Here is a 50,903-nt window from a genome sequence, read left to right as displayed (position 1 = left end):
AAGAAGTGCCTTTGGCTGAACAACCGGCGATGCTTGACCGTTCGGCGCTAGAGTTCTGCTTAGCTGATGCTTTCCACCCTGGCTGTGAAATGACTTGGCCGGTGCGACATGCGACGATGTATAGCGAGCCTTATCGTTGGCGCCATCGTAGCCAAGACAATCCAGAACCCAATTATGGCAGTACGCTCACCCCAGCGGAGGCACTGTCCTATAACGGGCCGTTGTTCAGTCAATTTCCAGGCTCAATTACGCGATGGATGGCAATTCCGTGGCAGACAGACACTGCCAGCTGTCGTTCCGGCTATGACCGCCAATACGATCCATTCCTGCCGACGTTCTGGCCCGCTCGAGTGCCAAATCAAGTATTAAGCAATGAAGACTACCAAAAAGTGATCGACATCAACCTACCGCGACAAGAACGTATTGCCGCGTTTCAAAATCGAGTCGACTGGGATCGTACCTTAGGTGTGGGTTATGAAAACCAATTGGAAACTATGGTAAAGAGTTTTGACAAACAAGGTATCGTCGAAGAACGTCCAGGGATTGCCAACGATCCTGATTTTCCTCCAGTGATGCAAGTCGAAGATCGCGGCGGTCAAGATATGACTGAGACGGAGCGTTACGAAACCGACAGTCGGATGCGAAAAGTAGCGATACTCGGGACACCCAAACCTGTCTAGTGATATGCAACTTGATCAGCCACTGGAGAATTGGGACGTTATTGTCGTTGGTGCTGGGCCTGCAGGCTCGGCACTGGCGCGGCGATTGCAGCCTCAATGTAAAGTATTGCTGCTGGAACGACAAGACCGTGATGCGTCAGAAATTCCTCGTATTGGCGAGTCGTTGCCAGGCGCAGCTAAGGTACTGCTGAACCGTCTGGGAGTACTTGAGAGTTTTCTGAACGAAGGGCACGCTGAGCGTAGGGCTACCATATCAACGTGGGATTGCGATGACCCTGTCTACTTTGATTCCATGCGCGATCCGAACGGTCCTGGTTGGCATCTCGATCGCCAACGTTTTGATGCGGGCCTGCGCGCCGCAGCCGTCGAGGCAGGAGCAACACTCCTTGACGGCTGTGGTCAGTTTCAAGTCAAGAGAAGCGATGATCGCTGGCAAATATTACTTGAAGATACTGGGCAAATTCATCAAGCAAAGATCCTCGTCGATGCATCGGGACAAAGCGCCAACCTTGCACGTCAGTTGGGAATTTCTCGCCACGTCGACGATCCCATGATCTGCCTTTACGCCTATCTGTCCTGCGAAAGCAATGATGACGATCACTGCACACGGATCAGTGCGGATCATAACGGTTGGTGGTACAGCGTGAGAGTGCCATCAGGGCACCGCGTGCTTGCGTTTCACCTTGATAGTGCAGATCCCGAATTAAAAACTCTGCGAAGACCAGACTATCTTCTCGCCAAAGCACGGGCGTTGCCAATCCTCGCCGAGGCTCTTATAGGGTGCATGCCAGCGCCGGTTTATGCTCGTCCTGCAGCTAGTGCAAAGCTCGACCTGGATGCCATGGTGGCGACAGCTCCAGGTTTCTTTGCTATCGGCGATGCCTTACTCTCTTTTGATCCGATAGCGTCTCAGGGGCTCTTCCATGCCTTGGCATCAGCTGAAAGTGCAGCACGAGCGATATTACAAAGTCCAGAAGAGATGGTCTCAGCCAGAGTTGCCTTTCTTGATGAAATGCGCGCAGTGCATAGGCGCTATCGTCAGCATCTCAACGCGACTTATGCGGGTGTCGTTCGTTTTAGAGATGAACCATTTTGGTCAATTCGACGTGGTATGGAGTCTCGACAGTTAGCAATTTAATTGCGTTGTGCCATCAACATTCAAAAGGAGCTTTTATGAAACAAACTGGATTCATCGAGTACAAAAAAGCGCTCGTTTCTGTTCTACTTATCTTAGGCGTTATCTCCACCTCATTTGCAGAGGTTCAACTAACACTGAAAAATTCATTCATAAAAAAGTATAAGAACAGAGCGACCATCTCCGCTAGCTGTGTTGTCGATCATTCGAAAGGCAAGGCGAACTCACCGTCGAAAGATGGTGATATGCATATTGCCGTGAGATGTCCTAAGGAAATCGCCTTGCCTCTAGTTGCGGAATTTATGAATGCGAGAGAACATAAAGAATTGCTTCTGGAAACAGTAAATTTTGCGGAAAGTGGATCTAGCGTACAGATGTCGGGGGCTTGGCGTATTTGGAATGAACATGGCGGTGATAGTAGTGATTTTGTACAAGGAAATCCTGTCGTGAAAGCGATCGACACGAATCCAGACCACGTTTTTGAAATCCATCCAATCACGCAGTTTAATGGTACATCTGTGCTCGATACACTTCATCCGATCGACGGATATGACGCCAAGGATTCGACCAATGCTTTCAGAATGTATGAAGCAAGTCGATCATTTATCGAATCTATTGGAACGCGAACAAGAATCACAACAAGTGGTGTTGGGTATAACTATGTGAAATTTCAAATGAAGCTAAATGAAAGACCATTTCCGGTGGAAGATGGCAGTTTTGCTTTTGCAAAAATACAGGATTGGGAAGGAGACTTGATTTTGCGAAAGAGGGAGATTGTTTTCGAGTCTTAGGAATACCTCGGGTAAGTCTGTCACTTGTTTCATGGCGAACCTCAGAAGCTACCAAAGGACGTAAAAAGGTGTTGGAGTGGAATTTACCTTATGAAGTAATAGTAGTCGGAATTTATGACAGTCCTTGTGAGTCAGATTAAAGCTAAACAATCATTCGTAGTCGTGATGAAAAACTTTATACACGCGCAACGTCAATTCTGCTCCTAGTACTTGTTCTACCTGTCCGACGAAGTAAATCTGATCGATTTACGCATTTAGACTTTAAATTCATCGATGAAAGTGAAGTAATTCTGATACGCGCCACAATTTTAAGAGGAACGACTACCAATCAAAAATTGCACGCAATTTGTCGCAAAGCTCGGTAGTCGTAGAGATACTTGGTGAGCTCATTATTTGAGGCGATCCCGCACTAAGGGAGTCAAACACATCTAAATGTTCCAGTTGACTGGTGTGTAGTGTAACAAACTACATCTTTGTCTTCAAGAAATGTAGTTTGTTACACAAGCCGCAATCTTTCTATGAATTGGATTGGATTCGTGGAAGCAGTGTATAGATTAACGAGGGCTGCTACGCAAATATCGGGGTGAAAACCATAACCATATTTTGCCAACCAAATCATATCCGTGGATAGCAGAATCTGACATTTTGTTTTTATTAGTACTTTTACTTCAGTACGTTCAGGGATTGGCAAATTGACTTCGCACAAATGGGCACTTTTACTTCCACGAACAGAATCGCGTAAAACGTTAAATCAGCGATATAAGTCAATCACAAATATCAGTCAAAACTTGCCTTTGTTTCAATGGAAAAATTAAATTTTCTGTTATTATTTCGGCTAATTAAACACTGCACAATTAAAAACTATACTTGTTTCAATCTTTTTCTTAGGTAATTGCTTCTCCTCGTTCTATGCTTTCAGTGATTACCTCATCAATTCGTTTTCATAGCTTGCGCTGCTATCGAACACGACCATTATTTTCTCTGTTGATAACAAGCCTATTGATACTCTGTGTTTCCCTAACAGGGATCTACGTTAAATTATGGCTAGAGCGAGATTTGCCTAAGCAACAACTTCGCGAGGCCATCGCGAAAATTGAACAAATTAAACAAGAGCGAAAACAAGCGGAAGCCCTCTCCCAGCCGCTGATACAACTTCCTGCATTCGATAGTGCCAAACTGGTCCAAACTCTAAATACCGTCGCGTCAGATATGCAGGTGGGCTTGGAAGAAGTGTCCTATGTGTTGGACGATAATACCAATCAAGCATATCTACGTTATCGCATCAGCTTTGGTGTGTTGTCGCGTTATCCCGTGCTGAAAAAAATGATTAGCCACTTGCAAGAGCAATCTCCGCATATTTTGTTAGACGGGATATCTTGCTCGCGCGAAGACATTATCTCTATCGATCTCCATTGCGAACTCGTGTTGTCAGCCTATTTTAGTAAGGCTTAGTTGGTCATGTTTGCAAGATATCGTTGGTTGTTTTTATTGAGTTCGCTTGCGGCCACCATCGCTGCGATCATTTACCCGATTGCCCCAGAAGTCGATACTTTTGAACCGCTTACAGTGCCAAAGGCGATGAGCGCATCGAAAAATGTGGCGCAAGGCACATCCGTCGATGTAGAAGACGAATTGGGCAATAAAAACGATGACCCATTTTCACCGAGAGGGTGGTCAGCGACTCCCGTTCCTGTTGTTGTCAACCAGGTCGTCAAGACAGTTGTCGCTGAAACCGCGCCCGCTCCGCAAGCACCAGTTGACCCACCGCCATTGCCGTATCGCTTCCTCGGAAAGTTGACGGACGAGGGTAACGTCGTGGTGTATCTCGGACGTGGTGAACAGACCCACATTGCCAAGGTGGGAGAGGTGATCGAAAGCGTCTATAAAGTCATCAAAATTACAGACCAAAGTGTAGAGCTCGAACATTTGCCCACTGGTGAGAAACAATATTTATCGATCGAATGAATGATCGTTCACCTATTTATGAAAAATCACGCATGAAATTAACCGTAATTCCGACTATTTCTAGTCGCCTTCTCTGCATTTTTGTTGCGATGCTGCTTGCTGGGTGCGCTGCCGGTTTTCATCATCGCGATGGGATGAATGCGCTCGCCCGTCAAGATTTTGCAACGGCAGTCAAAGAGCTTGAGTTAGCGACGAAGTTAAAACCAAATGACATTGAGTTTCGGCGCGATTGGCTAAAAGTGCGCGAAAGTGCCACCAACAAGTTGCTCATGACTGGCGGAACAGCCTTAAGTTTAGGACAAACTAAGGAGGCAGTGCAGGCCTATCAAACCATCCTTCAATATGATCCAGAAAATCCACGCGCGCTAGCCGGAAAAGAAGATGTGCTGCGGTTTGCGAGTGCAAAGGATGAAGTATTGGCTGCACGTGAAGCATTGCAACGTGGTGAACTGGTGGTTGCGCAAGAATGGGTGTCACGTGCCCTACGCAATGCACCGGAAATGCCTGCAGCACGCGCGCTCAAACGCGAGCTTGATACCTTGCAAGCGAAAGAAGTGATTTCTACCCCGAGTTTAGGTGCCAATTATAAAAAGCCGATCAATCTAGAGTTTCGCGACAATAGTATCAAGATGATTTTTGATGCACTGTCCCGTACCACGGGCATTAATTTCATTTTTGATCGTGATGTTCGCAATGATCAACGGACGTCGGTGTTTCTGAAAGGTACCAGCCTAGATGATGCAATCGATGTGATTTTATCGACCAATCAATTGGATAAAAAGGTGTTGAATTCGACCAGTGTGTTGATTTATCCGAACACCGGTCAAAAGCAAAAAGAATATCAAGATTTAATTGTAAAGGCCTTTTACATGGCGAACGTGGAAGCGAAAAATGCGGCCAATATGTTAAAGACCGTGTTGAAAGTCAAAGATATTTTTGTCGATGACAAATACAATATGCTGATTCTACGAGAGAATTCAGAAACGATTGCACTAGCTGAAAAGCTCCTTAATTTACATGATCTCGAAGAGCCAGAAGTGATGATCGACGTGGAGGTTCTGGAAATCAATCGATCGAGTTTGCTCAATCTTGGCTTACAAGTGAACAGCCAATTCACCGTGGCGCCACTCAATGAGTTGATTATCAATTCCAATGGGAATGGCAGTGTAGGTAATGGTACGTCCTCGGCGAGTCAGACCTTACGCCTAAATGATATGAAACGTCTTAATTCTGATTTGCTCGGAATTACAATGCCTAGCGCGACTTTAAATCTCAAGAAAACAGACGGTGATGCTAACTTGTTAGCCAATCCAAGTATTCGTGTGCGTGATCGGGAAAAAGCGAAGATTATGATCGGCGATAAGGTGCCAGTCGTGACCACGACGACGACTGGTAATTTTGTCTCAGAAAATATTAATTACTTGGATGTTGGGTTGAAGTTAGAGGTCGAACCCAATATTCATTTACGTGACGAAATTGGTCTAAAAATTTCGATGGAAGTGAGCTCTTTAGTATCCTCAATTAAGACTAATAATGGCTCACAAGCTTATCAAATCGGAACGCGTAATTTTAGTAGTGCATTGCGTTTGCGAGATGGGGAAACACAGATTTTGGCAGGCTTGATTAGCGATGAAGATCGCTCATCTGCAAATCGAATTCCTTTGTTGGGAGATCTTCCTGTTCTTGGACGGATATTCTCCAACCAGAGTGATAACCGACAAAAGACCGAAATTGTTCTATCGATCACACCGCGGTTGATTCGAAATATTCAAAGAGCGAGTCCTTCTGCGGAGAGTTTTTGGTCTGGTACGGAAACCATGCTGAAAAACAAAGCACTGACGTTGAGACCAGTCGAGAGTGGTGATGCAGCAGGTAAGTCTGCGAGCGCGAAATCGCAAACATCGAACTCACCGTCGATACCAACGTCAGTTGCTGGAGCCAATTCCCCAAAAATTAATTGGCATGGCCCGTCAAAAGCCAAGAAAGACGACGTGCAAACACTAGATTTAGAAATCGAAAGTGGACAAACACTGCGGGCAGCTTCCATGCAATTATCGTTCAACCCAGCTGAGATTGAGATTATTGCGGTGAAAGATGGCGATTACTTCAGTAGGAACGGGAAGGGTAATTTCGGACATTCGGTCGATGTGCCAAGTGGAAGAGTGTCAATCGGTTTAGGAAATAGCGAAGGTGTTCAGATCAAAGAAAAAACAAAGCTCTTATCGGTAACCTACAAAGTCTTGCGTAGTGCCGGTGAAACGGAAATTGGCGTCTTGGGAATGACGCCGATCGGTGTGAATCAAGCGGTAGATCGACCTGCGTTGCCGCAAATTCACAAGCTACAAATTGAACCCTAATGATCGTTTTATGAAATATCAATCAGGATTTAGTTTTATTGAGTTGATTGCCTCTGTCGTCATTATCGGCGTCTTGGCGACGGTTGCGGTGCCGTTTGTAGAAACCACCGTTCGACGCGAAAAAGAGCGTGAGTTGCGAGTCGCTGTGCGTGATATTCGGCAGGCGATTGATGCGTATAAGGTGGCGGCTAGTAGCGGGAAAATTGCTTTGCGTGAGGATCAAAGTGGCTATCCTCCAAGTTTGATTGAATTGGTTTCAGGGATCAGCGATGTTAGTAGACCTAATGCACCGAAGTTATATTTTCTTCGGAAGATCCCCCGTGATCCGTTTCACAGCGATGCTAGTGTGCCTGCGATGAAAACATGGGGACTGCGAAGCTTTCAATCCTCACCAGATCAGCCGCGCGAAGGAGATGATGTTTTTGATGTGTATTCCTTGTCGAGTAAGACGGGCCTAAACGGAGTACCTTATGCGCAATGGTGATAAGCCTAAGAAGAGTAAAAACGGTTTTACGTTAATTGAATTGATAGTGGCTCTGGCGATTGTCGCTATTATTTTGACGATCGCTGCACCAAAGTATTTCGGTAATATCGATAAGACGAAAGAAGCGGTGCTGCGTGAAGATTTATATGTATTGCGGGATGCGATCGATAAGTATTATGGAGATAAAAATAAGTATCCAGATGCATTGGAAGATTTGGTCACAGAAAAATATTTAAGAAGTGTTCCGATCGATCCGTTTACCCTGAGCGCGCGAAGCTGGGTGTTGGTGCCGCCGGAAGATACTAGCTTAGGTGTGATTTCGAACGTGCGATCGAGTGCACCAAACAAAGCGCGTGACGGCACCTGGTTTAAGGATTGGTGAGTATGTATAAGCAACAAGGGTTTAGTTATTTGATCGCCTTGTTTTTGGTCTCCATAGTTGCCATCGTTTCAGTTCGCGCGATGGAAAACATCGCAACGACGGAGAGGCGAGAAAAGGAAGCTGAGCTGCTTTGGATAGGGCAGGCATACAAGAAAGCAATCCGGCAATACTATGAGAATTCACCAGGGACAGTAAAAAAATTCCCTAAAGAATTGGCTGATTTATTGCTTGACGACAGGGCGACAAAAATCGCTCGACCTTTGAGGCGTCTTTATCGAGATCCGATGAACTTGAGTGAAGAATGGGGAGTCGTCCGAGATAAAGAAGGGGGCATTATGGGAATCTATTCTTTGTCGGCAGCAAAGCCGATCAAGACGGCAGGTTTCCCAGCAGATGTAGTGAGTTTTACCGGCGCAACGCGTTACAGCGACTGGCATTTTATTTATCAACCTTGAGAGATTTACTATGATTTCTTCACGTACGACTTTACAAACCGACCAAAAACAATCCGGTTTTACTTTGCTTGAACTGTTAGTGGTGATTGTGATTATTGGTTTGTTAGCGGCTTTTGTCGCCCCAAAATATTTCGGACAGATCGGCAAATCAAAAACACAAGTCGCTAAGGCGCAAATGGAAGCGTTTGACCGTGCCATCGATCAATTTCGTGTCGATACTGAGCATTTCCCTACCACCGAACAAGGATTGGGAAGCTTGTTTTCCCAACCAGCAAATGAGCCATTATGGCGTGGCCCATATATCAAAAAAGGAACTCCTTTAGATCCGTGGAGTAAAGCGTATATTTACAAGTCGCCTGGTACTGATGGCCGTGATTATGAAATCATTTCCTATGGCAATGACGGCAAGAGTGGTGGTGGCGGTGAAGACGCGGATATTTTGAGTTGGCAATGAGTCTTGTGCTAGCTCGTGTGCACATTGACGGCCCGCAATGACGAAACAATTTAAAGCCAAGGTGGTTGATGCATTGATGAATATCAGTTTCATCGATGTGGAGGCGGTCGACGATAGTGAAGCGCGTCGCTTCATTGCCGCCGCAGGGCATCGTCTTATGCATCTGCAGCAAGTACGTGGGCCACGTTTAACCGCCACACGCCAAAAGCCCTTTAATCTGATGGTGTTTAACCAGCAGCTCTATTCTTTATTGGAAGCTGGTCAGACAATCGTCGACGCCATTGAAGTACTGGGGCGCAATGATAAGCGTGGACATCATCGTTCTATCTTTGACACTTTGCTTAAGGCACTGCACGAAGGATGTCAGCTTTCCGAAGCGATGCAAAAACTACCTTCAGCTTTCCCTGCTTTGTATATTGCCATGGTCAAGGCAAGTGAAACCACCGGAACGGTCAAGAATGCGATTCAGCGTTTTACTCAGTATCAAACGCAAGTGAACGAAATACGCGGCAAGCTTGTTGCAGCGGCTACCTATCCCGCCATTTTATTGAGTGTAGGGTTTTTAGTGATTTCCTTTTTGTTGTTGTATGTGTTACCGCGTTTTAGTGCAATTTATGACGATACGAATACCGCGAATGCGACCGTAGGATTTGTCCAGGCCTGGGGTACTTTTGTGAGAAATAATACGGCGCTAGCGTGGCTTTCATTGCTAGGGATCTTAGTGTCGGTAGTGACGCTAATTGTGCATCCTAAAATTCGTTTGTTCCTGTCGAAAAAAATGCTTAGTGCGCCATGGGTTGGTGAAAAAGTATGGATATTGCAGATGGCGCGTATGTATCGAACCTTAGGTATGCTTCTCAAGAGCGGTGTGAGCGTGTTGACAGCGATGCGAATGACTCAAGCATCGTTACCATCGACGATGAACCGACAACTTGAGAGCACCATCCAAGAAGTGAGCGAAGGTCATCCGATTTCTGATGTGTTAATGCGTTACGGTTTAAGTACAGAGATTGCGCAAAGATTACTGGTGGCAGGTGAGTCGTCGGGAAATTTGGATGAGATGATGGAACGCATCGCTGATTTCTATGATCAAGAAACCTCGATGTGGATTGATGCTGCAGGGCGTTTGATTGAACCTTTGTTGATGGTGGGGATAGGGTTGATTGTCGGTATCGTTGTGTTGATGCTATATAGCCCGATTTTCGATTTGGCCAATATCGTATAAGTGACATCAAACATTCGCATTTGCGATGCCTATATCAATACTGAAAAATTAGTAATCAGAAGCTCGAAATTAAAAGACTTAAGAAAACAGAATTTAGCATGCTCACTTTCCCCCTATTATTGCAAGCAAAGCAGGAGTCTCCTGATGTCACCGAGTGGCTGTCATGGTTGACGCTGAGCATGGATCTTCCACGTGAACATATATTGCAAGAAACCGCCCAATTGCTGGATTACCCATTCGCCGACTTGGCGGGTGAACACAAAATTCATCCCGCATTTGACTACGTTCCTTATGCAGAAATGCTTGAGCGCTTAGTGATAGTTGGCACCATCAACCGGGACAATGCCAATAATGATTTATGCGCTGTGATCGGAATTCCACTCGACACCAATATCGGAGCCTGGCTTTCGACATTAGCAATCACCGAAATCTATTTCGCCGATCCAAAGTTAATTCAGTCAACACTGGAATTTCATGAGGGCGCTTTTAGTGCCGTGGCCGACGCAGTTGGTTTAGAAGAGGTCAGTGAGCTTACGCGCGACGCCAGTGCCGACATGACGCTGACTTCAATTCAAGGTGAGTCAAGCCCGGCGGTCAAGTTGATTAACTCCACCTTGTTTGATGCGCTTCGCTTAGAAGCCAGTGATATTCATATTGAGTCTTTACCACAAGGCTTGGTGATAAAGTTTCGTATTGATGGGGTATTAAATCAAATCGCGTCAGTCAACAATATCTCCCTTGCCGAGCAGGCAATCGCTCGTATCAAAGTGTTAGCGGAATTAGACATCGCCGAAAAACGGATTCCTCAGGATGGCCGATTCAGGGTTGCGGTAAAAGGTCGAGATATCGATATTCGCGTCTCGATTATGCCCAGCATCCACGGTGAGGATGCTGTTCTTCGTGTCTTAGATAAAAAGGCACTCATCGACAGTGTACAAAAACTATCATTAGATTCCTTGGGTTTTGATGCCGAGACCAAAAAATTATTGCGGCGTTTAGCGTCCGAACCCTATGGCATGATGCTAGTCACAGGGCCAACTGGTAGCGGCAAAACGACGACACTTTACGCCGCGTTAACAGAGATTAATCATGGGCACGATAAGTTTATTACGATTGAAGATCCAGTCGAGTATCAATTACCAGGAGTCTTGCAAATTCCCGTGAATGAAAAAAAAGGACTGACCTTTGCCGTTGGCTTGCGCTCCATTTTGCGTCACGATCCGGATAAAATTTTAGTGGGTGAAATTCGTGATCCCGAAACAGCACAAATCGCCGTGCAGTCAGCGTTGACAGGGCATATGGTATTTACTTCGGTGCATGCAAACAATACCTTTGATGTGATTGGCCGTTTTATGCACATGGGTGTGGATCCCTATAACTTTGTGTCTTCATTAACCGGTGTCGTCGCACAACGATTGCTGCGACAAAATTGTCCGCACTGTAACGAACCCGTGGAAATCGATCAAAAAATCTTACTCGAATCAGGAATCACCGATCCTCATAGCTATCGATTTCATGCAGGTCGGGGTTGTACGCACTGTCGCAACACAGGCTATAAAGGACGGCGAGCTGTTGCCGAAGTCCTGCGCTTAACCGACGAGATTCGAGAAATGATCATTGCTCGCGCGTCCATTAGAGCACTCAAGGAACAAGCTAGATTAGAAGGTACGCGATTTCTGCGTGATGTGGCGCTTGAGCTAGTCAAAGAAGGACACACCACTTTACAGGAGGTCAATCGTGTCACTTTTGTGGCCTAAGTCTCTGCACATTGGTTTATTCCCCGGACATATTTGGTTACAGAACCGACGAATAAACGTAGAGCATCCATTTACTATGGAACCTTTGCGGGTAGAGCAGCAAATACTTGATGTGTTAACTGAGTTAATTCACGCCCATAAAGATCAAATTGATTTAAAGAGTCGAGTCACATTTTCTGTATCGGATCGATTCGCCGCTATTGTCCAATTGCCGTGGAAAGAGCAACTGTTTCGACAAGAAGAAGTGCGTAATTTCGCCCAAATTTGTTTTGAAAAACAGCATCAAGTGATCGACGAAGATTGGCTGATGCATGCGGAGTTTGCTCGTTATGGAAATGCTGGTTTAGCTTATGCTTTTCGTCAGGTATGGCTGGGCCAATTACAAGCGCTGTGCGAGCAACAGCAATTGATTTTTGAGAGAATCATGCCCATGACCGCAAGGGTTTACTTCGGCAATCAACCAAGAGTGCGGTCAGGCAAGCAACTCATTGTCTTGTCGGAACCGAGTCGTATTTCGTCTATTGTGTTGAATGGCCGCGAGATGGTCGGTTTGGACGTTGAGCCGGTCTCTCAATCGTTCGAATCCTCCGTTGTACGTCTCGTTAAGCGGACTTACGCCCTGCATGAGGATAGTCGACAAATCAACTGCTGGGCGGTCGACAACGATTCTCAAAAGCGAACGTGGACTGCAATAAAACAAGCCTTACCAGAGTTAACAATCCAAACCTTGAACAGACAATTTCAGATAGTTCCTCATCAATGAATCCCAAGATCCTTTTACCAAAGACGAAACATTTTCTGCTGTGGCTGCTATCTGCACTCGTGCTCATCGGGATGACAATGTTTGTTGGTTTTAAAGCGGTAAACTTGTATCAGGTTCAGACAAGGATTCTAGAGCAAGTCACTGAGATGGAAAACCGTGCGGCAAAAAGACCGGTCATCAAAATAAGTAAAACGCAACAAGATGAGCAAAAGCAATGGGAGTTGTTAGAAAAGGAAAAACAATATCCTTGGAAACACCTTTTTGCTGCAATTGAAACCTCGACAGACAAGCAAATTGAATTGTTAGAACTACTTCCTGATAAAGCCAGTCGCTTGGTGATTTTGCGTGGCGAAGCAACGAATACGGCGTCATTAGTCGCATTTTTAGAAAAATTAGAAAATAATTCTAATTTAAGGACCGTACATTTAAGTCATCAAGAGAAGGTGACGAGAGAGCGCTTAGAAACCGTGGGATTTGAAATCAAAATAACGTTGAGGTAGTCCTTTGACTTCATGGACTCTATCCTGATGAGATCACTGAAATTGCATGTTCTTGCCACTTTAGATTGCAAAATTAAATTAATTTCGAAATAAATACTATTTTGGCATTGACGAATAACAACTAACTGAATTATTCTGCCGCCCGTATTGTATTTTAAGCAAATGCTCAGGGTGTCTAGTGCTTTCTCCTAACCTGTTTGCTCATCCTGCAACACAAGGTTATTCCTGTTTCCCCTCCTGTTGTAAGACATTTTCCTCATGGTACCGATGATGACATCTCGTATTGTTCAAGTCTTGTGTTTGCTGTTTTGTCTATTGAGTTTTTCTAGTGCGCAAGCGCAAACGCCTGCTCCAGGGTTATCGCTGACGAACTGCACATCGAATAACTATAGTAGCCCTACAGCATCGACGATGTCATGCACCTTAACCAATAGCGGTGTGGGTGCCATTAGTAGTATTAGCTATTCGACTCTGGCGGGAATGACGGTCTCAGGTCCGACTAGTTGTAGTGCAAGTGCTAGCTGCGGCATGGTGAGAATGACGACTGGAACGACGGCAGGTGCTTATAACGGTAGTTTAACGATCACCCCCAACACCGGTGCCGCAGTCGTGTTGCCAGTGAATTTGGCAGTCTATGCTAGTGATGCCGTTCTGAATTTACGCAACTGTACTCAAGTCAATCCGACAGTCGCACCGACAGCAGCGACGATGAACTGTGCACTACGTAAGATGAGTAGTGCAGCAATCAATAGTTTAACTTATACAAGTCCAGCAGGGACGACCATCTCCGGACCGGCTAGTTGTACAGGAACGGTGCTCGCTTGTGGTACGGTAAGCATCACCACAGCAACAACGCCCGGCAACTACACCAGTAATGCCACTATTACGCCAAACACCGGTGCGGCAGCGAGTCTACCGATTAACTTAACCGTTACCACAACGCCTGCTGTATTAAGCTTTAAAGCGTGTAGCGATGTCACACCAACTGTAACACCACAAAGAGCGAGCACCACCTGTACGCTTGGTAATACCGGAGGAGCGGTAAGCAGCATCACCTACAGCAGTGGATTACCTGTGGGGTCAAATATCACGGGACCTTCCAGTTGCGCGGCTAATAGCGATTGTGGCACCGTGACGGTCACCACCAGATTAACTACAGGTACTTACATGGGTACCATGAGCGCGACCCCGAATGCAGGTAGTGCTGCTACGCGACCTATCAATCTGAGTGTCGTTGCTGCGTTGACCGGTTTAAACCTCAAATCCTGCGTTGATGTCAATCCAAGCGAGGCTCCCAATCAGGCGAGTACCAGCTGTACGCTAAACAATGCTAGTGCGACAGCAGTGACCAGCATCAGTTATGCTGGTTTGCCTGCAACGATGGATATCACGGGGCCAACCAGTTGTTCGGCTAGCGCCGATTGTGGCACGGTTTTAGTTCGTAGTGGAAATGCGGTTGGTATCTACAGCGGTACGTTAACGATCACCCCGAATACCGGTGCGGTGGTCAACAAGACGATCAATTTACAAGTCAATCAAGCGGCCGTTGCTTTAAGTCTAAAGAGCTGTGATACCAGCAACGCGACGACGATCGCGCCGACGGCGGCTAGTAGAAGTTGCGTCTTAAGGAATAATGGCAGTTCAACCATTAGTACAATTAGCTACACGCCACCAGTAGGGCAAACAGTGGTAGGTCCAACGAGCTGCGGTGCGAATGCCGACTGTGGCACGATCACGTCCACTTCAGAAACCATCGCCAAAGCCTATAACGGTAATGTGACGATCACCCCGAATAGCGGCAGTGCGATCACGATGCCGTCCAACTTGCGTGTCAATACCGATACGATGCTCAACTTAACGGCATGTACCGATGTCACTAGCACGAATTCTCCCACACCAGCGAAGACCACCTGTACCCTGACTAATACGGGCGGCACCAATGCCAGCACCATTACCTATAGCGGTTTAACGAGTACCGGTTTAACCGCGAGTGGTCCAGCTTCCTGTGCTGCCAATACGACTTGCGGTGATGTGATTATTACGTCGAGTGATGTGGCTCGTACCTATAACGGCACCCTCACGGTGGCAGCGGCGACAGGTACGGCCGCGACGAAGGTAGTGCAATTGGTGGTCAATCCGGCCTTGATGATATTGAGCCTAGAATCGTGTCAGGAGGTTAATCCCACTATATCACCGACACGTGCAACCAGAACTTGCAATTTAAGAAATACAGGCGAGTCATCTGGCACGTTGACGTACTCGCAATCTGCTAATCCGACGTATCAACTTGAAGGTCCACCGACCTGCCCTTCCAAAGGAATTTGTGGTGTAGTGATTCTTCGGTCAGGAACAGAGCCTGGTAGTTATGCCTTGTTCAACCAAATTCAAATCATTCCAAGCCAAGGCACACCATTGGCTTTCGGAGGCGTCTTAAAAGTTAATCCAAGAGAAGCAGAGCTCGTCTTAAGTAATTGCAGCACCGTCTCACCAGCGACGATTCCAACGAGTCTAGCGATCACCAGTTGCGATATGCGTAATACAGGGCAAGTTAGCCCTGACGACATTATTTATTCGACGTTGGCTGGTGTAACGGTGACGGGAGCTCGAAGCTGCCCAGCTGGAGCCGATTGCGGCAAAGTCGAAGTTAAAGCCAATGGTCCTGGTGTCTTCACAGGTCAAATCACCATTACGCCGATCAAAATGCAAGTACTAGGCAAGGTCACAGTGTTGCCTGTCAATTTGGAACAAAGGGCTTCAGCAGCTCGGTTAGACTTCAAGATGCCGTGTACAGAGGTGTCACCTACGGTAACTCCTAATAGCGCATCGATTCGTTGCCAATTGAAGAACTATGGACAAACCGCGGTGAGTTCCATTACCTACGCATGGCCAGCTTGGGTACAAGTCGTCTCTGCGCCCAATTCCTGTGCAGGGGACTTTGCGAGTTGCGGCTGGGTCGAGATAAAAACGCCCACTGCACCAGGAATCTATGACGCGACTATTCGCCCCATCCCCAATACAGGCACTGCTGCCAATATCAACATCAGCCTCAAAGTATTATCCGAAGGCATCGCCAAACCGACGATACAAATTACGCGCAATCCGAATCCTTTAGTCGCAGGACAAAGTTTCACGACCACATGGGCAACGACAGGTGCGACTAACTTACGTTATGTCTGTACTGCCAATGGTGCAGGGTATCAGGAGATGGCCACCGTGGCGTCCGTTAATGGTAGTGCCGCACCGATGACAGCATCAGCCGATTGGATCGCCAATCCTTCCTTATGTACCTGGACCGCAACTGGAGAAGGCGGTGTCACCACCTTGGAAGAAACGGTGACCACGGTCAATCCACCATTACCAACCCTCAGTATCACGCGTAATCCTTCGCCTCTTGTCGCAGGACAAACTTATACGACGACAGTGTCCAGCACCAATGCCACCTCGGTGACTTACCAATGTACTTCCAATGGCGGCTACACCAGCAATACGACGGCAGCAACGCTAAATGGCACGATCACGGGGACAACCGCCATGGCGGCATGGGTGGACAAACCTTCACAATGTACATGGATTGCAACAGGGCCTGGTGGCAGTACCCAAGTAGCCGAAACACTCACGACAGTGGCCGCTCCTCCAGCCCCAACACTCACGATCACTCGTAATCCAAACAATACTCCTTGGATTGTGGGGCAAAGCTACACCACGACCATCGAAAGTACCAACGCCACCACAGTCGCGTACAACTGCGTGGTTGACGACAACAATGCCGGTGGTTACAAAGGCTTGGGTACCACGGTCGTCAATGGCACAACTGCGCCTGTCACTGCTATCTCAAGTTGGGTAGGACATCCTTCTACCTGTACTTGGACGGCGACAGGTCCCGGGGGCAACAAAGTCGTAACAGAAAAACTGACCACAGTTAGTCCACCAGCAGGACCACCGGTAATTGTCAATTTTAATGCGAGCAACACCAACATCCGAGTCGCCACAGGTCAAAGCGGCAATGTCACCTTCACGGGCGAAGCGAGCCAAAGCAGTGGACAAATCACTAAATTAGAGCTGTTTAGTAACAACGGTAGCGGCTATGGTGCCACACCCGTCGAGAGTGTCTCGGGAACCACGTCCAGTTTAAGCATCAACACCACCGTTCCCGTCAGTGCAGGCAGCTACCGTTTTAAATTACGTGCAACCAATCAAGATGGTACGACCTCAGAATCGACTGAGATCATTGTCAACGTCACCGACAGCGCACTGCTCGGTGAAATCAGCGGCATTCGCACGAATCAAACCGACAGCAGCAAATTAGAATTATTTGGCTGGGCCTGTCAGTACAATAATGCCACAGCGCTCACTTACACCGTCTACGCCGATGCCCCTGCCAACTTAGGCGGCACCGTCGTTATGACAGGCACAGCCAACGTCGCTACCGAGACCACCAATGCAGCGGTCAAAGAAATATGCGGCACACCAAACGCAAGCCACCACTTCGTTCTCAATCTCGATGCGTACGCACAGGCTTATCAAGGCAGACGCCTGTTTGTCGAGGTCGCGACCAGCAATAATGCGATCAAAGCGACCTTACCGTGCGCCGACTACAGCTGCACCATGCCAGGCGCCTTGCGCATCGGGTTGACCACACCGAAAAACAATGATCGGTACTCAGCCTCTGCTGTCGTGTTTATGAATGCCAAAATCGTTAGCGGTAATTCAACCGATGAAGTCGCTTTTCAAATCAATGATGAATGGATTCCCGCAACTGGTGACACCATTTTAGGGCTGTATTTTGCACAAAAGGCTAACGTCCCGCCGCGAGAAACACCCTATCCAATCATTGCCAGAGTCAAGCATGGCAATACTATGATCTACTCAGCAGAAAACCTAGTCTATATCGGCGCGGTCAATGATACCGTGACTGTCGCTATGGTATCGCCAACCAATAATCTAGAAGCACCAGTTGGAACACCAATCAAACTGCAAGCGGAAGTGATTCCCAAGCAACAAAGTGAAGCCCAGATCGCGACAGTCAAATTCACCGTGGATGGCAATGTATTGCCACCAGCGACTGGTCCTGTCAGTAATAACTGGACCTATAATTGGACACCAACCCAATTAGGCTTGATGACGATCAAAGCACAAGCATTTAATGCTGATGGCAAGATGCTTGGTGAATCGAGTCTGGTGAAGGTGAATGGGATTGAGGTCCAAGGACCGTCATCGGCGGAGCCGCTTTCGGTGGAAGTTGCTGTTCCTTACCTTGACAATCCAGATGCAGGCACCTTAGCTGGTAGTCTCAATGTGAGTGCCAGTGGTGCTGCCACCTACAGCATCCCGCTCGATGTGCCACCAGGTACTGCAGGATTGCAGCCACAACTATCCTTAAACTACAGCAGCCAATCACAAAATAGCCGAGTCGGTTTAGGTTGGAATTTAGGTGGATTCTCCAGCATCCATCGCTGCGGCATGACCATTGCCCAAGATGGTATCAACGGTCGCATCAGCTTTGATGAAGATGACCGCCTTTGTTTAGATGGTCAGCGTCTAATTCTCGTCAACAAAGTTCTGAGTGGTGCAAATTACTGGTCTGTCGGTGCCGAGTTCCGCACCGAATCAGAAAGCTTTACCAAAATCACCGCGATCGGTGAAATCGGCGCAAGAACCTTTGAAGTACAAACCAAAGATGGGCGTATTTCGATCTATGGTGGTGACACTGCTACGGTCAACGCAATTCTGGGAAAGCCTAATAGTGGCGTTGCCGCAGCTGTCCCAAGTCCAAAAAATGGAGCGCAGTCTTGGGCGATTAATACCGTTAAAGATCGTAGTAATAACTACATACGCTACGTCTACGGACAACATCAGATAACTGGTGAGCACCGACCAGCGGTGATTCTGTATGGAGGTAACGGCCTGAATGCACATGCTGCGGTCGAATTTAAATACGAGAACCGACAAGATGGTTGGACTCGCTATATCGATGAAACCCGTAATGATTTGCGTAATCGTCTTGTGAATGTTAAGACTTATATTGCAGCAAATGTAAACGATGGCGTAAGTACAAAAGAATTGTTAGATAAAGAAAAAGAAACCGGGAAAATAGTCAATGTTGATTATATAGTTGTTGGCGGTTCATTTGTGCGCGAGACGAAACTTACCTACGAATATAGCCCAACGAGTGGTCGCAGCTTACTGCAAAGTGTTGAAGCCTGTACGCAAAACCCTCAGAGTGGAACGACAGAATGTTTGCCGAAAACCAGCTTTAATTGGGGTAAGCCGGATACATCAAAAAACCCAGGATTTGTGAGTAGGGGGATGTGGAGTGGAGCACCTATCCTTACGACAAATACGTTGCAAAGTCGAGGCTTAGGTAGTGCTGTCAATCATGCGGACTTCTTTGTTTTTAGCGATTTTAATAGTGACGGTTACAGTGATATTTTAGAGAAAAGAGTTGCGACGGAGAAAAGAGGAACAGATCCTTTTGAGATTGGAAATCCTTCTCCTCGTGGTTTTATGAAAAATAGCTATCGTTATTTTCATAATAATGGGACGGCTTTTGTTGAACATCAATATCGCATCAATACATTAGAAAATTTTGTCGTGTTGACTTCGGCGGATTTTAACGGTGATGGATTGACGGATATCTTAGTGTCGACGCCTTCGGGCGCAAAAATATGTCTTTCGCCGTTTAATCAAACTGTGAACTTAAATTTGCCTAACACAACATTGACATTTTTTTGTGATCCTGATCGTGCCGCAATAGGTACAAATACAGCGTATGGAACGCCTTTGGTTGTCGATGTTGCTGGAGATGGACGTTTTGGGCATTATGGCAATATTCAAAATGAAAAGGCTTTGTTTTGTCTTGACGGAGCATGCGTTCTAGATCCAAATCCTCCAAAAAATGTCTTGACGAATCTTGATAATCGCGCGGACGGACCACTCTTTGATCCTCTAAATAACTATCTATCATTTGAAGCGATGGTTGATTTTAGTGGAGTCGGAAAAGCTGAAGATGTGCGCTGGACACGGCCTAAGTTTTGGAGATGTTATACCGAAGGTAATGACCCATATGTTTGTCCTAGGACATGGGTAAATTTAACGCCGACAGTTCATATGCAGAGTTTTTCTTTGCCTGGTGTATCCCGCAGAAATATGCAAAATTTTATAGTACCGATTAATAATAGTACTGAACCTTGTTTAGCCACTGGATGTGCTCCATATAACTTTGATGCTCCAATCAGTGGAGCGAATGTTTCTGCTGACTTTAATGGCGCGGGTTATGCAAGTTTAGTATTTGGTTTTTATGAAAACCAATTCATTACTGTTGATCCGCAAAAACCTGAAGAAAAAATTTATCAATATAAAGATCCACGAATCTACCTTTGTTTGTCAACCGGACGTGCTTTAGATTGCAATGTTCGTAAAAAAATTAGTGGTGATAATTTCCCGTCTATACGAGCCGTAGGGAATTTCATTGGTGATGGACAGTCGACCGTATTGATAGAAAATATTACTTATAGCGCTGCTTTGCCACCACAACCGAATGGCAGCATAAAATTGTGTCATTTCGTTGGCGATAACATAGCGTCTGACGGCTCTGAAAATGATGCCAATATTGCGTGTGAGAGTTGGGGTGGAGTTCAATTACCAACACGAACGCATTCAACTAGTCCACTTGATCAAGTTTACCTAATGGATTTATTGGGTACTGGTCGGACACAATTGATTTATTATCATAGTGGAAAGATGATTAACTGTGGATATTATGGCGGTCAGAATTATCCAACATGTGAATGGAAAGAGGATGGTCGTTGGGAAATCTTTGAACCAATCGACCTCGCTAAACCCAACGAAGCCCTAGACCGCATCGTCAGCGTCACCAATGGCGTAGGTGCAACATCCACGGTAGAGTATGCAGACAGCATCCCAAGTGGCATCGTCACGCAATCTGCATCGCAGAACTTGTCCTATCCACTGCGCAAGACGCCGCAGACCGGCAAAATCGCCAGTCGTCTACGTCACTCCAATGGTGTAGCTCCAGAACGTTCTAGTCGTTATCAATACGAAGACGCCGCTATCGATGTCAGTGGTCGCGGCTCTTTAGGCTTTGCCAAATTCACGGTGACTGACGAGCAGACCGGAATAGTCAATGTCACCACTTATAAACAGGGTTGGCCTTACACCGGTATGGTGGATGTCGCCACGGTATCGGTCAACAACAAAGTCTTGTCCAAATCAAGTAACACCTGGAACAGCAAAGCTATTGAACATAAGTTTGGGGAAAACAATGTGATCTACGCATACACCAAAATGGTCTATGCAGATACCAAAGTCGAGACTTGGGATTTCAAAACTGGCGATCATTTGGGTACCACTACAACCACCAATACCTATGGTGACAATTGGGGTAACCTCACCAAACAAGTCACGCAACTGACTGGTACAGGCGGGCCGTTCACCACCACAAGCAACAGCGTATATGACAATGCAAAGACAAGCTGGTTGATCGGTCAAATGACACACACTGATGTGACAAAGACCAAACCTGATAACACCGCCATTACCCGCAATGTCGATGCGACTTACGATGCAGTCACAGGCTTGCCAGAGACACAAACGATAGAAAAAGACGACGACCTGTTGCGTTTAACAACCACGTTTGTGCGCAATAGTTTCGGTTTAGTTAAAACGAAAACCGAAACTTGGAAAAAGCCAAATACGGACATTAAAGACACGACCCCCAATTTCCGTAGTAGTCTCATGACCTACGATCCCAATGGTCGCTTTATCGATACTGTCACCAATGTCTTAACCCAAACAGAAACCGACACAGAAATCCACACCGAAACTCACACTTACGAGCCAGGCACCGGTGCGCGTAAAACCTTAAAGGGTCCAAATTTACTCACCACCACATGGCACAGCAATGGCTTTGGTCGCATCACCAAAGAACTCCGCGCTGATGGTAACGAAACTCGGTCCTACGTCAAATCCTGTCGTGGCAACGACACCTGCCCAGTTGGCGACATCGTACAAATTACCGAGCATTTCAACGGGCTTTCAAGGACTAGTGTGCCGACGCTCACGTTCGTCGATCACGCCAGCCATGTGCTGCGTCAGCAAACCTATGGGTTCGACGGCACCCCAATTTTTTCTGATCAAAGCTATGATCACTTAGGACGTGCTTCAACCACTTACCATCCTTACTTCGAGAAAGCCACGCGTGTTCCTGCAAGTCGTCAAGAATACGACGCCTTAAGCCGCGTTGAAACTGTGGTGACCTTTGCAGAAAATGGCGCAGAATTGCGGGCAACGACGGACTACCAAGGATTGACCACCAAGCTAGTCAATCCGCTTGGCCAAAATCGGGTCGAGCTGCGCAATCTCGCCAAACAATTGATCAAAGTCACCGATCATTATTTGGGCGAAACGGCGTTCGAGTATGAACCCAATGGCAACCTCAGTAAAACCACCGATCCGAATGGCAATATCATTACGGTCAAGTACGACAATCTAGGTCGCAAGACCCAACTCAATGATCCTGATTTAGGACAGATCGACTACGCGGTAGATCCGATTGGGCAAGTATGGAAACAAGTCAGCCCAAAACAACGCCCGTTCAGTCAAGCGACCACCTTTGTGTTCGACGCTTTGGGACGTATGACAGCGCGTTACGAAACCGATCTAGAAAGTCACTGGGTCTTTGATACCGCATCCAAAGGCATAGGACAACTAGCCGAGGCCTATACCGGCACGGCGACCAATAAAACCTATCAGCGTGTTCACACCTACACCAGCCAAGGCCGACCAAGCACGACCACGCAGTCCCTCACTGATGGCACTTATGTCAGTAAGCTAGATTACGACGCCTGGGGACGAGTGATACAGCAACGCTATAAACGTAAAACCGATACAGAGAAAAACTTTGGCAGTCGCTACAACGACAAAGGCTATCTCCACTGGATAGAGCGGGGCGGTCTTAAACTCAGAACTATCGTCAAACAAGATGCGTCGCAACGTGTGTTAGAAACCCTCTCGGGCAATGGCCTGAAAGAAAAGCATGGCTACAATCCTTACACTGGACGGATGGGGACAGTTGACATCACCACGGCCGCGAACGCGGTGCATATTACTGAGACCTATTCCTATGACAGTATAGGCAATGTCAAAACACGTGATCACATCTGGGATATAGAGCGTGTCACAGAAGACTTTGGCTATGATCAATTAAATCGTCTCACTAGCAGCAATATTTCCTTATCCACCTCGCCACAGGCATCGACCGAACAAATCTTTACCTATGATAAGGTAGGCAATATTCTGACAAAAACCAATGTTGCGAATAATGAGGTTTATAAATATCCCAAGCAAGGAGAAGAAGCCCGTCCACATGCAGTAAAAAGCATAGGCGATACCTACAGCTTTACCTATGACGACAACGGCAATTTGATCAATGGCGCAGGGCGCAACATCAGCTGGACCAGCTTTGACATGCCAGACCGCATAGAAAAAGCAGGGATCACTAGCGACTTTAAATATGGCCCAGAGCATCAACGCACGGTGCAAGTGAAGAACCAAGGTCAGAGCGATAAAATGACCGTCATCTACGCTGGTGCTCAAGAAGTCGAGATCAAAGGCAGTGTCACTACCATCAAAACCTACTGGCCTTTAGGCATCGGTGTTGAGATTGATCGCGGCACTGCAGGAACAGAGTACAACTGGACGCATGCCGATCGATTAGGCAGCCCGATTGCCCACACCGATCAGAACGGCATTTTCCGAGAAAAGATGGCCTATGATGCTTGGGGCAAGCGCCGAAATTTGGCGGATAGTGTGACGCCGACAGATCCGGGCTTGGCTGGTAAGACAGACAACCGCGGGTTTACTGGGCATGAGATGTTAGATGCGCTGGAATTGGTGCATATGAATGGGCGGGTTTATGATCCCTTGATTGGGAAATTTGTTAGCGCAGATCCGATTTTGCAGGATCCTATGAATGGGCAGAGTTATAATCGGTATGCTTATGTGTTGAATAATCCTACTAATTTGACGGATCCTACGGGGTTTTGCAATCAGAAAGTAGAGGTTACAGGGTCATCGGTTAAGCAATGCCCAGAGGGGGCAGCTCGAACCGCAGAAGCGTTAGGGACAAAAAATACGAGTTTAGAGCGAGTCAGCATAACCGAAGAAAAGACTGGTAAAGTTGTTGCAACCGGAGTTTTCGATTCGAGTGGTCAGGGTAAAATTAATCCTAAGGATACTCAATCAAAAGATGCGACAATCAAGGGAGGCGGCGGAGCTGCTGAGAGATTTGTAGAGCAGCACCGAAGCGACATGGAGGCTGGTAACGGTAAGATTTATGAACCGTTACAGCCTATAGCGGTTGCAGTGACTAGTGTGGCCGTTGGAGGATCCGGCATCGCCGCACTAGCGACCACCGCTACTGGACGGGCAATTTTAGCAATGTTGGGCTTCGGGCTTGAGTTGCAATCGATGTCCGAAGGTGTTCCTTATGGTGGGGGGCTTCGGTTGCCACGTGATATGAATGTCAATCCTATTGCTCCCGCCGCGTTACCAACGAATCGGGCGATTGGCTTGAGTGCGACGCAAAATGCCGAAGCGCAGAGAATTGTCGCCGACTTGAAGGCACAAGGTTATACCGATATTCGTGTCAATCAACAGCAGACCAATGCTCTGGGATCAAGAGTCGGTGTTAATCGGCCTGACATTTCTGGAACAAGCCCAGGGGGGCGACGAGAACATTTTGAACTTGATAAAGCGTCTTCTAATCGGGCAGCTGGACATGAGGCCAGACTTAAGGCAAACGACCCTTCATGCAAAGTTACTTGCTTAACGGTGAATTAAAAATGAATATTGTGGATTTCGGGAAATTTAACTCATCGTTTGGACTTGTGAAAAGCCCAAGCAAAGTAGTTGTGGAGAGTTTTTTATCATGGCAGCAAAAAATTCTGCCCGATTGGGGATTTGAGCTTAAGTTAGAGAAACGCCAGGGTAAACTTGGCGATGCCCTAATTGCTCTTTGTCCCCGAACTGCGCCTATAGTTACGAGATATTTGTTCTGGCCTGTTGATGAGAATTGGACGTTGTACTTCGATAACGGCGTAAGTGGAACCGATGCGGGGCCACCAAGCGTGCTTTCGTCGAGGCTAGGCGTGGATGCTATAAGGGTGGTGATGGCAGACGAAGTCATTGATCCCGTTTCTGGCCAAGTGACACAGTATCCCGCAACAATTCTTGAGTTCTATTCCAATGGAGTAGAACGGCGGCATATTTTTGTTGCGAATGACGGGGGAAAGTGGAAGTTTGGCGAACTCGGCGAGCCGTTCCTATTTGAAAATATGGCAGCATATAAAGTAAGGTCAATCAAAGACCGATTTACTAATGCGATGTTACACAGCTATCTCAAAGAGTTGGGAGTTAATCTAAGCAACGCCAATTCTGTCTTGACTGAACCTGATCTAGGTTACTTACTGACCAAGCACGGGAAGATGCCAGCGAGTTACAAAGAGTTTAAAGACTGACCGAAGGGCGAACAAGTACGAGCAATTCAGTGCGACGCCAAATAAGCGCGTCGCACGTCCTCAATAGCCTGTTCCAAAGTCCACACCCCAGCGATCACACAACCAGCCCGTTCGGCGTCGTTCTCGGTCGCGTGGAGTTCTTCCAGCCTAAAACTAGCCGTGGTCTGTTGCCAGTGTTCATCCGCGTGCGCCAGTGCCAGGTAAAAACGCCGTTCGCGCAAGGTCTTGAGTGTGATGATGTTGGCTGTGTGGGCAATTTCATTGTTTTTCATGCTTTTTCACCTTTTTTCATTCTTTTGCAGAGATTTGCATCTTTTTTCAAAATTCATTGCAGATAATTGCAGAGTTTTTCACTGTTTTGCACAATATTGCAAGGTATTGCATTTTGCTGGTTAAAAGCATGAGTGGATACGCTCTTGAACGCTGATATTGTGGCTTGATGTGCAACAAAAAAACGGCGTTTTTGGGTGATTTAATCGTCCGAATTTAACATACACCATACGCACATTAGAAATGTGCCCAAGACCCGCATGAAATATAGGCTTGCACCTAAAACATTTCCGAGTAAAATAAAAATACATAAAACATCGTGATGGTAAGTATATGATTTTTAAACGAAAATGAAAGGAAATATATAGCATGCCCAATATCAATTTATTTTTTAATGAGCAAGAACTAGAAGCGCTCGAATTTCGTATGAAAACTTGTGGCGAAACGGCCAAGAGCACCCACATTAAGCGCGTGTATTTCGAAGGCGGTAAGCAAGACAATGCGCAGTTAGGCAGGATGCAAAGACAACTGGACTTGCTCACCGAGTCGAACGAACAGATGGCAAAGACCTTGCGGCATTTGATGCAAATGAAGGTCGATAGTACAGATGTCCATGCGTGAATATCGTGCTAATTTGATCGAATATTTGCTAACTTTGATTTAACAACAAGAGCATTTTCGCGGATAGCGAGTGCAAGATGAACTACCTTTGCTACTCTGCAGCATAGCGATTTATTCCTTACTAATGCGTTCCGGCGAGCACGCTTGGTCGTAAATTCGAGTGGATTCTTTTGCGCAGCACCATGTGAAAATTCCGTGGAATTTATTAGCGGGGTATTAGATCATTTTTTGGATATTAGAAGAATATTCGCGCAAACTGACCAACTCATGTCGCAAGAATATTACTTCAAATCTGACGAAAAGAATTAGAGGAAACCTTTATACAGTAAGCCTTTCAAGAGAAAATGGCGTTATCAAATATTCGATCATTGTTAGCGCGATATTCGAGCATGGATGTCCATGCGCGAATATCGTGCTAATTTGATCGAATATCTGCTAATTTTGATTTAATGACAAGAGCGTTTTCTTGGATAATCATTGAACGAAGAGTTTTTTTGCTGCTCTGCGACATAGCGATTTTTTCCATACCACGGAGTTCTGGCCAGCACGTTTGCGTGTAATGTGATGGCCAATTTTGAGCGCGTAAGGACAATAATTCGACACTGCATTTTGGCAGAAATGCCCAAAGCGAACTCGTCCAAAAGGAACTTGTTTCAGTCAAATTTTCCGTAGCTTGAGGCGAACCCCATCGGACTCTCGAAAACATTATTGCATCCGTGACTGCTATAGCAAACGCGCGCACTTCGAGCGATTGAACGCGGCTCAAACTCATTACGTGATTTGACCTGATATGAATCGACAGCTGTTGATTGTCGAATGGTATTTTCAAATACCATGCATATTCATGGAGTGCAGAAGAACGTTGTTCCGCTGGGTTCACGTAAAGAAGAGCATCAAGCAGATCGCTCGCTACTTGCCGTGCAGACACCACATCAAGCCGATATCTCGATCCAGCAATCTGCTGTGCCAATTCGTCGCAAAACAACCATTGCAAAAATGGCGAGGTTTTATCAAAGCTGTCGAGAATTTTATTAGTTTCCTGGTCACGCAATACGCGTTCGGTGGCCTTTAGTAATTGTGTCTCAATACCTGTCCAATTGTTGTAACAACGGAAAATATTACTCTCTATCGGTATAAGGCAACTTTCATGTTGATCGCAAACCACGCTCACAGCGTCAAGCCATTTACGTCGCCAATATATAGGTCGCCCATTCGCATGATCTTCGGCAAGACAATGCACACAAATTCCGAGTTCGCAGTAATGCAAAATATGGCCTGTTGAAGGTACCATTGAGGCAATCGATTCCTTTGAGTGACGACATGCTTTTGCAATAGTAAGCGCATCAGACAAATTTATTGGCCTAAGTAATAACCAGTTTTTTAGATAATTACAAGGTAGAGGTAAATGAATAGTTTTTAGCAGCGTAGAAACCGAGATGCCATAGTATGCTCCAAGGCGGCCAATCCAACTTCCTAGGCATTCATCTTCCAACGGCATGACGACAACGGGTAGAGGTTTTGGCGTGAACTCCATATTGATTACATTGCGGAGCTTTCAAAAGAAAGCGCAGCTGCTCGAATCAGATCGACCGTTATACGTTCCTTCCCAGAGCGAATTGCTAGACGTGCTGCATTGGTCAAAACATCGGCGACGAGCCATGTTAAACCACCACTAGCTTCAAGCAAAGCCTGCACCATTGGCTGATCACCAAGACCAGACCTTTCTCGAATTGGTATCGTTTTTTCGAAGGCTTGGACGAACCCTCGAAATTCATCACTCTCACGCCATCGCGCAAGTTCGAATCGGCGGAACCGACTCACCATTTGGTCATCGCTCTGCAACGCTAATACCGCATCCGCTGTCCCAGCGATGACGACACAGCAATTGAGCTGGTTCGATAAAAATTTAAGAAGGTTAAGCGCGCCGCGCTGTTCACGCGGTGAACCCGCTAGCAAATTATGAATCTCGTCAACGATCAACAGGCGTGGTTGAATCGCTTGCATGACTTTAAGTGTCGTGAACTCGAGTGCATCAATGCGTGCAGAAGGAGCGTAGGGCGCGTTTACGACTTGCAGTAATTCGGCATAGAAGCGACGCTGGGACGGAACGGCCGGCATTTCCATCACAATCAGCGGATGATACTCTACACCAGAACTTCGATCGTAAATTGGAGGATGCGTTCGTTTGAATTTCTCGATGATCATGCTCTTTCCCATGCCTGAGTCACCGTGAAGCAATAAACATGGCATGCGTTTGCGCTGTGGAGTATCAAACATCTCGCTGAGGATTTTTAGGACGTGGGCTGCGCGTGGATAATCAATCCATCGGTCAAGCCGCAAATGCGCTATTCTGGCATCGCTGTCTTGCGCTGCGATCGGTCGCATACTTTCAAGAAGGTGCTTAAAATCGCCCACAATTTATCCCTAATTCAACTCTGTCACTTTAAGTGTGACCATAACTCTGCTGCATAATCTGGCGCTTGCGTACCGTAATCGACACTCGTTTTAACTCCGTTTTTCTTATCGTTGTTTTCCACGGATAAACTGGATCGAGAACTTTGTTCTGATTGCTTTCTTGCCGTGGCCTTTCTCGCTGCTCGCGTTTTACTCAATGCTCCATCGATAATCGCGCGTTGTGCATTTATTGCTTTAAATAATCGCGCCTCATTGATGGTTTCGCGATTAATAGTACGAAGATGTTTCAAGGTCGCCACAACTTCCCACAGTGCGACAGCTGGGTGGCGCAAATCGGCATAACCGACTGTAATGATCGATTTATCAGGCAGCTCCACATGCAACACTGATAAGTTCGCCGGGTCGTAATGTGCTGTTACAGCAGTCTTTTGTGCCAACCATGGAGTCAAGATAGGGTTCCAATAACGGATATGGTTAAACAAGATACCGCTGCGCTGCAAAGTACGGCGTATGGCAGGCAAAAAGGCAATAAAAACTTCATTAGGCCGTTTTACTGGACGCACAAGAGGTGCAGCAACCTGCCAAGCGGCATAAGGTGTACCTCCTTTAAGGCCATGGTGCTCGGTGTGATGGTAACGTTCACCAATTTCAAGCGCGAGCCAAAGTTCAAATTCACTTAGCGTTAATGCTGCGGTTTTCTCTGGAGCGAAGTGCTTACGGTTTTTCACTGAATGGCCAGTGGCACCAGGAAGACTCTTAAGTTTATTCATCAAGGTGCCAATGACGCGTTCAATATGACCTCCGAATTGCGGTCGTCCAATCGGACGATAAATAAGTTCAATACCGAATTGGGTGCATCCTCGAGATAACGCTTTACTATGGAACTCTGTGGCATTGTCCAAGTGAAGACTACGTGGTAGACCTGCCATGGGCCAATCTATTTCTAGTCCAAGTGACTTGATCCACGTTGATTTGTCGTGAGCAATTCGACTAATTAGTAAACCAACGGTCGTAGCACTAGGCGGCTCAAAGGTGACAAGAATCGCCACAATTGCACGGGTCGCTATATCCATCGCCACTGATAACCAAGGCCGTCCGATAGGAAGGCGATATAAATTATCAACAACGTCAATATCGCACTTCGTGTGATCGATTTGCACTACATCAAGCGCCTTACTAACCGAATAGTTGCCCGCAGCCGCGGTGATTTGACGATCCGTTTCTTCATTGCGCCGAATAACAAGTGTGGGCACCGTGCGGCGCAGACATCGGTCAATAGAACTGCGAGATGGCATCAAAATACCATCGATTCGGCAGCGTCGCGCGACCTCGTCACAGACATCAACGACGCGAATTTTTTTCAACTTCCTAGATAGACGTTCAATTACTTGATCAACAATAGATTTTTGCGCTACCGACAAACGTGTGGAACCGGTGGGGAATCCCGGTGATCGACCAACCACGGCAGAAGCAAGATCTAGATCCAATAAGCGCCGGCGATATCGATACACTGTTGTCCAGTGAATTTGAAGTCTTGCTGCGATTTCTTGCGCCTGAATTTTCCCAAATTCCTGTTCCAGTGTCGGCCGAACAAGCGCGTCAATCAACGCAATCCGTTCCCATTTTTTAGGCTCAATATCACTGAGCGATCCCTGTGTAGAAGAGATCACTTTCGAGTGGTTGATTTTGCGCTGCACCATGTGAAAATTCCGTAGAATTTATTAGCAGGGTATTGGATCATTTTCTGGATGTTAGCAGAATATTCGCGCAAAATGATCATCTCGTGTTGCGAGAATACTACTCCAAATCTGACGAACAGAATTAAAGGAAACCTATATACAGTAAGCCTTTCAAGAGAAAATGGCGTTAGCAAATATTCGATCATTATTAGCGCTATATTCGAGCATGGACATCGACAATTCTTGACGTTGGATCGAAGTACTTTCCCCCTAGGAATGTCACTGCCGGGCGGTTTGGTGCGGGACGATGATGAGCAAAACGAACTCGGTATTCCAGGCAATATATTTGCAGCACTTCGAGTTGCAGGCGGCAAGGTATTAGGTGCTGTAAATCCCGAATACGGTATTTGTGAAGTCGAAGGACGCAAATACTATTTTGTGAGAAGCGAAGCTGGAAATGAAGCACGCATCTACATGGATAGGACGATTTCTCACGCCTATCGAGATCACCTTAAAGACATTGCAGTTCCATCTGATCCCCGCCATATTGTCGACACCGTCGGTTTCCTCGTTGAGATTGCTGATCCCGAAGAGGTTGAAGGAAGGTGGCTTCCTGAAAGTGTCATTACGACGCCCTATGCGAAGGAGGGCTCGTTTGCTTTCGGTCACCACAAACAAATCGCTGCGGCACTCATTGCAAAGAATTTCACGAAAACCCAAGGCATATCCCATCATGAATGGATTCGGGAATGGGTAAAAAATCCCGTGAACATGTATGAGGAAATTCGGGTGCGTTTCCGGAAAAATAACGATAGTTTAGATACATCCATCTTAGAACTCTTACCGGTCGTTGAATATTTCCGTAGTCAGATGATGATTGCGTCCATCGAAGAAAATTGCCAGAAGAATCCAGCGCTTGCCTCTATGCGCGATCAGTTGTCACACAAACTCCACCATATAACGATACAAAATGGCGCGATGTGTCCCTATGCCTCGACAGTACGTATCCTATTTGAAGCCGTGGGCTTTTTTGATGTGGCATGTCGTACAGAGAAAAACCTCAGCACCCATTTTCAAAAAAAATATTGGTACCGCTATGAAGAACTTATGCGTCGGCTTCCGGAAGTTATCGTTATTCCTACCTTTGATAATATTTCTGCGACCGATCTCATGAAAATCCGCGGTACGCCTGTCTATTTTATTGGTGTATCAACCGAACCAGTGTACGTCGACGAATTCTGGCAATCTCCCCTTGAGTTCCTTATTCACGATCTCAATCATGCGTGGAAGATGATGGATATGGATGATCGTTTTTTACAGAATCATCCAAATTTGACCAGAGTCGAACTGATGAAAACGTCCAATCAGTTCATTCACGAGTACTTCCCGCGTATCGCAATCCAAAAGACAGATACAGAACAACAAAAGGAATTGAAGAAGCTAAAGAAAATACTGCTTTTTGAGGTCGGACATGAAGATGCTCGGCCTTTATTGGCAAATATCGTTTGTGAAGCCTTGCTCGAAGAAGAAGGGTACGAATTTCCAGATAGCGTAGTCCGATATGATGAAGAGGACAAACAGGCCTATTTGGAAAAACGTACCATCCCTGGAATTACAGCGCTTTCCTATGTCAGACATAAACTGCAACATGGCTTCTTCGATCAAACAGACTCGCAAAACATTCAGATCGTTTCTCCGAAGTACCGTACTGTTGAATGGATCGTACAAGCGGCAGAAGAATTACTAAGCGAAATGCATGCAACAATTCCACCTGCAGTTCAATCAGAAGGATTGACGCACCACCTAACGCGCCAAGCATGCTCCAGAGGACCCACGATACTCCATTCACCGGAGAATCTAGATCCTGCTGTGGATCAATATGGAGATGGCACGGCTTCTATGAAATAAATACCAATTAGGCGTTTGAAACGACATCGAGAAAGTATTGAATCGGATAAATATACAAATCTCTATTTCAACGGGATTCGCTTTATCGTTTTATCAAAAATCAACCTAGTAAGTCGGATTTTTGTTGAACACTACAAACGTAATACGAATCCTTTTTGTCAAAGGAAATATCAACTGGCAAAAATTGTCCGATAACCGCTGCATTTGTCTTTGCATGCTGTGTCACTGTATTGGTTGTAAAGCGCCCGCCACCTGCCAAAGCGAACGGCAGCATAATTTGATCTGCTAGATGTTCTCCAACAGTGGCACCAGAAATAATGAAGCGTCGCACCTGCGTAAGCAAGTTTCTAGCAACTGTTTCAGAACGCACCATTTTTTCGCCAAACTCGCTGAAAACGTTAATCACATTCCGCTGCTCTAGCGTCATCAATAAAGCATTGCCTGGGCCTTGATCGTTGGAAAGACCGCGCACGAAAAGCTGAGATTCATTCCAGCCCATTCCTGCCCCTACACATTCCAATTCACGATTGGCGACGCTGACGGGAACACCGGCGATAAAACTTTCTGCATACCCAGTAATACGCTCACCTGACTCCATCAGTTCAATCACATTGAGTTTTGCACATGGCGTTATACGTGCCTGAATTTCTCCGCCACCCGCTGGATAGAATCCAAATCGCTGGAGTTCGATATCCAGCGTTGCCCCCATATCTGCCAACACACGGCCATACGAGCGTTGCAAGAAATGGGCTGGTGGCGCCATCATATTGTGCGTCCCGCCTGTAATATGGATGGTTGATGGGCCGTCGGCGTACAGTAAGGCAGGTATCAAAGTTTGTAATACCAAAGTGCAGCTGCCCGCTGTCCCAATTGCGAATTGATATTCGCCGCCCTTAATTTTTCCAGGTCTAAATTCGAGTGTTTGCGCTCCAACTGCTGCAGAGGCGATTTCGCCATCGCAGATTTGTGCCGCTGCTTGCACGGCCACTAGATGTTGACGCATCAATCCTGGTTTAGGCCGATTCGCTCTGATATTAGTCATCCGAAATGGTTGACCAGTAATCATGGAAAGAGTGAGCGATGATCGTAAAATCTGCCCACCACCTTCACCTGAAGCACCATCAATTTCTATCATTTTTGTTTCTCTCTTTTTTATTCTTATCCAATTTTTTGCGAGGATTCCCAAGGATTATTGTGCCTTGGGAGTACGCAAAGCATCGTTTACCCTTTCACGCAGACGATCTGTTTTAATGTATGCACAACTTCAACCAAATCTCGCTGCGCCACCATCACGGCATCGATATCTTTGTATGCCATTGGGATCTCATCAATCACATCAGCATCTTTACGACATTCCACACCTTCGGTCGCTTTGACCTGATCAGCAATCGTGAACTGCTTCTTGGCTTGGGTACGACTCATAGTGCGACCGGCACCATGACTACAGCTATGGAAGCTATCAGCATTCCCTTTACCGCGAACAATGAAACTCTTGGCACCCATTGATCCTGGAATGATCCCAAGTTCACCTGCTTTCGCCGATACCGCACCTTTGCGCGTAATCAACACATCTTTACCGAAGTGGTGTTCTTTCTGCACATAGTTATGATGACAATTCACTGCCTCAACATGCGTCTGAAATGGTTTGGTGATGATCGTTCTCACAGCGGCAACCAAATTTTGCATCATCACTTCGCGATTCATTCGCGCAAACTTTTGTGCCCATGACACGGCTTCCACATAGTCATCGTAATGATTTGTACCCTCTGGCAGGTACGCCAAATCCTGATCAGGCAAATTGATAAAATGTGTACGCATATCTTGCTTCGCCAGTTCAATAAAATGGGTTCCGATCGCATTCCCCACACCTCTTGATCCTGAGTGCAACATAAACCAAACAAAATTCAATTCATCCAGGCAGATCTCAATAAAATGGTTACCTGATCCCAAAGTTCCCAAATGGCGGTAGTTATTGGTGTTCTTTAACTTCGGCGTCTTAAGGCATACCAGATCGAACTCATCTTTTAGTTGCAACCAAGCTGCATCGACAGGCGTTGGAGGCGTCTCCCATGATCCTTTATCACGCCCTTTAAATCCTCTGGTTTTCGGCGACATTCCATGCGGGATGGCACGTTCAATTGCGCTTCTTAATGGTCCGAGGTTATCTGGCAAATCATTGGCAGTCAACGTGGTTTTGGCGGCCATCATTCCACATCCGATATCGACACCCACTGCTGCAGGAATAATGGCACCGAGCGTCGGTATCACACTACCAATGGTCGACCCTTTACCCAAATGCACATCCGGCATCACGGCAATATGTTTGTAAATGAAAGGCATTTTTGCCGTATTGGTCAATTGTTTTTTTGCAGCATCTTCAACAGGAACGCCTTTGGTCCACATCTTTACGTGGCTTCCACCTTCAACATTCATGACATCGTATTCTTCGTGTTTCATATTATTCTCATTCTTAAAAATTAGGGGATGACAAGTGGCGATGAAATATCGTCTAAGCTATTGATTTTCACCAACCCGGATTTGAACCAGGGACTCCGAAATAACTTTCGGCGCTCTACCATGTAATTTCATCTGCATTCATCAAAAAGGGTGGCGACAAAAATAAAAGAAACGTTTCTCATGACTCTACCAACTGAGCTAAAGGACAATCGCTTGCACTTCCTGGGCTCGAACCAGGGACAAATGTAGTTTCTTTCAGCATTCGCCGAAAACATAAACAACAGCACGACAAGGGTTGGAAAGAATGAGGATTCGAACCTCTGAGCAGCCTTCCGAAAAAGGATACCTACTTCCAGATGTAATCTTTCCAGCATTCGTGCAAAACTTCACTTAACAGCCTACCAGGTCGGACAAAACATGTTGCCATACCTGTTCGGCTTGCGAATAGGATTTCTTCCCGGCGTTTCTGCCGCTTCCTCTTGGTACGACATCCAATTGAGCGATGGTGTGACAAGGGGTTGATGTGATCGAACATTTCAGGGATGTAATCACACCAGCATTCACACTTTGCTCAAAACTTGCACTTCTAACGCTAATTAACCAACTCATTTTAATCTCCATTGATCCTGTCACACCCTAGTGACTCGTTCAAATATTGATAGACTTAATTTCGTTCACCCAAAACATGGCATTCAACTGATCTGCTGCAAACGCGGCAATAATTTTAAAAACATCATCCGAGAATCCACCAATATTCAAGATGTCTTCACGTTCGACCACTTGCGATGTTTTACTAGGCGTCACGTTAATACATACCAATTTCGCTGTCGGATTGCGTTGCTTAAAAATTTCCCATTCTCGCAATGTCGCTGTTGCGCCGCGGCTCGTCGCGTCTATCCATGACTCATTATCGGAGACGTAAATAACCAGGTCGGCATTGGTCTTCGCTTTGTTCATTTGCGCTAGCGGCGCACTACAATTCGTTCCACCGCCGCCGATCGATGCCAGCTTTTGTGCATTGGTCATCACTGTGTCGCGCGGATTTATACGACAATCCACAACGTCCACTTCAAATGGAATCAGCATCGCATCACGATTCTTTCTTAAGACTGCAGCGGCAATCAAAGCGGCTACATCGATACAGCGTATCTTCGATGAAGCTGAACCACGATTACCCGTCACCGCAGATTGCATCGAACCAGAAACATCGGGGCAAACCACGACCTTGCCAGCTATTTCAGGAATATTCACTAACGCTATTTCCAGCGCGTCCTCCAATGCCTCACGAATTTCAATAGGCACTTCATTGGAACAGGCCAAATAAGCCGCCATGAGCTGATACGGGAACACCTTGCTCTTCGCAATCGCATCGGCATCTTTCAGCTTGGCTGCGATTGCTTCCGTCATACCAGGCAAAGCAAATACACCTTGTCGCGCAAACGTATTCAAATTCATCCTTACCATTTGCCATCCACCTTGTAATGCAATTTTTGCCCAAGCCGCGTCGTTCAATTCCATCGCCGTCAGCATCTGAAAAGGCACCTCTGGTATTGCTTGTGTGCGATCTTGCTTGTACGCTTCGAATGCCGTTACTAACGGAGGCAAAGCAGCGACGTTACAAGGCTTACCAATTAACCAAGCGAAGAACGCTTCACGCCATGCTTCCACCGGTTTCGGATGGACCATCTTCACCACGTCTGCCAACGATGGGTTATTCCCTACCGCTGCAGCCAATAATTCTTTCTCAGTTGCAGAATTCAACCACGCCTGAACTAATTTCTTAGGACGGCTCCCCATCGATTTACGACCGGTCGCACCTGAGCGGATAATCTGCACAAAGTTGCGCAACATCTTGCCGTTATTGATCACGCGCTTGAATGTACGAGGCAGTTCAGGAGCCGTTTTGACCGCCAATGCCGCCACCAACAACGCAGGCATATCCTTCATATAACCGCGTTCACGGCAATACACGGCCGTTTGCGCGATAAATTGTGCGTCTAGTTCAGAGCACAGCTGCATCACTGTTTCTAGTTGCGCTTCAGCACTCGCATAGAAAGTCGCATTAAGACACCCTGTTGCGGCGTATTGTGCTAACTGTTGCTGTTTGCTTAGTGCATAAGCCGGTGCGCCTGCAAAATTATTAGTGTTGGCATTTGGTAGAAATCTGCCCTTGATGCTTTGGAACAATTGGGAATTAGCCATTTTCATTTCCATCTAATTATTGTGTTTAGTGAGTTTGCTTTTCGTTACAGGTGCTTGCTTCTTGCTCTATGTATTGCAATGAGCGTGCCAGAAATGGCTCTTAAGCTTTTTGAAGTAGATAACTCATTGATTTATAAAGACATAGGTAACTACCAAACTTCTTTGTCAGCGCTTTGCATTATTCGCATTTAGTGATAAATTATCTTTTTTTAGAAAAGTTTATCCAAAATGAAACCAAAGAAGATCGTGGTGATTGGCTTTGTTGGCACCCAACTCGATAGCGGGAAGGGAAGTGGGCGATGGGAGAAATGGCGCCCAACGGTCGCCTTAATGCAGCATGAAGAAATGATGGTTGACCGATTGGAATTGCTTTATAGCGGCAAGCATGAAGCATTGGTGGAGCAGGTAAGCAAAGACATCAACGCCGTTTCGCCAGAAACCAAGATCAAAGTGAGCCATTTAGCGATGTCCGACCCATGGGACTTTGAAGAGGTCTACAGTTGCCTATTTGATTTTGCGAGAAATTTTCATTTCGATACAGACAATGAAGAATACTGGATCCATATCACGACGGGTACACACGTAGTCCAAATTTGTATGTACCTGTTGACGGAAGCCTTCTATTTTCCCGGCAGGCTTTTGCAAACATCCCCTTCGCGCCGTCAGATAATTGGCGATCCAGGTAGTTACGCGTTAATTGACCTAGACCTATCAAAATACGATCAGATCGCTCAGCGCTTCTCTCGCGAACAAGAAGAAGGGGTTGCTTTTCTTAAGTCCGGCATCTCGACTCGCAATGCGCGCTTCAATAGCATGATTGATGAAATAGAGCGTGTCGCCATCAAATCCAAAGCACCGATACTGCTCATGGGACCAACCGGCGCTGGCAAATCATTTCTTGCTAAACGCGTTTTTGAATTGAAAAAAGCGCGTCACAAACTACAGGGAAAGTTTGTCGAGATCAATTGCGCGACCATGCATGGGGATGGCGCGGCATCCACTTTGTTTGGCCATATCAAGGGTGCCTTCACCGGTGCAGCTTCTGATCGCCCTGGGCTTTTGCGTGCTGCCAATAAGGGCCTATTATTTCTCGATGAAATCGGTGAATTGGGGCTAGATGAACAGGCGATGCTGTTGATGGCGATTGAAGAAAAACGATTCCTGCCGGTAGGCAGCGACAATGAAGTACAAAGTGATTTTCAGCTCATCGCAGGCACCAATCGTGATTTATCGAAAGAAGTCATGCAGGGGCGATTTCGCGAAGACCTCTATGCGCGAATTAATTTATGGAGCTATGAATTGCCCAGCCTTGTAGAACGTTTAGAGGATGTCGAACCTAACATCGATTATTTGTTGGGGCAATTCAGTGCAGAGCAAGGACAAATGGTGAGGTTCAATAAAGAAGCGCGTGAACGCTATATGCGCTTTGCCGTATCACCTGAAGCAATATGGAAAGGCAACTTTCGCGACCTATCCGCTTCGATCACGCGCATGGCCACACTTGCCGACGCTGGTCGCATAACGGACACCGTTGTTTCGGACGAAATTCTGCGGCTAAAAAAACTCTGGCGACACTACGAACAACATGACACCTCAGAAGGCATTGAATTAAGTAAAGTGCTGGCACCAGAGGAACTAGACAATCTTGACCTGTTCGATGCGATGCAACTCAAAGCCGTATTAGGCGTGTGTAAAGGTTCGAAATCCATTTCCGATGCCGGGAGAAAATTGTATGCCGCTTCGCGTAATTATAAAGAAAAACCAAATGATGCGGATAGGTTGAAGAAATACTTGGCTAAATTTAGCCTTTCATGGAATGCACTCTTTTTGGAGTAAGGTGTATTAGCTCATACGCGATCTGACAGTTACCAGTTTTTCTAGGGTGTCTGTCAGGTTGAATTTGAGTCAAATTCTTTTCAACCCAAATCAATTTCCCTTCAAGCAAAGTATCATTGGCGTTCTGCCGCCTACATTCGCATTAACTGTGGAAGTCCATTCGTTCCGATATTGACGTTGCATCTTGGTTTCCCTCTCGCTTTAACTAAGAAATGACACTGCAAAATGGACTACTCATGATTGTGCGGGAATGTTTTTCCAGTTTAATCCTGATTTTAGATTTATCTTAAAAAATTGTGCTACCCATAGCAGAGCATCCATTCAATGTTTTGGCATAATTGCTTCCATCTACTACAGATAGTTTAAGCAAAATTCAAAAGGAGCTAGCGCAATTGGCTGTAGATCACACACTGCATGTTTTAAGGCGCCTAAGCCAGGACAAATGTCCAGTACACATCGTGGTTTACCGCAGGTAAGAATGAGGTGCAGGAGGGCGGTTGTAGGGTTGTGTAACATTAACATAAGGCATCGTAGCCTCAGTGTAGACTTTGGCGTTTTCAAAATACGCAGGTAAAGATACAAACGACGAAGCGACTGCGCTTTCCGATAGAAGTGATTTTAGTTTGTATCCGTTGGTATGCAGCATACCCGTTAAGCTATCGGCAAATTGAGGAAATGATGGAAGAGCGAGGTGTCTGTGTCGATCATTCCTCCATTAGCCGGTGGTCGATCCGATTTCTGCCGATATTAGAGAAAGTATTTCGCCAACATAAGCGACAAGTTGGTACACGCTGGCGTATGGATGAAACCTATATTAAGGTCAAAGGTGTTTGGAAATATCTTTATCGCGCAGTCGATAAAGAAGGTAAGACAATTGACTTTCTATTGACTGCAAAGCGTGATAAAGCAGCAGTCATGCGTTGCTTCGACAAGGCGATGCAGGATAACGGCATTCCAGAAAAAGTGACGATGGACAAGAGCGGAGCAAACAAATCAGCGATCGATGAAATCAATGATGCGATGGATGTACCGATGCTCATTCGCCAGGTGAAATACCTCAACAACAACGTCGAGCAAGACCACCGCGCAGTGAAACGAATAACAAAAGCAATGCTTGGCTTCAAATCATTTCACGCAGCGACAAGCATCCTGGCTGGCATCGAACTAATGCACATGATTCGCAAAGGCCAGCTGATGTTTGGTGGCACAGAAGAGATGTCTTTTGCCGACCAGTTTTATGCTTTGGCAGGACAAATCCATTCAGCTTGAGAGCGAATATAAGACCTGCCAGTATTTCGACTTGTAGTTATTAACGCGACAAAACCCTATTGGGCGCTATCTACTTCCAACATCACTTTCGATATTGCCATCGACTAATTTGATTGTACGGTCGCACTGTTCAGATAATCTTGGATCGTGTGTAACTAGTAAAACTGCACAGCCGGATTCTCTGTTGAACTTACGAAATAGCGCAAATACCTCGGCTGCGGATTTGGTGTCGAGATTACCGGTTGGTTCATCAGCTAACAATAGAGCTGGATTGGTAACCAATGCGCGAGCAACGGCGACGCGTTGTTGTTGGCCTCCGGATAATTGGTCGGGCTTGCGTTGTTCTAAGCCATCGAGTCCGACTTCGGCGAGTAGCTTACGCGCGCGCGCAATTTGATCTTTTGTTGGTTTTCCGCCGGCTACCATCAACGGCATTAATACATTTTCTAAAGCTGTAAATGCCTGAATTAAATGGTGGAACTGAAATACGAAGCCGATGGTGCTTCCTCGTAAGGCGGTACGCCGCGCATCATCCATCGATCTTGTTGCCTCACCGAGTAAATATAATTCGCCTGCAGTCGGTCGATCTAATAAGCCAATGATGTTGAGAAGTGAACTTTTTCCTGAACCGGATGCACCTACTAAAGAAGCGAAATCGCGGCGTTGTAAGATTAAATCAAGACCATGCAACACCTCAGCCTCAGTGGATTTTCCGACGTTATAACTTTTTCTTAGACCTTCAAGACGTAATATTTGTTCGTTAGCGTCGAGTTTAGACATGACGGATCGCCTCCACAGGATCAAGCGCAGCGGCACGCCTTGCTGGTACCGCAGCTGAAAGCACGCCTGTTACCGTCGCTAGTGCAGTCGCAGCAACCGGCAGCCAAGGATCAACTGGTATATAAAACAGCTTCGGCCCGAAGGTGTTGAATGCGCCAACCAACCCATAGCCGACAACCACGCCGAGTAGAGAACCCGCCATGCCAAATAATGCCCCCTGAATCAAAAAAACGCGCAACATTTGTTGCCTGGTGCTGCCCATCGCACGCAAGATTCCAATTTCGCGCGTACGTTGCACCACGCTTACGGTCAGTACACTTGCAATACCAAGTGCGACGCTCAATGCGACGAATACACTAATCATTTGCGTCGACAGACTTTGTGAACGCAGGGCATTCATTAGTTGAGTGTTCGTTTCCATCCAACTTTCTGCTTTTAAGCCAGTAAGCCGAGCAATGCGCGCAGCAATCGTTTGTGCTTCGAAGATATCATCGACTGTCACATCAATAATCGTTGCAGCACCCGGCAAGTCAAGCAAGGACTGCGCTTGCTTCATATCGAGGTAAACGTAGCGTGCATCCAACTCACGTACACCAAGTTCGAAGATGCCAGCAACATTCACCACGCTATCACGCCCTTGTCCACCATCTAGCCTAAGCTTGTCGCCTACACGCATACCGAGATCAGTCGCCAACTGTTTACCGATCACTGCATCACCAGCACCAATTCGGAAAACACCTGAGACGATATCCTCTTGGATCGGAATAATACGCAAATACCGAGAGGCATCAATGCCAACCAAGGCGACAGATTGCAGTGCTTCGCCACGTCGCGCAAACGCTGGACCAGAGATAACTGGCGAAACGACCGTTACGCGTGGTTGTCGGTCAAGTACATCACGGACCTGCTGCCAATTATTGATGGATCGAAGACGTTGTGCACGTTTAGTTTCGATCAATAACTGTGTGCTGCCTTGGGGTGGCGGGAGAATACGATTACGTTCCTCCGTTTGTTGAATCTTAATATGGGCTTGGGTACCCAAGGTACGTTGAATGATATTGCCTTGTAGTCCTGTGATGAGGGCAGTAAGAAAAACGATTACAGCAACACCGACGGCGATGCCAATCAAAATCAGCGTACTCTGCGCCCTGCCTTCGCGCAGGAACTTGGTTGCGATGGTCCACTCAGTCCACATTGGCATTAGTCCAGCTTTACTGGTAATTCTTTACGCGTCGCAGGGTCGACAGAAGAGCTTGTTGCTTTGACTCTAACTCGATCCCCGTCTACCAATGTCGTTGGTACAGTGGTCAAAACCCAATCACGAGCACGCAAACCAGTCGTTACTTCGGTTTGGGTTAAACCACGTAAGCCGAGCTTCACATTGCGCTGTACGGCGCGACCATTTTCAACTATCCATAGTTTGGCGTTCGCTCCATTTATCTGATTTAGCGCATCGTTCGTGACAACGAGCGCACGATCGCGGCGCCCGGTCTCCACGTTCACCGAGACAGTCATCCCTTGCCGTACAAAATCCGGTACTGGTGTTACACTAAGTCGAATGTCGATAGTCCCGCGTTGCGCATCAACACCTGGTGCAATGAAACTTACTTTTGCTGAAAATGGACGTGAAGGAAACGCGTCGGCAATGCACGTCGCGGCTTGTCCGATCGCGAGCACTTCTAGATTTTTTTCATCTAGTGGCATCAATACTTCTGTATCACCACTGCGAGCGATTTCGAAGAGAACACGACCAGGTTGTGCTAAATCCCCTGGTTCTGCATTTCTAGTTAATACGGTCCCATCGACTTCAGCGCGAATGGTCGTCTTTGCTAATTGCGCTTTGGCATTGGCTAAACGAGCACGCGCCGCTGTCTCTCCAGAGCTGCCAGTTGCCAGCGAATTTGCAATGAATTGTGCCTGTTCGAACGCAGTGCGGGCAGCAGTTTCGATTTGAACTGCTTGTTCCATCGATTCATTGGTAATCATCCGTTGCCGAAACAGATCACGACGCCGATTCGCCTCGCGGCTTGCCTGAGCTAATCTTGATTGTGCTTCACGCAAACTAGCTTGTGCTTGCGGACGCGATGTTTGTTGCAACTGCGTCAAGGCCGCCTCGGCCTCTCGCAACCCAGCCTCGAGATCATCGGCACGCAATATCGCTAATACATTTCCAGGTTTTACCGAATCCCCTTCTCCTACCCGCCGCTCAAGGATAACGCCTGTCACCGGGCTACTAACTTGCGCACGTGATACAGCGGCAATCCGACCAGTGGCGACTACAGTTTGCACCAAGGTTTGCTCAATTACTTGATAGCCGGGCAAGGTAGGTCCTCGCACTTTCTGCATTAAGATCCAAGCAAAAATTCCGATGATTAAACAGATAGCGACAAAAAAATAACGTGAGTATTTCATAGCCCGACTTAATGTAGACATAATGCATTGAGTTTAACCTGTTTCCTACAATCATTAAAAAACTTTACACATTTGTTTGCCTCATTTGATCGTTATTTTCTGGTAGCGCTTTCCCCCGAATCTTCAATTTGGTCGGACTAGACTTCCCCTAATTCAATAGTCATATTTACGACTCTTTTTCGATTGGTAAATTTGTCTGCAAGAATTCTGTTTTAATAGGAAAAGTGTAGGTATAACTGCTTCCGTCTACGTCAGGAAAATTTTTAGTCGCTAGCATCCTTGAATGAAATCGGAAACCGAGGTGAAACCATTAAAAATGACGACCCAACTTTGCACCCGGTTCGTCCCACTCTTGTTGAGGGACCATCGACTTCAACTTTTAAGTGCACCAAGGCCTCCGTTCGGAGGCTTTTGACTTTGTAGTTTTTGTTTTATTTTGCCTTCCAAAACGCGGCCGCTCATGGCTTGCCGGTATTCAATCTCAGCATGAGCGTCATCGGATGTAACGGCGACGACTGAAAACCATAGTGTTCGTAGAACGCCTTGGCTCGGTCGTGAAGCGCATGCACTAACAACGCTCGGACACCAGCGTTCTGAGAAACCACCACCGCCCGGTTGACGGCGTCTTGCAGCAGGGATGCGCCGAGCTTGATACCCTGCGCTCGATAATCAACCGCCAGCCGAGCCAGCACCATCACCGGAACTGGATCAGGCATATTCCTGCGCATAGAGCTGGTTGCCATGTGATGGGAGACGGCTCCTGCGGCCATAGCGTAATAACCGAAAACTCGGCTGTCCTGATCCGTCACTACAAATGTACGGCTGGCACCGCTAAGTTGGTTGGTCATTGCGCGTCGCTTGAGCCACTCATCTAGAACGGCCTCGCCACACTTAAATTCATCCAAAATTTGGGTGGCCGCGAGGGGCTGAGGTGAGTTGCAAGCTCATGCCTTGACTGCGCCCCAAGGAGGCGCCACTGCCATGAGACGCTCAAGCCCTAGATTTTGAAGAGGCGGAGCGTCAAGCATTGCAGTGAACTGCTGGAACTTGGCGGCATCCAGGTTGAAGAATACTTGGTCAAGTACCACTGCCTGCGCTTTGTCGCAGGCGGCCTCAAGCATAAAGTCCGAACGGTTTTTGCCCAGCAAAGTTGCAGCGCGATCAATCAAATCTCGCTGTTCGGGCAATGCCCGTATGTTAATGGCGGCGTCGCGCATGCTTTCCTCCTTTGAGTGAATACACAATCGATACACAAAAAATAGCCAAACGTGTAGCTGTTGTCAATACGCACTATTCGTTGTTCGGCAAGCTGGTTGATAGGTTAGCTACCAGTCGCAGGATTAAACTGGGTACGTAAAACTAAAATCTGGGTTTAATTTTGTGTCAACACGGAAAACCGCTTGCTTGTCACAAAAACGAGGTTTGACTTTTTATCTACGGTTTGTTTTTCATCAACGTTTGCAACGCCGCAAATGGGTTATGTGTAGCATGTTTCATTTTGTTTTCACCCGAAGTGCCTTGTTGATCAGCTTCAAGATAGCGAGAGTGTTCGTTGTCGTGGCAATATAAACATAGTAACTCCCAATTGCTGCCATCGGCTGGATTGTCGTCATGATTATGATTGCGATGATGCACAGTCAATTGCGAGACATTACTGTGATTGAATTCGCGCATGCATCGTCCGCAAATCCATGGATACATTTTTAGCGACCGTTCACGATAACCTTGTGCTCGCTCAGCAGAGTTGCGGTTAGCCTCAGCGACGATTTTATCAAGTTTGGCGGTATCTATTTTCTTTGTGCTCATACGTTACTCCCTTAGTCAATGCGCGGTATTTCGATTATCAGCGTCTAAAAGCGTTCACATCCCAAAAGATAGGGTTTTAACGCATTAACGTAAACCTCCATAGCATTAGTTGTCAAACGGCGCCCAACATTTTCCAGTAATCAGCTTGCATATTCACCCCATACATTTCTTGGCATCCTTAACCAGAAGCGTATTGGAGCGATTTTCCAGTGTACTGAAATTAACAAAAACTGGAAAAATGACTGCGCTGTTTAACACCTTGTGGTGTTGGCGCAGTATTTAATGAGGCGAGGAACGTATTTCAATTTTTTCAGTAGTCTATGAAAAAAATTTTTCGCCGCGTGTTTATTTCGACGGGGTTGAACCAGAGTATCAAGGACTTCACCATCTTGATCAACAGCGCGCCAAAGGTATTGACGTGTGCCGTTGATAGTCAGGAAAACTTCATCTAAATGCCAGCAGTCACCCGGTCTCTTGGCTTTTGATTCGAGACGTTTTGCGTACAGACCACCGAATTTTATCGTCCAATCACGAATGGTTTCATAGCTGACCGTTACACCACGTTCAGCCATCATTTCTTCGACATCTCGATAGCTTAAACTGAACCGAAAGTAGAACCACACGCAGCGGCTAATAATTTCGGCAGGAAATCGATGGCGATAATATTGTGGTTTTGATGAGTTAATACGTTATCATCATCCTTATGAACTTAACTTGACAATACCATATGTTCCCCGCAGACGAAAAGATCCGCCGAAAACTATCTTTGATGTATTGTCTTTTTGTGGTGCTATTTAAATAATTCTAATTACACTTTCAGAAAGACGTATCATGATTATGGCTCTGATCCTAACACCGAAAACAATAGTAGTTTCCCTCTCAGTTTTGCTATTGATCTCTTGTTCAAGCCAACCGATTCGTGAAACGAGCAAGGTAAGCTCTTCTGACATCCAACCATCTTCTTTATCAACAAAGCTTGTTGCGACTGATCGTTGCCAATTTAGTGAAGGCACTTCTCCTGGCTTAGTCATTGAGGGGAAAATGCTTAACGAAAGCTTCCGGATCGAAGATCAGTCTGTCTACATTCAGGATGATAAAATTGTCGATATTAATACAAGCAGTTCACTAGCGATTAAATATCCAAACACAGGTATCTTAAAGTGTGAAAACGCCTATTTCGCGCCAGGCTTTATCAATGCCCACGAGCATACGAGTTTTAGCTATCAGTACCCCGATCCTATATTGTTACCTGATTATTTGCACCGTGAGGAGTGGCAAAAGGGCTTGCATGGGAAATACGCGCTGAAATACGATAAGTCCACACAAGACCCCAAAATTTTATTCTGGATTGAGTTAAGGCATCTTCTCGCTGGCGAGACAGTGATTGCTGGGAGCGGATATTTTGATGGTTTGCTTACCAACATTTCCAGCGATGAGAAAGCCAAATTCAATGCTGACCTTGCGACATTTCCGTTTACAAACAATATGGCCACCGCTTTCAAACCTTATTGTGATGACCGCTCAAGTACTCTTCCTAATGTAGGCGGTATAAAAGATAAAATTCTCAATTCCCCTTATGTACCGCATATTGGCGAAGGATCGAACTGTGTGGCGGAAGGTGAAATTTTGGCGTACTTCAAATTCATCAAAGACTCTCCAGATCCTCGCCGTAAATTCTCCATGATTCATGCGATTCCGCTAGAGATAGTTGGCGCGAAAACGATCAAGGACAATCAAGTGTCCGTCATCTGGTCACCACGCTCAAACTTAGCCCTCTATGGCACCACGTTGGACCCGATTAAACTGATCGATCAGCAAGTCTCATTGGCATTAGGCACCGATTGGTCACCATCAGGCTCATTTAACATACTTGCGGAAATGAACTGTGCACATTCATACACTAGTCAAAAATCATCACGTCCTGTGAGTGGTAATGAACTTTGGAAAATGACGACATCGGAGGCTGCGGTTTCATTAGGCATCAACAACATCGCTGGTTCAATTTCTGTCGGTAAATTGGCCAACATTATTGTCGTTGATGATGCTAGTGCCGAAGGGAGCGAGGCGATTTATAAAAAAACGAATGCCGATATTTTGAGTGTCATCATGAACGGGCAGCTCTTAATTGCCGATCGCACTAAAGTGAAAGGAGAGTACATACAGAGTAATTGTTTAGCGGTTGCTGGCAATAAAGGCTTATGCGTCGATGTGAAAGCGAAGTACGGGTTTACGTTTGATGATGTGAAACTCGCAAATGCGGCGAACGTGGATTTGACTCGAGTCGACCGCCAAGCCATGTGTCAAGTCAAATAGGCAAAGGACGATGTACGTCTTAGGGTTGCACCATTCGTTGCGATTTTCAGAACCTCAAAAAAGGAGTTAAACCATCCACTAGCGACAGCTCGAAAACCTCGCACAACCAGAAGGTAATAGGTTTTGGCTTCCCCTCATAAAACGATTCTCAAAATGCTTTGAGAGTTTACATTTGCTTAAATGCGGCTTGATAGCAGGAGCTCATAGAGAGCCGGTCGGATTTCTCTTTAAGACTGACTTCCATATGGCCATCCTCTCTGTATATCGATTCGATCCATCGCAGATTGACGATAGCACCACGGCTTATTTGAATGAAGTCTTCTGGATTAAGCTCATCGATTAACTCTTTAATCGGCTTACGAATGAAGGCCTCATGATGAGCTGTAACAACACGCGTACATTTTGCGTCTGATTGAAAGATAAATATTTCTTCGATTGTGATTAACCTCAGTAGATTACCAACAGATGCCTGTATCCATCGCAAGTATTTTGTCTCTAATTTTATGTGGACTATTTTGTCCCAAACAGTATCAGGAATGACCCCGGCACTTTTCCCAACTTTAGCTTGCAATTTTTCGATGGTCGTCAATAAACGCCCTCGCTGTAAAGGCTTTACTAGATAATTCACCGCACCTAATTCAAAAGCGTCCAATGCATGTTGGCGCGCACTCAACTTTGACCAGCCGGGGGTGCGGATATTTTCTTGGACTGATTTACGTTGTTAAACCTAAGTGCTCTTGGTATTCAATTAGGCTAAGATAGCCTAAGGATATTTGAGTGCGCGCAAAAAATGGCGCTTATATGCATTTCATTTTAATTTATGATGTATATATGCATCATAACGAGATAGTTAATATTTAATTAATTGGAAATAAGATGGAAACATGCGTAGAATGTATATATACATCTAATTGACTAAAAAATTGTATATATGCGACAAAATTCTCAATTTGCATCCAATTCAGTGACTGAAGGCGCGCGGCGCTTGGGAGAACGGCTTCGTCGAGCCCGTAAGGCCCAGAAGCTAAGTCTTTCGGACTTGGAACGCATCTGTCGCATCCACAGAACCACACTGGGACGTTTAGAGCGTGGTGACTTGGGTGCTTCTATTGGTGTATTACTGAGCGTTCTTGAAGCACTAAATGAACTTGCGGATGTTGAGCTTGTGCTCAGTCAACCTGACACGCCAGAACATCGGAGGGTCATTAACGTACCAGTACTAGACCAGGATTTCTAATGATTGACTCGTGCACTGTCTTTGATTGCAGATATCCGTACAATCCTGTGCCAGTTGGTAGTTTTGGCTTAGATGAAATTGGTAACGGACATTTTGCTTATGGACGATTTTATGTTGACAAAGAAGGGGCATTTGCCCTTGATCCTATTCATCTAAAGTTATCAAAAGAACGACAAGAAGTGCCTCGACAACCAGATAGCTCGTATGGAGTCCTCTCCGATGCAGGCCCCAATGCTTGGGGAGTAAAGCTCACAGCAAGTATATTGAAACGCAATAATCAACCGTTACCGGCCAATTCAATAGAATGGTTCCTTCACTCATGGCACTATGGATCAGGTTGCATTGGGTTTTCGCAGCACCACACAGAGAAACCCAATTTAGGAGTTATCGCGTGTCGACTTGAAGACCTTTCGGCGAAACTTCAAATCACCATCGACGAATTGACGATAAATCCAGATACAAAGTTGACGGAAGAAGATATACGTTTGCTAGCACCTGGCAGTAGTCTTGGCGGTTTTCGACCTAAAACAGTTGTGGTCCATGAAGGGATGGAATATATCGCGAAATTCTCTCGACCAGATGACGTATTTGATGTGCCGTCAGTCGAATATGCAACAATGCGCCTCGCTCATAAGGCTGGAATAAATACTCCAGACTTCGAGCTTCGGAATATAGCTAATCGCCCAGTATTCCTTATAGAACGCTTTGACAGAACAAAAGGAGGAGCGCGGAAACATTACATCAGTGCTCACTCACTGCTAGCTCCCTCTGCACTCGGTATCGATAAACGAGAACTCGTTACGACGTTCTCGTATGCTGGTATTGCAGAGGCTATGAGGCCATTCAATATACTGGGACAGCTAGATTGTCATCAACTTTACAGGCGAATGATATTTAACATTTTTATCGGTAACGTTGATGATCATCTTCGTAACCATGCATTATTGATGGAGTCGCCTGGTCGTTATGTTTTATCTCCTGCATTCGATATAGTTCCTCACTCAGCTGCCGCTACCACACCTCAATCTATTGGAGTTGGAGCCCAAGGGGCTGCAAGTACAACCAAGAACGCAATATCACAATGCGGTCGGTTTTTGCTAAAACCAGACGAAGCTAACACTATCATTGAAGAAGTGCGAGCGGTTATATCCCGCTGGCAGCAGGAATTTTCCGATTCCGGAGTCACCAAGCGAGACATTCATATCTTGAGCTCATGCATAGATTTTCAGCGATAAAATTACTGTTTTTTCCTAAACCGTTCGGCTATTTCCTGCTTGCTCTTCCGCAGCAATGCGACTTCTGATTTCGTTAGCATCCGCGGGCCATTGGAGACGGAAATTTTTTATTTAAGAGGGTGCTCGAAATCGTGATCGAGTTCGAAATGGGTTCTGTCGCATTAACGTGAGGAATCATAGCGCTATGTGTAGCCTTTGCTGTTCTATGATCATAGAGTTGAAATGAATAAGACTAAACGGCTGCACTTTCCAATAGAAGTGATCTTAGTTTATATTCGCTGGTATGCAGCATAACCATTAAGTTATCGGCATATTGAAGAAATAATGGAGGAAAGAGGTATCGTTGTCGATCACTCATCCATTAACCGTTGGTCGATCCGATTTCTGCCGATTTTAGAGAAGATATTTCGCCAACACAAGCGTCCAGTTGGGACAAGTTGGCGTATGGATGAAACATATATCAAAGTCAAAGGTGTTTGGAAATACCTTTATAGAGCGGTTGATAAAGAAGGCAAAACGATCGACTTTCTATTGACAGAGAAGCGTGATAAAGGCGCTGTCATGCGCTTCTTCGACAAGGCAATTCAGGTTAACGGTATTCCAGAAAAGGTCAGGATGGACAAGAGTGGTTCGAACAAAGCTGCAATCGATCAAATCAATGACTCTATGGAAATGCCGATGATCATTCATCAGGTAAAATACTTCAACAACATCGTCGAACAAGACCATCGCGCGGTGAAGCGAATGACAAAACCTATGCTTGGATTCAAGTCATTTAAGGCCGCAAAAAGCGTTCTGGCCGGCATCGAATTAATACACATGATTCGCAAAGGTCAATCGTATTTAGCTGGCTCAGAAGAGATGTCTTTTGCCCACCAATTTTATGTTTTGGCAGGACAAATCCGTGCAGTGTGAGAACGAATATAAATCCTGCCAAAATTTCGACTTGCAGTTTTTAACGCGACAGAACCCATTCTCC

Annotated in this window: 39 protein-coding genes and 1 pseudogene; 24 read left to right on the top strand and 16 right to left on the bottom strand. The window is 46.2% G+C overall.

The genetic code is table 11. From position 1 onward, the window contains the following. The 16 genes from H8K52_RS18080 to H8K52_RS18005 all read left to right on the top strand — a co-directional run. Positions 1-680: LodA/GoxA family CTQ-dependent oxidase (locus H8K52_RS18080; protein ID WP_222613834.1), on the top strand; the 680-nt coding region annotated here is incomplete at its 5' end. A gap of 4 nt (positions 681-684) precedes the next feature. After that, complete coding sequence (locus tag H8K52_RS18075) at positions 685-1,818, top strand: NAD(P)/FAD-dependent oxidoreductase (RefSeq protein ID WP_186924311.1); 1,134 nt, start codon at positions 685-687, stop codon at positions 1,816-1,818. Between the two features lie 35 nt (positions 1,819-1,853). Then, entirely contained in the window at positions 1,854-2,606 is a 753-nt protein-coding gene (locus H8K52_RS18070; protein WP_186924310.1) for a hypothetical protein, read from the top strand. A gap of 1,056 nt (positions 2,607-3,662) precedes the next feature. Next, positions 3,663-4,058 (top strand): GspMb/PilO family protein, encoded by a 396-nt coding sequence (locus H8K52_RS18065; RefSeq protein WP_186924309.1) that lies wholly within the window; start codon positions 3,663-3,665, stop codon positions 4,056-4,058. A gap of 6 nt (positions 4,059-4,064) precedes the next feature. Then, positions 4,065-4,571 (top strand): hypothetical protein, encoded by a 507-nt coding sequence (locus tag H8K52_RS18060; protein WP_186924308.1) that lies wholly within the window; start codon positions 4,065-4,067, stop codon positions 4,569-4,571. Between the two features lie 32 nt (positions 4,572-4,603). Continuing rightward, a complete protein-coding gene (locus tag H8K52_RS18055) occupies positions 4,604-6,928 on the top strand; it encodes a cohesin domain-containing protein (RefSeq protein WP_186924307.1) in 2,325 nt (774 codons plus the stop codon). A 10-nt stretch (positions 6,929-6,938) separates the two neighbouring features. Next, positions 6,939-7,412 (top strand): type II secretion system protein, encoded by a 474-nt coding sequence (locus tag H8K52_RS18050; protein WP_186924306.1) that lies wholly within the window; start codon positions 6,939-6,941, stop codon positions 7,410-7,412. Further along, complete coding sequence (locus tag H8K52_RS18045) at positions 7,399-7,794, top strand: type II secretion system protein (protein WP_186924305.1); 396 nt, start codon at positions 7,399-7,401, stop codon at positions 7,792-7,794. The genes H8K52_RS18050 and H8K52_RS18045 overlap by 14 nt, the downstream gene beginning before the upstream one ends. 2 nt (positions 7,795-7,796) lie before the next feature. Further along, positions 7,797-8,249 carry a type II secretion system protein gene (locus H8K52_RS18040; protein ID WP_186924304.1) on the top strand — a complete coding sequence of 151 codons (453 nt, stop codon included), beginning with the start codon at positions 7,797-7,799 and terminating at the stop codon, positions 8,247-8,249. A gap of 10 nt (positions 8,250-8,259) precedes the next feature. After that, a complete protein-coding gene (gene gspG, locus H8K52_RS18035; protein WP_186924303.1) occupies positions 8,260-8,703 on the top strand; it encodes a type II secretion system major pseudopilin GspG in 444 nt (147 codons plus the stop codon). Between the two features lie 37 nt (positions 8,704-8,740). Beyond that, the gene (locus H8K52_RS18030) at positions 8,741-9,928 is read left to right on the top strand and encodes a type II secretion system F family protein (protein ID WP_186924302.1); all 1,188 of its coding nucleotides are present in this window, start codon (positions 8,741-8,743) and stop codon (positions 9,926-9,928) included. Positions 9,929-10,026: 98 nt separating this feature from the next. Further along, positions 10,027-11,685: a GspE/PulE family protein gene (locus H8K52_RS18025; RefSeq protein WP_186924301.1), complete on the top strand. Its 1,659-nt coding sequence runs from the start codon at positions 10,027-10,029 to the stop codon at positions 11,683-11,685. Next, positions 11,666-12,448: a hypothetical protein gene (locus tag H8K52_RS18020; protein WP_186924300.1), complete on the top strand. Its 783-nt coding sequence runs from the start codon at positions 11,666-11,668 to the stop codon at positions 12,446-12,448. Before H8K52_RS18025 ends, H8K52_RS18020 begins: the two co-directional genes overlap by 20 nt. Further along, positions 12,445-12,948, top strand: coding sequence for a PilN domain-containing protein (locus H8K52_RS18015; protein ID WP_186924299.1), 504 nt, complete (start codon positions 12,445-12,447; stop codon positions 12,946-12,948). The genes H8K52_RS18020 and H8K52_RS18015 overlap by 4 nt, the downstream gene beginning before the upstream one ends. Before the next feature lie 270 nt (positions 12,949-13,218). Then, positions 13,219-24,807, top strand: coding sequence for an RHS repeat-associated core domain-containing protein (locus tag H8K52_RS18010; protein WP_186924298.1), 11,589 nt, complete (start codon positions 13,219-13,221; stop codon positions 24,805-24,807). Then, a complete protein-coding gene (locus H8K52_RS18005) occupies positions 24,777-25,484 on the top strand; it encodes a hypothetical protein (protein ID WP_222613833.1) in 708 nt (235 codons plus the stop codon). The genes H8K52_RS18010 and H8K52_RS18005 overlap by 31 nt, the downstream gene beginning before the upstream one ends. A gap of 26 nt (positions 25,485-25,510) precedes the next feature. On the opposite strand, the gene H8K52_RS18000 is transcribed toward H8K52_RS18005, so the two are convergent. Further along, positions 25,511-25,756, bottom strand: a complete 246-nt coding sequence (locus tag H8K52_RS18000; RefSeq protein ID WP_186924296.1) for a hypothetical protein — start codon at positions 25,754-25,756, stop codon at positions 25,511-25,513. 367 nt (positions 25,757-26,123) lie between these two features. Here H8K52_RS18000 and H8K52_RS17995 point away from each other — a divergent pair, with 367 nt between their 5' ends. Beyond that, complete coding sequence (locus H8K52_RS17995; RefSeq protein ID WP_186924295.1) at positions 26,124-26,375, top strand: hypothetical protein; 252 nt, start codon at positions 26,124-26,126, stop codon at positions 26,373-26,375. A 415-nt stretch (positions 26,376-26,790) separates the two neighbouring features. Here the strand turns inward: H8K52_RS17995 and H8K52_RS17990 are convergent, their stop codons facing one another. From H8K52_RS17990 to H8K52_RS17980, 3 genes are read right to left on the bottom strand one after another with little or no spacing between them, the layout of a single operon-like run. Next, positions 26,791-27,909: a TniQ family protein gene (locus tag H8K52_RS17990; protein ID WP_186924294.1), complete on the bottom strand. Its 1,119-nt coding sequence runs from the start codon at positions 27,907-27,909 to the stop codon at positions 26,791-26,793. A 5-nt stretch (positions 27,910-27,914) separates the two neighbouring features. Further along, complete coding sequence (locus tag H8K52_RS17985) at positions 27,915-28,760, bottom strand: TniB family NTP-binding protein (protein WP_186924293.1); 846 nt, start codon at positions 28,758-28,760, stop codon at positions 27,915-27,917. A 53-nt stretch (positions 28,761-28,813) separates the two neighbouring features. Beyond that, positions 28,814-30,490, bottom strand: coding sequence for a Mu transposase C-terminal domain-containing protein (locus H8K52_RS17980; RefSeq protein WP_186924292.1), 1,677 nt, complete (start codon positions 30,488-30,490; stop codon positions 28,814-28,816). Between the two features lie 48 nt (positions 30,491-30,538). Between H8K52_RS17980 and H8K52_RS17975 the strand changes: the two genes are divergently transcribed. Next, entirely contained in the window at positions 30,539-32,377 is a 1,839-nt protein-coding gene (locus H8K52_RS17975) for a hypothetical protein (RefSeq protein ID WP_222613832.1), read from the top strand. A gap of 100 nt (positions 32,378-32,477) precedes the next feature. Here H8K52_RS17975 and rtcA read toward each other — a convergent pair whose 3' ends face one another. The 4 genes from rtcA to H8K52_RS17955 form a co-directional block, all read right to left on the bottom strand. After that, positions 32,478-33,512: an RNA 3'-terminal phosphate cyclase gene (rtcA, locus tag H8K52_RS17970; RefSeq protein ID WP_186924290.1), complete on the bottom strand. Its 1,035-nt coding sequence runs from the start codon at positions 33,510-33,512 to the stop codon at positions 32,478-32,480. An 86-nt stretch (positions 33,513-33,598) separates the two neighbouring features. Continuing rightward, the gene (locus H8K52_RS17965; RefSeq protein ID WP_186924289.1) at positions 33,599-34,834 is read right to left on the bottom strand and encodes an RtcB family protein; all 1,236 of its coding nucleotides are present in this window, start codon (positions 34,832-34,834) and stop codon (positions 33,599-33,601) included. Between the two features lie 390 nt (positions 34,835-35,224). Further along, positions 35,225-35,443: a hypothetical protein gene (locus H8K52_RS17960; RefSeq protein WP_186924288.1), complete on the bottom strand. Its 219-nt coding sequence runs from the start codon at positions 35,441-35,443 to the stop codon at positions 35,225-35,227. Positions 35,444-35,482: 39 nt separating this feature from the next. After that, positions 35,483-37,036 (bottom strand): RNA-binding protein, encoded by a 1,554-nt coding sequence (locus H8K52_RS17955; RefSeq protein ID WP_186924287.1) that lies wholly within the window; start codon positions 37,034-37,036, stop codon positions 35,483-35,485. Positions 37,037-37,264: 228 nt separating this feature from the next. Between H8K52_RS17955 and rtcR the strand changes: the two genes are divergently transcribed. Together rtcR and H8K52_RS17945 are read left to right on the top strand one after the other, a co-directional pair. Further along, entirely contained in the window at positions 37,265-38,872 is a 1,608-nt protein-coding gene (rtcR, locus tag H8K52_RS17950) for an RNA repair transcriptional activator RtcR (RefSeq protein WP_186924286.1), read from the top strand. 576 nt (positions 38,873-39,448) lie between these two features. Continuing rightward, positions 39,449-40,141 (top strand): IS6 family transposase, encoded by a 693-nt coding sequence (locus H8K52_RS17945; RefSeq protein ID WP_186924315.1) that lies wholly within the window; start codon positions 39,449-39,451, stop codon positions 40,139-40,141. 66 nt (positions 40,142-40,207) lie between these two features. Here H8K52_RS17945 and H8K52_RS17940 read toward each other — a convergent pair whose 3' ends face one another. From H8K52_RS17940 to H8K52_RS17910, 7 genes are all read right to left on the bottom strand, one after another. Then, complete coding sequence (locus tag H8K52_RS17940) at positions 40,208-40,921, bottom strand: ABC transporter ATP-binding protein (RefSeq protein ID WP_186924285.1); 714 nt, start codon at positions 40,919-40,921, stop codon at positions 40,208-40,210. Further along, on the bottom strand, positions 40,914-42,122 hold the full coding sequence (locus tag H8K52_RS17935) for an ABC transporter permease (protein WP_246464665.1): 1,209 nt from the start codon (positions 42,120-42,122) through the stop codon (positions 40,914-40,916). Before H8K52_RS17935 ends, H8K52_RS17940 begins: the two co-directional genes overlap by 8 nt. Continuing rightward, on the bottom strand, positions 42,122-43,354 hold the full coding sequence (locus H8K52_RS17930; protein ID WP_222613831.1) for an efflux RND transporter periplasmic adaptor subunit: 1,233 nt from the start codon (positions 43,352-43,354) through the stop codon (positions 42,122-42,124). The genes H8K52_RS17935 and H8K52_RS17930 overlap by 1 nt, the downstream gene beginning before the upstream one ends. Before the next feature lie 437 nt (positions 43,355-43,791). Beyond that, the gene (locus H8K52_RS17925; RefSeq protein WP_186924312.1) at positions 43,792-44,241 is read right to left on the bottom strand and encodes a GNAT family N-acetyltransferase; all 450 of its coding nucleotides are present in this window, start codon (positions 44,239-44,241) and stop codon (positions 43,792-43,794) included. Positions 44,242-44,277: 36 nt separating this feature from the next. Beyond that, complete coding sequence (locus tag H8K52_RS17920) at positions 44,278-44,550, bottom strand: type II toxin-antitoxin system TacA family antitoxin (protein WP_186924284.1); 273 nt, start codon at positions 44,548-44,550, stop codon at positions 44,278-44,280. A 217-nt stretch (positions 44,551-44,767) separates the two neighbouring features. Further along, a complete protein-coding gene (locus H8K52_RS17915) occupies positions 44,768-45,139 on the bottom strand; it encodes a YajD family HNH nuclease (protein ID WP_186924283.1) in 372 nt (123 codons plus the stop codon). A 251-nt stretch (positions 45,140-45,390) separates the two neighbouring features. Beyond that, entirely contained in the window at positions 45,391-45,825 is a 435-nt protein-coding gene (locus H8K52_RS17910) for an IS6 family transposase (protein WP_343044247.1), read from the bottom strand. 145 nt (positions 45,826-45,970) lie between these two features. Between H8K52_RS17910 and H8K52_RS17905 the strand changes: the two genes are divergently transcribed. Next, positions 45,971-47,452: an amidohydrolase family protein gene (locus H8K52_RS17905; RefSeq protein ID WP_186924282.1), complete on the top strand. Its 1,482-nt coding sequence runs from the start codon at positions 45,971-45,973 to the stop codon at positions 47,450-47,452. Between the two features lie 166 nt (positions 47,453-47,618). On the opposite strand, the gene H8K52_RS17900 is transcribed toward H8K52_RS17905, so the two are convergent. Further along, positions 47,619-48,125: a LytR/AlgR family response regulator transcription factor gene (locus H8K52_RS17900; RefSeq protein WP_186924281.1), complete on the bottom strand. Its 507-nt coding sequence runs from the start codon at positions 48,123-48,125 to the stop codon at positions 47,619-47,621. 258 nt (positions 48,126-48,383) lie between these two features. On the opposite strand from H8K52_RS17900, the gene H8K52_RS17895 reads away from it, so the two are divergent. From H8K52_RS17895 to H8K52_RS17885, 3 genes and pseudogenes are all read left to right on the top strand, one after another. After that, a complete protein-coding gene (locus tag H8K52_RS17895; RefSeq protein WP_186924280.1) occupies positions 48,384-48,689 on the top strand; it encodes a helix-turn-helix domain-containing protein in 306 nt (101 codons plus the stop codon). A 47-nt stretch (positions 48,690-48,736) separates the two neighbouring features. After that, complete coding sequence (locus H8K52_RS21655; protein WP_222613829.1) at positions 48,737-49,924, top strand: type II toxin-antitoxin system HipA family toxin; 1,188 nt, start codon at positions 48,737-48,739, stop codon at positions 49,922-49,924. Between the two features lie 222 nt (positions 49,925-50,146). Beyond that, positions 50,147-50,839, top strand: a pseudogene (locus H8K52_RS17885) (IS6 family transposase). The last annotated feature ends 64 nt before the right edge of the window (positions 50,840-50,903 follow it).

Source organism: Affinundibacterium seohonense, from assembly GCF_014284305.1.
In the GTDB taxonomy this organism is placed as follows: Bacteria; Pseudomonadota; Gammaproteobacteria; order Burkholderiales; family Burkholderiaceae_D; genus Undibacterium; species Undibacterium seohonense.
This window is presented reverse-complemented; position numbering and strand designations above follow the sequence as displayed.

Coding starts and splice junctions, on each gene's coding strand:
- H8K52_RS17895 (WP_186924280.1), top strand. CDS start 48,384: ATGCGACAAAATTCTCAATTTGCATCCAATTCAGTGACTGAAGGCGCG.
- H8K52_RS18025 (WP_186924301.1), top strand. CDS start 10,027: ATGCTCACTTTCCCCCTATTATTGCAAGCAAAGCAGGAGTCTCCTGAT.
- H8K52_RS17930 (WP_222613831.1), bottom strand. CDS start 43,354: ATGTCTACATTAAGTCGGGCTATGAAATACTCACGTTATTTTTTTGTC.
- H8K52_RS18040 (WP_186924304.1), top strand. CDS start 7,797: ATGTATAAGCAACAAGGGTTTAGTTATTTGATCGCCTTGTTTTTGGTC.
- rtcR (WP_186924286.1), top strand. CDS start 37,265: ATGAAACCAAAGAAGATCGTGGTGATTGGCTTTGTTGGCACCCAACTC.
- rtcA (WP_186924290.1), bottom strand. CDS start 33,512: ATGATAGAAATTGATGGTGCTTCAGGTGAAGGTGGTGGGCAGATTTTA.
- H8K52_RS18070 (WP_186924310.1), top strand. CDS start 1,854: ATGAAACAAACTGGATTCATCGAGTACAAAAAAGCGCTCGTTTCTGTT.
- H8K52_RS17935 (WP_246464665.1), bottom strand. CDS start 42,122: ATGCCAATGTGGACTGAGTGGACCATCGCAACCAAGTTCCTGCGCGAA.
- H8K52_RS17955 (WP_186924287.1), bottom strand. CDS start 37,036: ATGGCTAATTCCCAATTGTTCCAAAGCATCAAGGGCAGATTTCTACCA.
- H8K52_RS17920 (WP_186924284.1), bottom strand. CDS start 44,550: ATGCGCGACGCCGCCATTAACATACGGGCATTGCCCGAACAGCGAGAT.
- H8K52_RS17960 (WP_186924288.1), bottom strand. CDS start 35,443: ATGAGTTGGTTAATTAGCGTTAGAAGTGCAAGTTTTGAGCAAAGTGTG.
- H8K52_RS18005 (WP_222613833.1), top strand. CDS start 24,777: ATGCAAAGTTACTTGCTTAACGGTGAATTAAAAATGAATATTGTGGAT.
- H8K52_RS18060 (WP_186924308.1), top strand. CDS start 4,065: ATGTTTGCAAGATATCGTTGGTTGTTTTTATTGAGTTCGCTTGCGGCC.
- H8K52_RS18050 (WP_186924306.1), top strand. CDS start 6,939: ATGAAATATCAATCAGGATTTAGTTTTATTGAGTTGATTGCCTCTGTC.
- H8K52_RS18045 (WP_186924305.1), top strand. CDS start 7,399: ATGCGCAATGGTGATAAGCCTAAGAAGAGTAAAAACGGTTTTACGTTA.
- H8K52_RS17985 (WP_186924293.1), bottom strand. CDS start 28,760: ATGCGACCGATCGCAGCGCAAGACAGCGATGCCAGAATAGCGCATTTG.
- H8K52_RS18010 (WP_186924298.1), top strand. CDS start 13,219: ATGACATCTCGTATTGTTCAAGTCTTGTGTTTGCTGTTTTGTCTATTG.
- H8K52_RS18075 (WP_186924311.1), top strand. CDS start 685: ATGCAACTTGATCAGCCACTGGAGAATTGGGACGTTATTGTCGTTGGT.
- H8K52_RS17990 (WP_186924294.1), bottom strand. CDS start 27,909: ATGGAGTTCACGCCAAAACCTCTACCCGTTGTCGTCATGCCGTTGGAA.
- H8K52_RS17965 (WP_186924289.1), bottom strand. CDS start 34,834: ATGAAACACGAAGAATACGATGTCATGAATGTTGAAGGTGGAAGCCAC.
- H8K52_RS18015 (WP_186924299.1), top strand. CDS start 12,445: ATGAATCCCAAGATCCTTTTACCAAAGACGAAACATTTTCTGCTGTGG.
- H8K52_RS18000 (WP_186924296.1), bottom strand. CDS start 25,756: ATGAAAAACAATGAAATTGCCCACACAGCCAACATCATCACACTCAAG.
- H8K52_RS17915 (WP_186924283.1), bottom strand. CDS start 45,139: ATGAGCACAAAGAAAATAGATACCGCCAAACTTGATAAAATCGTCGCT.
- H8K52_RS17975 (WP_222613832.1), top strand. CDS start 30,539: ATGTTAGCAGAATATTCGCGCAAAATGATCATCTCGTGTTGCGAGAAT.
- H8K52_RS18030 (WP_186924302.1), top strand. CDS start 8,741: ATGACGAAACAATTTAAAGCCAAGGTGGTTGATGCATTGATGAATATC.
- H8K52_RS17940 (WP_186924285.1), bottom strand. CDS start 40,921: ATGTCTAAACTCGACGCTAACGAACAAATATTACGTCTTGAAGGTCTA.
- H8K52_RS18055 (WP_186924307.1), top strand. CDS start 4,604: ATGAAATTAACCGTAATTCCGACTATTTCTAGTCGCCTTCTCTGCATT.
- H8K52_RS17995 (WP_186924295.1), top strand. CDS start 26,124: ATGCCCAATATCAATTTATTTTTTAATGAGCAAGAACTAGAAGCGCTC.
- gspG (WP_186924303.1), top strand. CDS start 8,260: ATGATTTCTTCACGTACGACTTTACAAACCGACCAAAAACAATCCGGT.
- H8K52_RS17980 (WP_186924292.1), bottom strand. CDS start 30,490: ATGGTGCAGCGCAAAATCAACCACTCGAAAGTGATCTCTTCTACACAG.
- H8K52_RS17905 (WP_186924282.1), top strand. CDS start 45,971: ATGATTATGGCTCTGATCCTAACACCGAAAACAATAGTAGTTTCCCTC.